Annotated in this window: 48 protein-coding genes (2 of these 48 running past the window's edge); 25 read left to right on the forward strand and 23 right to left on the reverse strand. The window is 70.5% G+C overall.

Going from position 1 to position 57,671, the window contains the following annotated elements; translation table 11 throughout:
• The 4 genes in view from IEY95_RS26160 to IEY95_RS26175 are tightly spaced (each overlapping or abutting the next) and all read left to right on the forward strand, a layout consistent with a single transcriptional unit that may run on beyond the window.
• Positions 1–42, forward strand: partial view of an ATP-grasp domain-containing protein gene (locus IEY95_RS26160; RefSeq protein WP_189188579.1) — the 3' end only. The gene continues 1,296 nt to the left of window position 1, outside the view; the window shows 42 of its 1,338 coding nt (coding positions 1,297–1,338); its start codon lies beyond the left edge, outside the window; its stop codon occupies positions 40–42.
• Entirely contained in the window at positions 39–1,172 is a 1,134-nt protein-coding gene (locus IEY95_RS26165; RefSeq protein WP_229703381.1) for a GNAT family N-acetyltransferase, read from the forward strand. The genes IEY95_RS26160 and IEY95_RS26165 overlap by 4 nt, the downstream gene beginning before the upstream one ends.
• Complete coding sequence (locus IEY95_RS26170; protein WP_189188580.1) at positions 1,169–2,869, forward strand: ABC transporter substrate-binding protein; 1,701 nt, start codon at positions 1,169–1,171, stop codon at positions 2,867–2,869. The genes IEY95_RS26165 and IEY95_RS26170 overlap by 4 nt, the downstream gene beginning before the upstream one ends.
• Positions 2,866–3,891, forward strand: a complete 1,026-nt coding sequence (locus IEY95_RS26175; RefSeq protein WP_189188581.1) for a GNAT family N-acetyltransferase — start codon at positions 2,866–2,868, stop codon at positions 3,889–3,891. The genes IEY95_RS26170 and IEY95_RS26175 overlap by 4 nt, the downstream gene beginning before the upstream one ends.
• Here the strand turns inward: IEY95_RS26175 and IEY95_RS26180 are convergent.
• Genes IEY95_RS26180 through IEY95_RS26195 form a run of 4 tightly spaced genes read right to left on the reverse strand, consistent with a single transcriptional unit; the run spans position 3,843 to position 7,773 of the window.
• Positions 3,843–4,823, reverse strand: coding sequence for an EamA family transporter (locus IEY95_RS26180; RefSeq protein ID WP_189188582.1), 981 nt, complete (start codon positions 4,821–4,823; stop codon positions 3,843–3,845). The two genes, IEY95_RS26175 and IEY95_RS26180, sit on opposite strands and share 49 nt — an antisense overlap.
• Positions 4,820–6,211 carry a serine hydrolase gene (locus tag IEY95_RS26185; protein WP_189188583.1) on the reverse strand — a complete coding sequence of 464 codons (1,392 nt, stop codon included), beginning with the start codon at positions 6,209–6,211 and terminating at the stop codon, positions 4,820–4,822. Before IEY95_RS26185 ends, IEY95_RS26180 begins: the two co-directional genes overlap by 4 nt.
• A 54-nt stretch (positions 6,212–6,265) precedes the next feature.
• Entirely contained in the window at positions 6,266–6,598 is a 333-nt protein-coding gene (locus tag IEY95_RS26190) for a ferredoxin (protein WP_373294548.1), read from the reverse strand.
• Positions 6,595–7,773: a cytochrome P450 gene (locus tag IEY95_RS26195; protein WP_229703382.1), complete on the reverse strand. Its 1,179-nt coding sequence runs from the start codon at positions 7,771–7,773 to the stop codon at positions 6,595–6,597. The genes IEY95_RS26190 and IEY95_RS26195 overlap by 4 nt, the downstream gene beginning before the upstream one ends.
• Positions 7,774–8,093: 320 nt before the next feature.
• On the opposite strand from IEY95_RS26195, the gene IEY95_RS26200 reads away from it, so the two are divergent.
• Positions 8,094–8,858, forward strand: a complete 765-nt coding sequence (locus tag IEY95_RS26200) for an SDR family NAD(P)-dependent oxidoreductase (protein ID WP_229703383.1) — start codon at positions 8,094–8,096, stop codon at positions 8,856–8,858.
• A gap of 312 nt (positions 8,859–9,170) precedes the next feature.
• The gene (locus IEY95_RS26205) at positions 9,171–10,484 is read left to right on the forward strand and encodes a LysR family transcriptional regulator (protein WP_229703384.1); all 1,314 of its coding nucleotides are present in this window, start codon (positions 9,171–9,173) and stop codon (positions 10,482–10,484) included.
• Here the strand turns inward: IEY95_RS26205 and IEY95_RS26210 are convergent.
• The 6 genes from IEY95_RS26210 to IEY95_RS26235 all read right to left on the reverse strand — a co-directional run bounded on the left by IEY95_RS26210 (position 10,460) and on the right by IEY95_RS26235 (position 19,191).
• Entirely contained in the window at positions 10,460–12,148 is a 1,689-nt protein-coding gene (locus IEY95_RS26210) for an ABC transporter substrate-binding protein (protein WP_189188585.1), read from the reverse strand. The genes IEY95_RS26205 and IEY95_RS26210 overlap by 25 nt on opposite strands.
• Before the next feature lie 295 nt (positions 12,149–12,443).
• The gene (gene argJ, locus IEY95_RS26215; RefSeq protein ID WP_189188586.1) at positions 12,444–13,628 is read right to left on the reverse strand and encodes a bifunctional glutamate N-acetyltransferase/amino-acid acetyltransferase ArgJ; all 1,185 of its coding nucleotides are present in this window, start codon (positions 13,626–13,628) and stop codon (positions 12,444–12,446) included.
• A gap of 200 nt (positions 13,629–13,828) precedes the next feature.
• Positions 13,829–14,809, reverse strand: a complete 981-nt coding sequence (gene cs1, locus IEY95_RS26220) for a clavaminate synthase Cs1 (protein ID WP_189188587.1) — start codon at positions 14,807–14,809, stop codon at positions 13,829–13,831.
• A gap of 22 nt (positions 14,810–14,831) precedes the next feature.
• Complete coding sequence (speB, locus tag IEY95_RS26225; RefSeq protein WP_189188588.1) at positions 14,832–15,773, reverse strand: agmatinase; 942 nt, start codon at positions 15,771–15,773, stop codon at positions 14,832–14,834.
• Between the two features lie 161 nt (positions 15,774–15,934).
• Entirely contained in the window at positions 15,935–17,467 is a 1,533-nt protein-coding gene (locus IEY95_RS26230) for an asparagine synthase-related protein (RefSeq protein WP_189188589.1), read from the reverse strand.
• A 2-nt stretch (positions 17,468–17,469) separates the two neighbouring features.
• A complete protein-coding gene (locus IEY95_RS26235; protein WP_189188590.1) occupies positions 17,470–19,191 on the reverse strand; it encodes a thiamine pyrophosphate-binding protein in 1,722 nt (573 codons plus the stop codon).
• A gap of 534 nt (positions 19,192–19,725) precedes the next feature.
• Between IEY95_RS26235 and IEY95_RS26240 the strand changes: the two genes are divergently transcribed.
• The 4 genes from IEY95_RS26240 (at position 19,726) to IEY95_RS26255 (ending at position 25,158) form a co-directional block, all read left to right on the forward strand.
• Positions 19,726–21,291, forward strand: coding sequence for a penicillin-binding transpeptidase domain-containing protein (locus tag IEY95_RS26240; RefSeq protein WP_373294549.1), 1,566 nt, complete (start codon positions 19,726–19,728; stop codon positions 21,289–21,291).
• 267 nt (positions 21,292–21,558) lie between these two features.
• Positions 21,559–22,368: an AfsR/SARP family transcriptional regulator gene (locus IEY95_RS26245; protein ID WP_189188592.1), complete on the forward strand. Its 810-nt coding sequence runs from the start codon at positions 21,559–21,561 to the stop codon at positions 22,366–22,368.
• Positions 22,369–22,615: 247 nt separating this feature from the next.
• A complete protein-coding gene (locus IEY95_RS26250; RefSeq protein WP_189188593.1) occupies positions 22,616–23,614 on the forward strand; it encodes an MBL fold metallo-hydrolase in 999 nt (332 codons plus the stop codon).
• An 11-nt stretch (positions 23,615–23,625) separates the two neighbouring features.
• Positions 23,626–25,158 (forward strand): APC family permease, encoded by a 1,533-nt coding sequence (locus IEY95_RS26255; protein WP_189188594.1) that lies wholly within the window; start codon positions 23,626–23,628, stop codon positions 25,156–25,158.
• A gap of 14 nt (positions 25,159–25,172) precedes the next feature.
• Here IEY95_RS26255 and IEY95_RS26260 read toward each other — a convergent pair whose 3' ends face one another.
• Genes IEY95_RS26260 through IEY95_RS26280 form a run of 5 tightly spaced genes read right to left on the reverse strand, consistent with a single transcriptional unit; the run spans position 25,173 to position 29,624 of the window.
• Positions 25,173–25,766, reverse strand: a complete 594-nt coding sequence (locus IEY95_RS26260; RefSeq protein ID WP_229703385.1) for an NADPH-dependent FMN reductase — start codon at positions 25,764–25,766, stop codon at positions 25,173–25,175.
• A 25-nt stretch (positions 25,767–25,791) separates the two neighbouring features.
• Complete coding sequence (locus tag IEY95_RS26265) at positions 25,792–26,004, reverse strand: acyl-CoA carboxylase epsilon subunit (protein WP_189188596.1); 213 nt, start codon at positions 26,002–26,004, stop codon at positions 25,792–25,794.
• A 15-nt stretch (positions 26,005–26,019) separates the two neighbouring features.
• Complete coding sequence (locus IEY95_RS26270; protein ID WP_189188597.1) at positions 26,020–27,591, reverse strand: acyl-CoA carboxylase subunit beta; 1,572 nt, start codon at positions 27,589–27,591, stop codon at positions 26,020–26,022.
• 7 nt (positions 27,592–27,598) lie between these two features.
• Positions 27,599–27,901: an antibiotic biosynthesis monooxygenase family protein gene (locus tag IEY95_RS26275; protein WP_189188598.1), complete on the reverse strand. Its 303-nt coding sequence runs from the start codon at positions 27,899–27,901 to the stop codon at positions 27,599–27,601.
• Between the two features lie 55 nt (positions 27,902–27,956).
• Entirely contained in the window at positions 27,957–29,624 is a 1,668-nt protein-coding gene (locus IEY95_RS26280; RefSeq protein ID WP_229703386.1) for a class I adenylate-forming enzyme family protein, read from the reverse strand.
• Positions 29,625–29,762: 138 nt separating this feature from the next.
• On the opposite strand from IEY95_RS26280, the gene IEY95_RS26285 reads away from it, so the two are divergent.
• Both IEY95_RS26285 and IEY95_RS26290 read left to right on the forward strand, forming a co-directional pair.
• Positions 29,763–31,424, forward strand: a complete 1,662-nt coding sequence (locus IEY95_RS26285) for an FAD-dependent oxidoreductase (RefSeq protein ID WP_189188599.1) — start codon at positions 29,763–29,765, stop codon at positions 31,422–31,424.
• Between the two features lie 9 nt (positions 31,425–31,433).
• Positions 31,434–32,207, forward strand: a complete 774-nt coding sequence (locus IEY95_RS26290; protein WP_189188600.1) for a cyclase family protein — start codon at positions 31,434–31,436, stop codon at positions 32,205–32,207.
• A gap of 76 nt (positions 32,208–32,283) precedes the next feature.
• Here the strand turns inward: IEY95_RS26290 and IEY95_RS26295 are convergent, their stop codons facing one another.
• The gene (locus IEY95_RS26295) at positions 32,284–32,724 is read right to left on the reverse strand and encodes a nuclear transport factor 2 family protein (protein ID WP_229703387.1); all 441 of its coding nucleotides are present in this window, start codon (positions 32,722–32,724) and stop codon (positions 32,284–32,286) included.
• Between the two features lie 202 nt (positions 32,725–32,926).
• Here IEY95_RS26295 and IEY95_RS26300 point away from each other — a divergent pair, with 202 nt between their 5' ends.
• From IEY95_RS26300 to IEY95_RS26330, 7 genes are all read left to right on the forward strand, one after another.
• Positions 32,927–33,865, forward strand: coding sequence for an aromatase/cyclase (locus IEY95_RS26300; RefSeq protein ID WP_189188602.1), 939 nt, complete (start codon positions 32,927–32,929; stop codon positions 33,863–33,865).
• Positions 33,866–33,891: 26 nt separating this feature from the next.
• Positions 33,892–34,902 carry an acyltransferase domain-containing protein gene (locus IEY95_RS26305; protein ID WP_189188603.1) on the forward strand — a complete coding sequence of 337 codons (1,011 nt, stop codon included), beginning with the start codon at positions 33,892–33,894 and terminating at the stop codon, positions 34,900–34,902.
• 42 nt (positions 34,903–34,944) lie between these two features.
• Positions 34,945–35,913, forward strand: a complete 969-nt coding sequence (gene rfbB / locus IEY95_RS26310) for a dTDP-glucose 4,6-dehydratase (protein WP_189188604.1) — start codon at positions 34,945–34,947, stop codon at positions 35,911–35,913.
• Between the two features lie 28 nt (positions 35,914–35,941).
• Positions 35,942–37,381 (forward strand): NDP-hexose 2,3-dehydratase family protein, encoded by a 1,440-nt coding sequence (locus tag IEY95_RS26315; RefSeq protein WP_229703388.1) that lies wholly within the window; start codon positions 35,942–35,944, stop codon positions 37,379–37,381.
• Complete coding sequence (locus IEY95_RS26320) at positions 37,375–38,412, forward strand: Gfo/Idh/MocA family protein (protein ID WP_189188605.1); 1,038 nt, start codon at positions 37,375–37,377, stop codon at positions 38,410–38,412. Before IEY95_RS26315 ends, IEY95_RS26320 begins: the two co-directional genes overlap by 7 nt.
• A 168-nt stretch (positions 38,413–38,580) precedes the next feature.
• On the forward strand, positions 38,581–39,351 hold the full coding sequence (locus IEY95_RS26325) for an AfsR/SARP family transcriptional regulator (RefSeq protein ID WP_268240520.1): 771 nt from the start codon (positions 38,581–38,583) through the stop codon (positions 39,349–39,351).
• A 399-nt stretch (positions 39,352–39,750) separates the two neighbouring features.
• The gene (locus IEY95_RS26330) at positions 39,751–40,476 is read left to right on the forward strand and encodes a response regulator transcription factor (RefSeq protein ID WP_189188607.1); all 726 of its coding nucleotides are present in this window, start codon (positions 39,751–39,753) and stop codon (positions 40,474–40,476) included.
• Positions 40,477–40,485: 9 nt separating this feature from the next.
• Here IEY95_RS26330 and rfbA read toward each other — a convergent pair whose 3' ends face one another.
• Positions 40,486–41,388, reverse strand: a complete 903-nt coding sequence (gene rfbA, locus IEY95_RS26335) for a glucose-1-phosphate thymidylyltransferase RfbA (protein WP_189188608.1) — start codon at positions 41,386–41,388, stop codon at positions 40,486–40,488.
• 221 nt (positions 41,389–41,609) lie between these two features.
• Here rfbA and IEY95_RS26340 point away from each other — a divergent pair, with 221 nt between their 5' ends.
• The gene (locus IEY95_RS26340; protein ID WP_189188609.1) at positions 41,610–42,725 is read left to right on the forward strand and encodes a nucleotide disphospho-sugar-binding domain-containing protein; all 1,116 of its coding nucleotides are present in this window, start codon (positions 41,610–41,612) and stop codon (positions 42,723–42,725) included.
• Positions 42,726–42,883: 158 nt separating this feature from the next.
• Here IEY95_RS26340 and IEY95_RS26345 read toward each other — a convergent pair whose 3' ends face one another.
• Entirely contained in the window at positions 42,884–44,482 is a 1,599-nt protein-coding gene (locus tag IEY95_RS26345; protein WP_189188610.1) for an MFS transporter, read from the reverse strand.
• Positions 44,483–44,707: 225 nt separating this feature from the next.
• Between IEY95_RS26345 and IEY95_RS26350 the strand changes: the two genes are divergently transcribed.
• The 3 genes from IEY95_RS26350 (at position 44,708) to IEY95_RS26360 (ending at position 47,853) form a co-directional block, all read left to right on the forward strand.
• On the forward strand, positions 44,708–45,334 hold the full coding sequence (locus IEY95_RS26350) for a PadR family transcriptional regulator (RefSeq protein WP_189188611.1): 627 nt from the start codon (positions 44,708–44,710) through the stop codon (positions 45,332–45,334).
• A gap of 154 nt (positions 45,335–45,488) precedes the next feature.
• The gene (locus IEY95_RS26355; RefSeq protein ID WP_189188612.1) at positions 45,489–46,652 is read left to right on the forward strand and encodes a nucleotide disphospho-sugar-binding domain-containing protein; all 1,164 of its coding nucleotides are present in this window, start codon (positions 45,489–45,491) and stop codon (positions 46,650–46,652) included.
• 4 nt (positions 46,653–46,656) lie between these two features.
• Entirely contained in the window at positions 46,657–47,853 is a 1,197-nt protein-coding gene (locus IEY95_RS26360) for a nucleotide disphospho-sugar-binding domain-containing protein (RefSeq protein WP_189188613.1), read from the forward strand.
• A gap of 24 nt (positions 47,854–47,877) precedes the next feature.
• Here IEY95_RS26360 and IEY95_RS26365 read toward each other — a convergent pair whose 3' ends face one another.
• Both IEY95_RS26365 and IEY95_RS26370 read right to left on the reverse strand, forming a co-directional pair.
• On the reverse strand, positions 47,878–51,120 hold the full coding sequence (locus IEY95_RS26365; RefSeq protein WP_189188614.1) for an ATP-binding protein: 3,243 nt from the start codon (positions 51,118–51,120) through the stop codon (positions 47,878–47,880).
• 75 nt (positions 51,121–51,195) lie between these two features.
• Positions 51,196–51,801, reverse strand: coding sequence for a dTDP-4-dehydrorhamnose 3,5-epimerase family protein (locus IEY95_RS26370; protein WP_189188615.1), 606 nt, complete (start codon positions 51,799–51,801; stop codon positions 51,196–51,198).
• Positions 51,802–51,983: 182 nt separating this feature from the next.
• Here IEY95_RS26370 and IEY95_RS26375 point away from each other — a divergent pair, with 182 nt between their 5' ends.
• Positions 51,984–52,967 carry an NAD-dependent epimerase/dehydratase family protein gene (locus IEY95_RS26375; protein ID WP_229703390.1) on the forward strand — a complete coding sequence of 328 codons (984 nt, stop codon included), beginning with the start codon at positions 51,984–51,986 and terminating at the stop codon, positions 52,965–52,967.
• 137 nt (positions 52,968–53,104) lie between these two features.
• Positions 53,105–54,322: a nucleotide disphospho-sugar-binding domain-containing protein gene (locus IEY95_RS26380; RefSeq protein ID WP_189188616.1), complete on the forward strand. Its 1,218-nt coding sequence runs from the start codon at positions 53,105–53,107 to the stop codon at positions 54,320–54,322.
• A 102-nt stretch (positions 54,323–54,424) separates the two neighbouring features.
• Here IEY95_RS26380 and IEY95_RS26385 read toward each other — a convergent pair whose 3' ends face one another.
• The 3 genes from IEY95_RS26385 to IEY95_RS26395 form a co-directional block, all read right to left on the reverse strand.
• Positions 54,425–55,480, reverse strand: coding sequence for a methyltransferase (locus IEY95_RS26385; RefSeq protein ID WP_189188617.1), 1,056 nt, complete (start codon positions 55,478–55,480; stop codon positions 54,425–54,427).
• Positions 55,473–56,612, reverse strand: coding sequence for an acyl-CoA dehydrogenase family protein (locus IEY95_RS26390; RefSeq protein ID WP_189188618.1), 1,140 nt, complete (start codon positions 56,610–56,612; stop codon positions 55,473–55,475). Before IEY95_RS26390 ends, IEY95_RS26385 begins: the two co-directional genes overlap by 8 nt.
• 61 nt (positions 56,613–56,673) lie before the next feature.
• A protein-coding gene (locus IEY95_RS26395) for a nucleotide disphospho-sugar-binding domain-containing protein (protein WP_189188619.1) crosses the window boundary here: on the reverse strand, positions 56,674–57,671 show its 3' portion. 256 nt of this gene lie beyond the right edge of the window; 998 of the gene's 1,254 nt are visible here — the last part of the coding sequence; its start codon lies off the right edge, out of view — the gene reads right to left on this strand; it ends in the stop codon at positions 56,674–56,676.

The raw sequence follows: 57,671 nt of genomic DNA on the forward strand, positions 1-57,671 counted from the left end.
TCGAGCGAGGCGGACGGAGCGGACGGGGCGGAGAAGCTGTGAAGGGCACCGGTCCGTATGCGGGCAGCCGGGGCGATGTACGGCCGGTGGCTGACGCCGCCGCGCTGCCCGCCGCCGGCTGGGACGACCTGCTCGGCGCGGAGGACTTCTTCCAGACCTCCCGCTGGCTGGCGGTCCAGGAGCGCAACTCCGGGACCACGATGGACTTTCTCGTCCAGCACCGGGACGAGAGGCCGGTCGCGGGCCTCGTCGCCGCGTGGGCCGACGACTCCGTACCGTGGCTGCTCGCCCGGCCGGACGCGATGCTCTCCCGGGCCCTGGAGGACGGCGGCACGCCGGAGGCCGCAGCCGTCCTCGACGAGGTGGCCCAGGGCGATCCGGCGGCCCTGCTGCCGTCCCTGGTGTGCGGCGGCCGGCACCTGGGACGCACCCGGGCGCCGGCCGGACCCGCCGCGCTGCCCTCGGACGTCGAGGCACTGGTGGAGCGGGCCGAGCAACTCGCCACGGAGCGCGGGGCGGCGTCCGTCTGCTTCCCCCATGTCGACGTCCGCGACACCGGCCTGGTCGAGCTGCTGCGCGGTCGCGGCTACCGTTCGCACCTCTCGGCGCACTACGCCTGGCTGCCCATTCCGCCCGGCGGCTGGGACCAGTTCCTCGAGGAGATGAGCAAGCACCGGCGCCGCCGGGTGCGTCTGGAACGCCGGGCGCTGGCCGAGGCCAAGGTGGAGGTCCACCTCGAACCGCTGACCAAGGCACTGGCCCCGCGTCTGGGCGAGCTCGACTGCAACCTGCTGCGCAAGTACGGCAATCCGGCCAGCCCGGAGCACTCGGCAGGGCTGCTGAGCTGGATCTCCGAGGTCATGGGCGACGACGCCATGGTCTCGGTGGCGCGCAAGGACGGCAGCATCATCGGCTTCGGCATGGTGCTGCGCTCCCGGGCCCGCGGCGAGGAGCAGTGGTTCGGCCACCGCGCCGGATTCGACTACGACGCCCAGGGCAAGCTGCCGCTCTACTACGACGTCCTGTACTACCGCGTCCTCGAAGCCGCCGCGCGCGAGGGCGTGTCCGTCCTGCACGCCGGGATCGGCAGTGTCGAGGCGAAGCTCGCGCGGGGCTGCCTGGCGAGTGAGGAGCACTCGTTCCTGCTGCGGATCGGGGAGACGACACGATGACTGCGCAACCCACCGAAGCGGCGGCGGGTGCCGGCTGGGACGCCGCCGTCGGCGCGACGGTGAACCCCTCGGACCGGCGCGGCGGCACCCTCCGCCTGGTCTCCTCGGCCGACGTGGACTCCCTCGACCCGGCCCGCACCTACTACGTGTGGGTGTGGCTGCTGCAACGGATGCTCAACCGCACCCTCATGGCCTACCCCACCGAGCCGGGCCCCGCCGGACTCGTCCCCGTCCCGGACCTGGCCGAGCGTCCCGGGCGGGTGAGCGACGGCGGCCGGACCTGGACGTACCGGCTGCGCGAGAACCTGCGCTACGACGACGGCACCCCGATCACCTCGGACGACATACGCCACGCCGTGCAGCGGGTGTTCGCGCAGGACGTGCTGCCCGGCGGTCCCACCTACCTCGTCCCGCTGCTCGACGATCCCGCGCGGCGGTACCCGGGTCCGTACCGGACCACCGACCCGCTGCGGTCCGTGCTCACCCCCGACGAGCGCACCATCGTCTTCCGACTGCGGCGCCCTTTCTCGGACTTCGACCATCTGATGGCGCAGCCCTGCGCGGCACCGGTGCCGCGGCGCGCGGACACCGGGGCCGACTACGGGGAGAACCCGCGCTCCAGCGGTCCGTACCGGATCGCCGCCCACCGGCCGGGCACGTTCATGCACTTCGAGCGCAACCCGTACTGGGACCGCGCCACCGACCCGGTCCGGCCGGCCCTGCCCGACCGGGTGGAGCTGACCATCGGGGTGGACGTCGACGAGCTCGACGAGCGGCTGATCGCCGGGGAGTTCGACATCAACCTCGAAGGCCGGGGCCTCCAGCACGCGGCGCAGGGCCGCGTCACGACGGACGGCGTGCTGCGGTCGTACACGGACAATCCGCGGACGAGCTTCCTGCACTTCGTGTCGATCCAGCCGCACATCCCGCCGTTCGACAACGTGCACGCGCGCCGGGCCGTGCACTACGCCGCGGACAAGATCCTGCTGCAGCGGGCCCGCGGCGGCCCGGTCACCGGCGGGGACCTCACCACGGCGCTGTTCCCGCCGAGGCTGCCCGCGCACCAGGACCTGGACCGGTATCCGACCGGGCCCGACCTGCGGGGCGACCTGGACGCGGCGCGCGCCGAGCTGGCGGCGGCGGGGCTGCCGGACGGCTTCGACGCGGTGATCGGCACCCAGCGCGGTAAGTTCCGGCTGGTCGCCGACGCGGTCGCCGAGTCGGTCGCCCGGGTCGGCATCCGGCTGACCGTCAAGGAACTGGACGTCGCCAGCTACTTCAGCCTGGGCGCCGGGCACCCGGAGACCATCCGCGAGCACGCGCTCGGGCTCATCGTCACGGACTGGGGCGCCGACTTCCCCACCGAGTACGGCTTCCTCGCGCCTCTCGTGGACGGCCGCCAGATCAAACGCAACGGCGGCAACTGGAACATCTCCGAGCTCGACGACCCACGCGTCAACGAGCTCATCGACCAGAGCCTGCACACCACCGACCCCGCCGAACGGGCCCGCCAGTGGGGGGCCGTCGAACGCCTGGTGATGGAACACGCCGTGATCCTTCCCCTGGTCCACGACAAGACCCTGCACTTCCGCAATCCCTGGGTCACCAATGTGTACGTCCATCCGGCCTTCGGGCTGTACGACGTCCAGGCGATGGGTCTCGCGCCCGACCACCGCGATTGGGAGAACACCCCTTGAACGACATCACGCACGACCTGCGCTTCAGCCCGCTGGCCGCCGACGACGAGACCACGGTCGGCCAGTGGCTGCGACTGCTCGCCGACACGGCCGGTGACGTCCCGGAGGCCGCGCCTCCCTGCACCGCCGACATGACGGGCTCGCTGCGTTTCCCGCCGCCCGCCACCAAGCTGGAGGACTGGGTCGTACGCCATGACGGGCACGGCGGCCGGGTCGTCGGCGCGCTGCGGCTCGCACTGCCCGACGGCGCCGACGTGGCACGGCTGGACCAGCTTCTCGTCCACCCGGAGCTGCGCCGGCGGGGCATCGGGCGCGCGCTGTACGGGCGGGCGGTCGACATCGCCGCGGGGCACGGACGTGCCGCGCTGAGCGCGACCGTGGTGGAGGCGCTGCCCGGCGGTCCGGCGCGCGACCCTGGACCGGCCGCCTTCGCGGCGGCGATGGGGGCGGAGCGCTCGGCCGTACCCGCCGGGGTGCACCAGTGGCTCGACCTGGACGCGCACGACCCGTTGGCCGACGGCGTCCCTGTCGTGCCGGAGGGGTACTCCCTGGTCACCTGGGGGACGATTACGCCCGACGAGTACGCGGTACGGGTGTCGGTGCTCGAACAGTCGCTGGGCGACGAGAACTTCGACGAGGACCAGGAAGTCGAGACCAGCTATGCCCGGGAGTTCGAGACCATGCGGGTGGGCCGGGGGCGGCGGGCGTACCACACCGGTGTCGTCCACGAGGCGAGTGGCCGGCTGGCCGGGTACACCAGCGTCTCGAAGACCACGGGGAATCCCTCGTACGCGCTACAGGGGATGACCGTGGTGCATCGGGCGCACCGGGGGCACCGGCTCGGGCGGCTTCTGAAGCTGGCGAATCTGGAGTACGTGGTGCGGCACGAGCCGGGAGTCCGGCTCGTGGAGACGGCCAACGCCGAGGACAACACCGCGATGATCGCGGTCAACGCGTCGCTGGGGTACGTGCCTTATGACCGCTGGGTGTTCTGGACCGGGGCGGTCGGTTCCGGGGACTGATTCCCGGTCCGGCGGGTGCGGGGGCGTCGCGGCCGGTCGCGCAGGTCTCCGCGCCCGTTCCGGGTCCTGGGGGTCCAGCCCGTTCCCAGCAGCACCCCCAGGACCACTGCCGAACCGCCCGTCAGCGACCACCCCGTCAGCTCCTCCCCCAGTACCGCCCACGCCGCCGCGACCCCCACCACCGGGACCAGCATGGAGAACGGGGCCACGACTCCCGCCTCGTAGCGCTTCAGCAGGGTGGTCCAGATGCCCGAGCCGACCACCGAGCCCGCGAGCGCGGTGTACACCAGGGCCACCAGGCCGGGCCAGCCGTCGCCGTCGAAGGAGCCGCCGAGGGCGCGCCAGCCGGTGGTCGGGCCCTCCATCACGGCGGACAGGGCCAGCAGCGGCAGCGGCGGCACGACGGACATCCACAGGGCGAAACGCAGCGGGTGGTCGGGGCGTGCCTGCCGGCTGGCGATGTTGCCGAGCGCCCAGCCGAGCGCCGCCAGCAGGGTCAGCAGCAGCGGGAGCAGCGCGGCGCTGCGGGCCCGTTCCACCGCGATCACCGCCATGCCGAGCACGGCCAGGGCGATCCCGCCCAGCTGCCGCGGGGAGACCCGCTCGCCCAGCAGCAGCGCGCCGAGCAGCATGGTGAACGGGGCCGACGCCTGCACCACGACCGAGGCCTGCCCCGACGGCATGCCCTGGTCGATGGCGAGGAAGAGCAGCCCGAACTGCAGGGCCCCGAAGCCCAGCCCGTAAACCAGCAGCCAGCGCACCGGCGCCTTCGGCCGGGGCACGAAGAGGATCACCGGCACGGCGAGAACGAGGAAGCGCAGTGCGGAGAGGAAGAAGGGCGGGTAGTGGTCGAGTCCGATCCGTACGGCGAGGAAGTTCAGCCCCCACAGCACGGCGACGAGAACGGCGAGGAGCCGGTCCTTGACGCTCACCGGGCGGCTTTCCCGTCGGCTCCTTCGCCGCGCCCTGCTCCTTCGCCGCGCCCTGCTCCTTCGCCGTGCTCCGCTGCTTCGCCGGACTGTGGGTCGGCCTCCAGCAGACCCGAGTTGATGACCCGCGCACCGAGCCCGCGCAGAAACAGGCCGTCGCCGATGGGCTTCTGCTCGTCGGCCGCCTGACGCAGCACCAGGACGTGCACAGTGCCGTCCCGGTCCTGGAGCAGCCAGCAGAACATCATCACACCGGGGCAGGAACCGGCCTTGAAGTAGACCCGGGGCCACTTGGCCTGGTCGACGGGGATGCCGGGGTAGGCGGTCAGGATGTGCTCGACGGTACCGGTGGCGTCCCGCTCGCTGTCGTGCCGGAGCCCTTCGAGGACGTGGAGCACGTCGTGCGCGGTCATGTGCCAGTCGAGGCCCAGCCGGTGCACCGTCTCGCCCAGGTCAGAGCCGCGCACCGTCATCGGCCGGGCGATCTCGCGCAGCAGCTCCCGGCGTCCGGCCTCGTCCCGCCCCGCCCACGCGGTGCGCAACTCCGGGGCGCTCCAGCCGAGTTCGAAGACCTCATGGCTGGTCAGGAAGGGACGCAAAAGGGAGGGATCATGGTGGCGGGAGGCGGTCACGGCACGCTCGACGGCATCGCGGCCCAGCCGGTCCGCGATCAGATCGGCGCCGGTGTTGTCGCTCATCGCGATCATCTTGTACGCCGTCTCGCGCACCGTGACACGGGTTCCGTCCGGCAGATCCTGCATGTCGCCCGTGGGCAGACTGCGCAGTTCGGGCCGCACGGTGACCTCGTCGTCCCAGCTCAGCTCACCGTTCTCGATCGCGTGGACGAGGGCGCGCATCACATAGAGCTTGTACGCGGAGCCGGTGGGCATCGGCCGGGCCCCGGCCGACTCGTGCAGGACGACCATTCCCTCGGGCGTGAGGCGCGCGGCGAGGACGGAGTGGTCCACGCCCGGTGTGCGCAGCGCGTCCTCCAGCTCGTCCCAGGTGCCTGTCTCGGGGATCACCGTCTCGGGCTGGAGCGCGAGGATGCGGATCAGCCCGGTCGAGTCGAGGGTCAGCGACAGCGTGTATCGCACGCCGGTGGGTCCGGACAGCACGACCCAGCCCTTGTGGGCGACGGGCTGGTAGTCCCGGACCGTGAACGGCCCCTTCGTACGCCATTCCGCCAGCGTCGCGGAGAAACCCCGCGTGTGCCGGGCGGGGAAGGTCGGCACGAACCGTGCGGCCGTGGACTCGTCCGGGGCGAGGTCGGGCGCCGTCAGCAGCCCTGACGCCCACCGGGCCGCGTCTCCCATCGGGGAGTCGTCGGCGGCGAGCGCCGCCTCGGCGGCGGTGGCTCCGGACGGGACGGAACCAGGGGCTTGGATCATGATCGCTCCTTGTCGGCCGCTGAGCGGCGAAGTGCGCCGCTGGGGCGCGGGCTCTCAGTCCTCGGTGAGCGTGATGGCTCCGCACGGGCACAACTCGGCGCAGAGCCTGGCCGCTGCGTGCCGTGCGGGTGCGGGGGTGGGGTCGAGCAGGACCACGGTGCCGGTGTCGGGGTCCTGGTCGAAGAGTTCCGGCTCGGTCCCCGCACATCGGCCCATGGCGCAGCACGCGTCCGGGTCGACGGTGATCGTCAGACGACGCGCGGCGGCCGCGCGGCTCGCGTCGCCCATGCCATTCGTCTCGCTCACGCCGCTCGTGCGGTTCACGTCGCTCATGTCGCTCGTGCCGTTCACGTCGCCGATACCGCTCACGTCGCTCACTTCGCTCACCAGGTCACCGGGAGCGCGCCGAGCCCGTAACTGGACACCTCGTGGCGGAAGTCCAGCTCCTCGAACGGCACCGCCAGCCGCACACCAGGCAGCCGGCGCAGTACGGCGGCCAGCATCTCCTCGATCTCGACCTTGGCGAGCCACTGCCCCAGGCACTGGTGGATGCCGTGACCGAAGGCCAGATGCCGGCGGGCGTCGCGGTGCGGGTCGAGGGTGTCGGGCGCCGGGAAGACCCGCTCGTCGCGGTTGCCCGCCGAGAGCGAGAGGACGACACCCTCGCCGGCCTTGATCGTCACGTCGTCCAGCTGTACGTCCTCGATGGCGGCGCGGGCCAGCCCGTTCTGCACGATGGAGTGGAAGCGCAGCAGCTCCTCGACAGCCTTGGGCAACAGGCTCTCGTCCTTGGTCAGGGCGTCGGCGAGGCCGGGGTCGGTGGCCAGGCTGAGCAGACTGAGGCTGGCCTGGCTGGTGGTCGTGCCGTGCCCCGCCACCAGCAGCAGCCGGCACATCGGGACCAGCTCCTCGACGCTCAGCCGGCCCGGCCGTACCTGGTCGGTCACCAGTCGGCTCACCAGATCGGTACCGGGATCGGCGACCCGCGACTCGACGAGCTCACGCAGGAAACCGTCCAACTCGTCCCGGGCCGCGGCCACTTGATCGGGGGTGTAGCCACGGTCGATGAGAATCGCGCTGCGGCCCTCGATGAAGTCCCGGCGGTCCTCGCCCACTCCGAACAGCAGGGCGATGACCCGGGACGGCACGGGGATCGTCAGACCGGCGACGAGATCGACGGGCTTCTCACCGGCCGCCACCAGGCCGCCCAGCATGTCATCGAGCAACTCCCGCAGCACCGGCCGCATGTCCTCGGCCCTGCGCGCGAGGAAGTCACGCGTGAGCATCGAGCGCAGCCGGGAGTGGTCCGGGTCGTCCATGCGGATGAACGAGGCCGTGTGGGGCGCCGCGCGTACGAGTTGCGAGGTGCGGGTCAGCATCGGGAAACCGGGGGCGCTGGTGACCGCGGTGAACCGGCGGTCGCCGAGCACGGCCCGGACACCGGCGTGCGAGGTCACCAGCCACACCTCGCTGCCGTCCCACAGCGTCACCCGGCTCGCGGCGCGTCCGGCCCGGAGCGCGGCGAGCTGCGGCGGCGGGTCCACGGGAGAGACGCGTGGCATCGGGTACGACGGTGCCGCCGCCCTCTCTCCCCGGAGCGCTGCATCGTTCTGCATCATCCACCGCCTATCGCTGCGCAGGTCGCTGCGCAGGGGTCGCGCCGACGTGCTGTCGTCGACCCAATCTGCCGTGCCCGCGGGGAGGCGTCCTGGCCTGCGGCCGGGCATGCATAACCGGCCGGAAACAGTCATAACTTGAGGCGCCGACAGCCATTCACCGCACAATGTCGCGGCTGATAGCGTCACGGCATCCGGCCCTTTCCAGCGCCACCACACACCATTCTCAGGACATTCGCGCGCCCTATCCGTCACCCACCGGGGGAATGATGACCACAGCACCGCGGACGGCTTCAGCACTGCAGGGGAAAGTCGCGCTCATCACGGGCGCGAGCTCCGGAATCGGCGAGGCCACGGCACGGGTGCTGGCCGCCGAGGGCGCCGCCGTGGCCGTCGCGGCCCGCCGGGTCGACCGGCTGCATGCCCTGCGGGACGAGCTGGCGGCCACCGGCGCCACCGTCCACGTACTCGCACTGGACGTCACCGACGAGCGGGCGGTCCGCGACGCCGTGCACTCGACCGTGGAGACCCTGGGGCGGCTCGACATCCTGGTGAACAACGCCGGGGTGATGCTGCTGGGTCCCGTCGAGGGCGCCGACACCACGGACTGGACCCGCATGATCGACACCAACGTCCTGGGCCTGATGTACATGACCCACGCGGCGCTGCCGCACCTGCTCAAGAGCCAGGGCGCGGTCGTGCAGATCTCCTCGATCGCCGCGCGCGTGGCGGGCCGCGGCGCCGCCGGCTACAACGCCAGCAAGTTCGCGGTGAACGGGTTCAGCGAGGGACTGCGCCAGGAGGTCACCGAGCGCGGTGTGCGCGTGGTGGTCATCGAGCCGGGTACCGTCGAGACCGAACTGCGCGAGCACATCACGCACGCGCCGACCAAGGCCGCCATTGAGGAACGGGTCGGCAAGATCCGGCAGTTGCGGGCCGCCGACATCGCCGAGGCAGTGCGCTACGCCGTGACGGCGCCCTCCCACATGACGGTCAACGAGATCTTCATCCGCCCGACCGACCAGGCCTGACGGTCCGGTCCGGTCCGGATCTATCCGGACCGTCTTCGGACGCTCTCCCCGCCCCGGCGCGAGGAGAGCACGAAGAGAGGACGCGCCTAAGATCGCCGCAGCGAATTCATTGAGCCACTGCGGACAATCAAGCGGCACAGTCCTTGACCAAAAAGGAAACCGACATTGTCTTACGGGTCAGAAATAACGCCTGCAATGACGCCTGCGATAAAGCCTGCGATAACGTCTGCGATAACGTCTGTTCCCGACCGGCCGGAACCCTTTCCCCTTCCCTTCCCCTTCACCCGACCCGACCTGTCCCTGCTGGACGCGGTGGGACAGTGCGGCGACCTCGCGGAAGTGGCCCGGCGCACCGGGTCGCGGCACGGCGCCCTGGAGCGCCAACTCGACCGCCTCGACAAGACCGTCGGTCTTCCCCTGACCCTGCGCAGCCGCCACACCGCGCGGCTGACCTCTGCGGGCTCGCGCCTGCTGGTGGCCGGGCGCCGGTTCTTCCGCCAGGTCGATCTTGCCGTCCAGACGAACATCTTCGGGCGCGGCTCGGAGGCGGTCGACGCGCCCGCCGTGCTGGCCGTCGCGTCCGCCGAACCGCTCCTGGAGGACGTGGTCGAGGACGCCGCGGCCACGCTGGACATCCTTCTGTCGGTCCATCACGACACGCCCCACCAGGTCATGCGCAGGCTGGCCGGCTACCACGTCGACGCCGCGCACACCTGGAGCCTCGACGCGCCGCGCAACTCGGTCGAGCGGGCCGTGCGCGCCTACGGCGTCCTCGACGATCCGCTGTGGGTCACGCTGCCGTTCGACCACCCGCTGGCCGGCCGGAACGCGGTCTCGCTCGCCGATCTGCAGGGCGAGAACTGGGTGTCCGAGGTCGGCCCGGACTCCGAGGTCCTGGTGGCCCGGGTCTTCCAGGCCGCCGGTCTCCCCGCCCCCGCCGCCCTGCACATCACCGGTGCCTCGGTGGCCCGCGGAATGCTGCGCCGCGGCGACGCCATCGGGCTCGGCTCCCCCACGCATCCGGCCGTGCTCGCGCGCTCCGTGGTCCACCGGTCCGTGGTGGAGCGTCCGCACCGCTCCACCAGCCTCCTCGTCGACCCGACGGTCGTACCCGGCGCCCTGGCCGAGCAGCTAGCCGCGCTGCTCGCCGACCGCTATCTGCGGCGGTTCGCCGAGCAGCACCGTGACCTGCTGGGCGACCCGTGGTGGACGCGCTGGCACCGGGAGCAGACCGCCCGGGTCACCCGTCCCGTACGGGAGAGCGACGCGCCCGAAGCGTCGCTCGTGCCGACCGCGACCAGGAAGTTCGACGTCGATGACCTGCACGTACTGAGGGCGGTGGCGAAGCACGGCAGCATCAACCGGGCCGCCGCCGTGCTGTCCATCAGCCAGTCCGCGCTGACCCGTCGCATCCACCGCCTCGAACTCGGCCTGGGCGCCTGCCTGTTGGTGCGCAGCGCCCGCGGCACGGACCTGACCAGCCCCACCCGCCGCTTCCTGCACCAACTGGCCCGCTTCGAGGCCGAGTTCCACGACGCGGCCGCGGCCTGCCGGAGCATCGGCCTGCCTACGACCCACCGGCCGGCCGACGCCCCCCGGGCTCAACTCGCCCCGAGCGCCACGTAGTCGTACATGCCGAACGACCCGGTGACGTAGACGTTGCGGGCGTCCGGGTGCCGGTAGAGCAGCGAGCGCGGGTACAGATACGGCACGATCACCGCGTGCTCCATGGTCAGCCGGTCGATGCGGTGCCAGATCTCCGCGCGCTCGGCCGGATCGCCGGAGGTGGCGCCGCGATCGAGCAGCCCGTTGATCTCCGGATCGTCCAACTCGCCCATGTTCTGGTTGCCGCGCTCCTTGATCGCCCGCCCGTCCACGATCTGCTGCAGGAACCCGTAGCCGTCCGGGAAGTCGGCCCCCCAGCCGAACATGATGATCCCGATCCCGTGCTCGCGCAGATAGGCCGGGCAGCCGCCGTAGATGTCGAAGTAGTCGCCGGAGGGAAAGTCCAGGACCTCGGCCTCGATCCCGACCCGCGCGAGCCCGGCGGCCAGCGCCTCGGCGGCCCGGTACTCCTTGAGCCGGTCCTTGCGGGCTGCGATCTTCGTACGGAACCCGTCCGGCATCCCGGCGGCGGCGAGTTCGGCGCGGGCCGCTTCGAGATCCCCGGTCCCCTCGGCACCGACGGGATAGCGATCGAAGTCCTGGAACCCGTCGATGGTCGGCGGAAGGATGGTGGTGGCGATGTCCCCGCCGACCGAACCGCCGTACGCCGCCTGCATGGCGGCCTTGTCCGTGGCGAACTGCACGGCACGCCGGCAGTGCACGTTGTCGAACGGCGCGATCCTGCTCGACAGGCAGTAGATCCAGGTGAACCCGGTGAGCGGGTTGTCGGCATGGGCCCGCAGCACCGGATCGGCGAGGATCCGCTCCTGCGTGGAGGGCTGCACCCCGAACCCGGCGAGGTCAATGTGCGCCTCCCCGGCCAGCAGCATGCGGTCCACCTCGTGCGGGTCCTTGCCGAGGTGCGCCTCGATGCGCTCGGCCCGCTGCCTGCGGACCGGGTCGGTCGCCGGATCCCAGTGCGGGTTGCGTTCCAGCACGGCCAGTTCGCCGCGGGTGTACGAGACGACGCGGTACGGGCCGGTGGCGACCGGTCGCAGCCGGTACTCGGCGCCGGTGTCGAGGCGGCGCGGCACCGGCGTCGTGCTGGGCATGGTCGCCAGCAGATCCATCCCCGCGAACGGCTCCTCGAGCCGGAGGACGAGGGTGCGCTCGTCGGGGGTCTCCAGCGTGACGGGCCCGTCGGAGCCGGGCTCCCGCCAAGGCCCGCCGTAGTCGGTCCCCAGCAGCTGCCGGAAGTAGGTGGGCCCCGCCCCCAGCACGTCGGTCCCGTAATTGCTCCTGGCGATGGCGTACTTGACGTCCCCGGACGTCACCGGAGAGCCGTCCTCGTACCGGAGTCCCGCCCGCAACCGGTACGTCCACACCCGACCGCCCTCGGACGACTCCCCCAGCGACTCCGCGAGGTCCGGCACCAGCCGCTGGCCCGCCTTGCCCGGAGCCGTGTCGAAGGTGACCAGCGTGCGGCCGATGAGCCTCAGGAAGTTCCAGGTGTAGGCGTAGTAGGTGTTCCCGGGGTCCAGCGAGTCGAAGTCGTCCGTACGCACCAGCCGAAGCGTGCCCCCCAGGGCATCGGTCGGCTTCACCACGCCACGCGCTCCCGCGTCGAATCCGTCGCCGCCCGTATTGCCCGTACTGCCCGTACTCGTCGACCGAGTGCTCTCCATATCCCTACAGCCCTCCTCGCGGATGCCTTCCTCCACATCTTGTGGGGGCGGGCGTGCGAGGAAGGGGGCGCGGGCGGGGGCACGCATAGCCGTCGACGGGTCGGTATAGCCGGGGTCGGCGTCAGGGATGTTTTCGCCCCCTCCGCCCCTGCCCGACCCGTACCTGGGGGCTACGCCCCCAGACCCCCGCTCAAAGATTGCGCAGTTCCCCGCGCACCCGCAGCCGAAGGCCGGTCCGGGACGGGTAGGGGCGGAGGGGGCGAAAAACCCACTCACCCGCACCCCCACACACCCGTCAGGTCGTGTACTCCGAGTTCAGCCGCACATACCCCTCGGTGAGATCGCACCCGTAGACGGTGAAGGCGCCGTCGGCGACGCCGAGGTCGATCCCGATGACCACCTCGTCCCCCTGGAGATGCCCGGCTACGGCGGCCCGCACCGCGTCCTCGTCCCGGGCGTCGGAGGCACGGGGCGGGTACACCTCGACGTCCCCGAAGCGGATGCGTACCGCGTCCTGGTCGATGTCGGTGTCCTCGGAGCACTTCCCGATCGCCATGGCGACCCGCCCCCAGTTGGGGTCGCTGCCGTGCACCGCGGTCTTCACCAGCGGTGAGTTGACGACGGTCTTGCCCACCCGCTTGGCCTGGGCGACGTCTCGCGCCCCGGTGACCTGGACCTCGATGAGCTTGCTCGCCCCTTCCCCGTCGCTCGCGATGTCCTTGACGAGGGCCAGCGCGGCCTCGTACAGAACCTCCTCGAAGGCGACGGGATCGACCTCCCCGGCCAGCCCGTTGGCGAACAGCACCGCCGTGTCACTGGTGGAGGTGTCCGTGTCGATGCTCACCGCGTTGAAGGTGCGGTCCATCACCCGCCGGAAGATCCGGTCCTGCTCGGCCGCGTCGAGCCGGGCGTCGGTGGCGAAGAACGTCAGCAGCGTCGCCATGTCCGGCTCGATCATCCCGACGCCCTTGGCGATCCCGACGAGCGTCGCGTCCCCGCACCGCAGCCGGACCACCTTCGGCCGGGTGTCGGTCGTCATGATGGCGCGAGCGGCACGGTCGAAACCGCCCTCCGGGAACGGCAGGGACAGCGACTTGAGTTGCTCGCGGATCTGCGGCATGGGGTACTGCCGGCCGATCACCCCGGTGGAGGCGATGAGGAGTTCGCCCTCGGGCACGCCGAGCGTGCGCGCCACGGACTCACGGATCTCGCGCGCGTTCGCCTCGCCCTCCCGCCCGGTCGCGACGTTCGCGTTGCGGGCCAGCACCACCACACCCCGCGCCCGGCCGTCGGCGACCGCCTCCCGGCTCAGCAGGACGCTCGGCCCGGCGAACCGGGAGCGGGTGAACACCCCACTGACCTGGGCCGGAGCCGTCGAGGCCAGCACGGTGAAGTCGTCCCGGCCGTCGTCGGCGAGACCGACCGGCGCGGTGTGCACGACGAACCCCTGCGGCGTCTTCTTCTCTTCGGAGTCGGGCATGGTCATCGTCTCCTGTCTGCATTACTTCCAATGAAGCAGCATATTCATGCATCGCGGATACGGCGACGCGAACGAGCCGAACAAGCCATTTGAGCCCTGCGAGCCCTGCGGCCCCACGGCCCCACGGCCCTACGAGCCGAACGAACCGCAGCCCCCTCCCGGAACGGAGAGGGGGCGCGGTCGACCGGCCGGCGACGTGGCTATCGGCGCGGAGCGAACGAGACGACGTCCCCCGCCCGCTCGCCACCCGACAGCTGGCCGTTGCGGTCCGTCCGGATGTACACCCGGTGCAGCCACCGGTCCTTGCCGTCCCAGCGCGGGCTGAACGGCGTCCGGGCGTGCGTGGTACGGAAGTTGTCGATGATGAGCAGATCGCCGGGGGTCAGCTTCACGGCCTCCGTGACGTCGTCCAGGGCCTTCGACAGAGCGGCGACCGCCTCCTTGTCGGCCGGCTCCTCGGGGGCGAGGAGCTCGCGGTCGTAGCCGAGATAGGGGTCGTTCTCGTCCCCGTACAGCGGCTTGACGTTGGCGATGGCGCCCGGGTCGTCGACGCCGCCGCGGAAGGCGACGTCCACGCAACAGGGCAGCTTGCGGTCGAACAGCCGCGCCTTCGTCTCGGCGTCGAGGAGTGGCAGCGCCTTGCGCACCGAACCGACGAGCGTCTCGGCCCTGCGCTCGTGGTCGGCGCGGGAGCAGGCGAGCATGACGTAGTTCGGCTGGAGGACGTGGTACGCCATCTCGGTGTGGAACTCAAGGAGGGTCTCGGAGGTCTCCGAGGAGAGGTAGTGCGCGCCCGGCGACGGATACACGTCGTGGTAGACCGTGCCGGAGCGCAACTCGGCGTAACCGGTGTGCAGTCCGAGCCTGCGGCCGGCGACGGCGAGCATCGCCTCCATGACCAGCCGGCCACGGTCCAGCGGCGCCGGGGTGGAGGTGGGCGTGGTGGGCAGCTCGTCGTCCGCCTCCAATGGCAGCCCGCGCAGCAGCAGGTAGCCGTCCTCGGTGCCCTCGGCGTTGAACTTGTCCAGCGCCGCGGCCAGTTCGCGCGGCAGCTTCGCGGACAGCTCCTTCGCCTTCTCCAGGAAGCCGAACAGGTCCGCGCGCGGCACCTCGGGGAGCTCGGCCGCGAGGGCGCGCAACTGCTCCCGGTGCGGGGTGCAGTCAATGATCGGAGAAGCCATGGGTGCGATATCTCCTTTTCATCTACATCTGTATGCGATGGGCGCGGGCGTACTGGTAGAGCAGTTCCGCACCGATCTCGGTCGCCAGGACGGAGGTGATCCCGGCGTGGTCGTACAGGGGCGAGACCTCCATCACGTCGAAGCCGACCGGCTTGAGGTCGCCGACGCAGCGCAGCAGCCCGAGGACCTCCCGCGAACTGAGCCCGCCCGGGGCGGGGGTGCCCGTCCCGGGCGCGAACGCCGGGTCGCACACGTCGATGTCGACCGACACGTACACGGGCCGCCGGCCCACCAGTTCCCGGACGAGGCCGGCGGTCCCGGAGACGCCCAGGTCGCCGAACTCGTCGGCGGTCACGACGCGTACGCCGTGTCCGCGGGCGTAGTCGAGCGAGTCCGGCTTCGGGTTGTGGCCACGGATGCCGATCTGCACCATCGCGGCCGGATCGATGAGCTTCTCGTCGATCCCGTGCCGGAAGGGTGTGCCGTGGTGGTACTGACCGCCGTAGAAGGCGGGGTTGGTGTCGGAGTGGGCGTCCAGGTGCACGACGGCGACCGGGCCGTGCTGTTCGGCGACGGCGCGCAGGGCCGCCACGGTCAGCGAGTGGTCGCCGCCGAGCATCATGAAGGCGGCGTTGCTCTTCAGCAGCTCCGCCAGATGTCGCTGAGCGGTCTCGATCGCGATGTTCATGTCGAACGGGGTCAGATCGATGTCGCCGCCGTCGACGCAGTTGATGAGGTCGAAGGTCCCGGGGCCACGGTCGATGCCGACACCGTGGATGAGCCCGGACTCGTTGCGGATGGCGCGGGGCCCGAACCGCGCGCCCGGCCGGTAGCTCGTGCCGCCGTCGTAGGGAGCGCCGATGACCACGACGTCGTAACCGCGCGGGTCCTGGTCGAGCGGCAGGCGCATGAAGGTGGGGATCTGGGCGTAGCGGGGCGAGACATGCGAGTCGATGCGTTCCACGGCTCAGTCCCTCTCCGGGGTCTCGACGGCGGTCAGGGACAGGTTTGCGAGAGGGGCGTACGGACGGGCGTACGGGCCCACGGCCACACGACAGCCGTACGGGCCCACGGCCACACGACAGCCGTACGGCCCCAAAGCCGCCACCGGAGGGACGTACGGCCTCATGCCGCCCCCCGTTCCAGCCGGTCCGCCACCGACCGCACCACCTCGGCGGTGCTCACCTCGCCGGGGTCCTCGCCGGCCACCACGGTGCGGTCGAACAGCTCCCGCACCACCTGCTGTTTCGCCGCGCCGACGGACTGCTCCGCGACGCCCTCCTCCAGGAGCAGCAGCGAGAAGGACGAGGTGGTGCCCGACCCCTCGTGGACACCCAACTTGGGGCGTTTGACGGTCTGTTCGGGCAGCAGCTCGGCCATCGCGGCGCGCAGCACCCACTTGTCCCGCCCATAGCGGCGCTTGAGGCCCGCCTCCAGCGAGACGAGCAGGTCGAGCACGTCGCGGTCCCAGTAGGGGTGGGTGGACCAGTGTCCGGACACGGCGGACAGCACCGGCGACATCTCGTTGAGTCCGTCGTACGTCGCCATGTCGTACGCCACGGCCGTGTCCAGATCGGGCAGCCGGTCCTCGCGGTGCATGCCCGCGAGCGGGATGTCGGCGCCGTACCCGGTCAGGACCCGGCGCGGCGGTCCGTCGAGCGCGCGGTAGAGGGCGACGAGCGGCAGCAGGTACTCGATGATGTCGGGGTCCTCGGACTCCGCCGCCCATACCGCGTACGGGAGTTGGCCCAGCAGGTCGGCGGTGGGGACGGTGATCTCCCGGTGCCGGGTGCCGAGGTGGTCGGCGACCGCCTTGGCCTGGGCGAACTCGTCGGACACCTCGGTGCCCATCGACAGCGAGTCGATCGCGCCCGCCGCCCGGTGCGCGAGGGCGGCGACCCCGGAGGAGTCGATGCCGCCGGAGAGCACCACCAGCGGCGTACCGCCCGGGGTGATGCGCGCGCCCACGGCCCGGTCGAGGGCCGTGCGTACGGCGGCCACGGCGTCGTCCTCGTCCATGATCCGACGGGCGAGCGGCGGGGCCCAGGTACGGTGCGTCTCGGCCGTGCCGGCGTCGAGGCCGATGTCCATCACGGCGCCCGCGGGCACCTGATAGACGCCCGGCAGCCCGCGCACCCGGCGGGCGTCCGCGAAGGGGAAGCCCCGTGGACCGCCGTGCCCGGCCAGGGTCTTGGCCTCGGTCGCCGCGGTGACCTCGCCGGGGCTCGCGCACACGTACAGCGGGATCGATCCGGCGTGGTCGGTGGCCAGCAGGACCTGCCGGCCGGTGCCGACGACCGCCGCGAACCGCCCGTTGACGAGGCGGAAGGCGTGCCGGCCGTAGCGGCGCAGCAGGTCCAGGACCAGCTGCGCGTCGCTGGACCGCTCGGTGTTGGGGCCCAGGACGGAGTACAGGTCGTCGCGGTTGTAGATCTCACCGGCGAGCAGTACGGCGGTGTCCGCGTCGTGTGCCTGGGCGGAGTCGGGTGGGAGCCCGGGGGCGTGCACCAGGGTCGCGCCGAGGGTCTGCGAGCGCAGGCGCAGGTCGACGCCGGTGTGGGTGCCCCGGGTGGCGAAGGCGGCTCGGGGGATCCGGCCCCCGCTCGGACGAGCGGAGGCCAGGAAACCGAAGGCCGCAGGAAGGTCCTGGGAGGCCATGATCAGATGCTCAGCGCCCCGAACCCACCGGGCTGGAAGTCGTAGTTGATGGGGACCTCGATCAGGAAGGGGCGGCCCAGCTCGGCGCCCTTGCGCAGCGCGGCGAGCAGCTCCTGGCGGTCGGACGCCTTGGTGGCTTCCACGCCGTTGGCCTCGGCGAGGGCGACGAAGTCGACGCCGTTGAACTTCACCGCGGGGTCGTGGCTGCGGTGGTGGCCGATGTTCTGGTAGAGCTCGATGAGACCGTTGGTGTCGTTGTTCACGACCACCGTCACGATCGGCAGGTTGAGGCGGGCGATGGTCTCCAGGTCGGCGCTGTTGGAGTGGAAGCCGCCGTCGCCGGCGATCAGGAAGGTGGGCTGGCCCGGGCGCGCGAGCTGGGCGCCCATGGCGGCGGGGACGCCGTAGCCGAAGCTGGAGCAGCCGGCCGAGGTGAGGAACCCGAAGGGCTGGTCGGCGCGGGCGAACAGGACGCCGTAGTGCCGGAAGAAGCCGATGTCGGAGACGATCGTGCCCTCGCCCGACCCGGCGACCTCCTCCATGACCGTGTTCATCGAGTCCATGACCTGGTGGACCCGCATGCCGTCCTCGTAGACCGTCGGGTCCGCGAGGAACTCCGCGACCCGGGCGCGCAGCGGCGCGATGTCGTGCCGCTCCTTGGCCGCGAGCGAGGCGGTCGCCGTGTCGAGGTGCTCGACGAACGCGAGGACGTCGGTGACGACGTCGACGGTGGGCCGGTAGACGCGCGGGATCGGGTTCGCGGTGGGCGAGACGCGGACGGTCTTCTTCTCGCCGCCCTTCTGCCACATGGAGGGCCGCAGGTCCTCGGCGTAGTCGTAGCCGACGGTGAGGATGAGATCCACGGGCGCGAACAGCGTGTCCAGGGCCGGGAAGTCGAGGATGCCGTCCATGTAGCCGGTGACGGCGCCGTAGTTGAGCTCGTGGCCGTGCGGCAGGACGCCCTTGGCGATGTACGTCGTGATGACCGGGATATTGAGGCGCTCGGCGAGGGCACGGATGGCGGGCACCGCACCGGAGCGGATCGCCGCGGCTCCGACGACCAGCACCGGGTGCTTCGCGCCCTTCAGGAGCTCGGCGGCCTCGTCGGCGGCCTTCTGCCAGCCGTCCGCGACCGCGCCGATCGGCTTGGCCGGGGTGTTCGCCGCCGGGTGCTCGACCGAGGCGTCGATGCCCTCGGAGGAGCCGAGCAGGTCGACCGGCAGGGAGATGAACGAGGGGCCGACGGGCTCGGTCATGGCCGCGGTCACGGCGGAGTCCACCAGGTCGGTGATCTCGTGCGGACGCTCCAGCTCCACCGCGTACTTGGACATCGGCGCGATGATCGACACGGAGTCCAGGCACTGGTGGGTGTCGTTGGGGAAGATGTCGTGCGACTCGGACTGGGCGGCCAGGGCGATGACCGGGGAACGGTCCAGGACGGACGTGGCGATGCCCGTGGAGAGGTTGGTCATGCCAGGGCCCAGGGTGGCCCAGCAGGCCTGCGGGCGGCCGGTGATGCGCGCGAGAACGTCGGCGGCGACACCGGCGGTGAATTCGTGCCGGGTGAGGACGAAGTCGATTCCCTCGACCTCGTCGAAGAGGATCGACGCGGCCTCGCGGCCGACTACCCCGAACACCTTCTCCACGCCGTGGTCACGCAGTCGCGCCAGGAGGGCGTGCGCGGCGGTCGGCTTGTTGCTGGGGCCGGTCGATACACGGGACATGGATGGTCTCCAGACTCGGTCAGCGGTGGACAGTTCGCGCCAACCCTGACCAGACCCCCTCTCCACTCCCTCTCTCTCGGATATCGGGGAGCGCGCGGAGAGAAACAGGAGATCAGTGGAGCGGAGGGCTCCGTTTCGGCCTTGGCCAATACAGACACCCTGCGTCCGATTTCGCTTATCGCGACGCCATGAATCTGATGAGTTCAGGCCACTGTTGGCCCTCGCGTGCGTCATGCCGACGGGCTTTCCTTCGGAGGTCTAGACCAGTTGACCACGGTGGTCGACCGTTCTCGGCCAGACCGCCCACGCGTATTCGGCCGAGATGGCTCCGGCGACAAGCGGAAGAGGGTGTCACCCGCCACTCTCCGCCAACCATTTCTTTCCTCTTTACCTTGTCTTGAAGCATGTGCTCGGGGAGAGACCGAAGAGAGAGAGGCGATTAATCTGCGCCATATGAATCGTTCCGATGTCTATGTTGACTACCCGCGGTACGACAGGCGTCGGTCCCGTCGTCGCGCGGCTGTATCAACGTTTGTGGCACTTGCGGCGACCGCGGGAATCGGCTACTGGGCCTACAACGCCCTGGCCAGGGACGACGGAGACGATCCACAGGTCGCCGCGGCCACGGGACAGCTGGACAAGTTCCTGGACGCATGGGAGGCGGGCGACGCCAAGGCGGCCGCCGGGCTGACGGACACGCCGGACAACGCCGAGTCGTTGATCAAATCCGTCATGACGAACCTGGAGCCGTCGAAGACGGAGATCACCGCCGGCACCGGCAAGCGGGAAGCGGAAGGGGAGGTGAAGATTCCGTTCACCGTGAAGATGGCCCTTTCCGGGGCCGGCGATTACAAGTGGGACTCGTCGGCGAAGCTCATCAAGAAGAGCGGTCGGTGGACCGTTGAATTCCATACACCGCTGATTCACCCGCAGATGGTTCCGGGCCAGACCCTCGCACTGAAGTCACGGGAGCGCGCCGCCGTTCTCGACAAGAATGGCGACGAACTCCAGTCCGCCTCTCTCGTGGGCGCCGTAGACCCCAAGACCGGCAAAGGAATCTCCGGCCTCCAGGCCCGCTACGACAAGCAGCTCACCGGTGGCGGTGGCAAGGCGCAGTCGGTCGTGATCGTGGAACGCGAGAGCGGCCGCGTCGTCAAACAGCTCACCGGCTCGGGAAGCAGCGCGGGCAAGCCGGTGAAGACCACCATCGACCCCAAGGTGCAGGAGGCCGCCGCCGAAGCACTCGACGGAGTGAAGAAGAACGCGGCGATCGTCGCCATCGACCCGAGCAACGGCGACATCCTGGCCGCGGCCAACATGCCCTCAGGCATGAATCGCGCCCTGGAAGGCCGTTACCCGCCCGGCTCCACCTTCAAGGTCGTCACCTCCGCCGCTCTGCTGAAGCAGGGGATGCGTCCCACCGACCGGGCGGACTGCCCCAAGTTCGCCTACGTCAACGGCCAGCGCTTCGAGAACCAGAACCAGTTCGTGCTGCCGTCGGGCTCGACCTTCAGGGACGCCTTCGCCAAGTCCTGCAACACGTTCTTCGTCGGCGCGCGCGGAAAGCTGTCGAACACCGCCCTGCACGACACCGCCCAGGCCTTCGGCATCGGCGGCTCCTGGGACGTGGGCACGACGACGTACGACGGAAGCATCCCGGTGACCAACAGCGACAACGACAAGGCGGCGTCCACCATCGGACAGGCCAGGCTCCAGGCGTCGCCCCTGGTCATGGCCTCGATCGCGGCCACGGTCAAGGAGGGCGAGTTCAAGCAGCCCGTCCTGGTGCCCGAAGCCGTGAAGAAGAAGTACGAGGCCCCCGCCCGGCTCGACGCGGACGTGGTCGGCAACCTGCGCCAGATGATGCGCGCCACGGTCACGTACGGCGCCGGCTGGGCCCTCAAGGACCTGCCCGGCGAGCCGCACGCCAAGACGGGCACCGCCGAGTTCGGCAGCGACACCCCGCCCCACACGCACGCCTGGATGATCGGCTACCAGGGCGACAGCGACATCGCCTGGTCGGTCCTTCTGGAAGACGGCGGGTCGGGCGGATCCGACGCGGGCCCCATCGCCGCGAAGTTCCTCAAGAACCTCAACTGACCCAAAGCGTCCGTGACGTGGCGCAGGCACCCGGAGCAGAGACAGCGGCAACGATCACACCGGCCAGAGCAGCCACCACGAGATCGACCCATCCGTGACCCGCGGCCACGGAGCCACCTTGAGCCGACGGTACGGGGGACAGCACCAGCACGATGCACGAAGCGTCACCGGGGCCGACCGCCCCACGGGTGACGGTTCCCCGCTTCCGTCAGCACCTCAGCCCCTGTTGGGCGACGGCTTGATTCACACATACAAGGGGGAACCGTCATGAACAGCAGGAACGACCTGACGATCCAGCTCCTCGGCCCTGTGACCCTGTTGAGAAACGACATACCGATACCCATCCGGGGTCAGCGGCAGCGTCGATTCCTCGCTTCCTTGGCGCTGAAGCCCGGACAGGTCACCACCAAGGAAGCGATCATCGAGGACTCGTGGGACGGCGAGCCGCCGCTGACCGTCTCCGGGCAGCTGCAGACCTCGGCCTGGATGATCCGTACGGCCCTGGCCGAGGCCGGTCTCACCCGCGACGCGCTCGGCTCGCACGCCCTCGGGTACGAACTGCGGGTCCCGGCCCAGCGCATCGACGTGTTCGTCTTCCGCGACGCTGTACGGCAGGTACGCGAACTGCATGCGCGCGGCCAGCACCAGATCGCCTCCGAGCGCCTCGACGACGCGCTCGCCATGTGGCGCGGCGCGGCCCTCACCGACGTCACCTCGACCCGGCTGCGCATGAAGGGAGAAGCGCTGGACCGGGAGCGCACCGCGGCGGCCGAGCTACGCGCGCTGATCGACGTCGGTCTCGGGCACTACGGCGAGGCGATCTCGCAGCTGTCGGAGCTCGTCGACCACGACCCGCTGCGCGAGGACCTGTACGTGGGCCTGATGAAGGCCTACTACGGCGAGGGCCGACAGGCCGACGCGATCCGGGTCTTCCACCGCGCCAAGGAGATCCTGCGCGAGCAGATCGGCATCAACCCGGGAGCACGGCTGAGGGACCTGATGCAGGCCATCCTGCGCCAGGACGAATCGCTCCTGAGGGCCACCGGGATTCCGCTGTCGGGCGACCGGGTGGGGTGAGCCGCCGTCGGACGACCGGGCGAGGTGAGCCGCCGTCGGACGACCGGGCGAGGTGAGCCGCCGTCGGACGACCGGGTGGGGTGAGCCGACGGCCACAGGATCGCCGTGCCGAGCCGACGGGGAAGGTCCTCGTCGGCTTGGTCTCTTGGCGACCACAGCGGCACCAATGACCGAAAACCACCTCATACGCCCTCATCTGCCGTAGCGTTCTTCGCACTCAAGGTGGTCACAGGGAGCGTGGCAGAACATGGCCGGGCGACGTACGGTCCTCAAGGGAGTCCTGGCGGCATCGGGTGCGGCGGCGTCCGCGGCCGGGCTGGTCGGAGCCGCGCCGACGAACGGGCGGGGCGCGCCGTACTCCACCCCCGTGCAGATGCGCTGGCTCGGCGTCTCCGGCTGGGAGATCGTCGTCGACGGCGGCCGCAGCATCCTCTTCGACCCCTATCTGAGCCGCATGCCCTACCGGGACGCCAAGGGCGCCATCGACCCGAAGCTCCCCCTGCGCCTCGACCGGGCGGCCGTGGAGCGGGTCGCCGCACGGCACCTGACCGGACCTCCCGAACTGATCCTGGTCAGCCATGGCCACTTCGACCATGTGGCGGACGTACCGCAACTCCTGGGACGCCCCGCCTGGGAAAAGCACCGCATCCGCGCGATGTGCGACGAGACGGTACGCAATCTGCTCACGGCCATGGGGACGCCTCGACCCCGTATGGACGACGTGATCCAGGTCAAGGGCGGCGAGTACCTCCAGTTCGACGGCTACACCGTGGAGGTCTTCCGCAGCCTGCACAGTCAGCAGCCCGACCACGGCTACTTCGCCCCCGGCCGCAAGACCGCCCCGCCCAGGCGCCCCACCGTGCTCGGCGACCTGGTCGAGGGCGACACACTCGCCTATCAGCTGACCGTGGACGGCGGACCGAGCATCCTGCTCATGGGCGCGAGCAACTTCGCCGAGCGTGAACTGTCCGGCATCCGCCCGGACATCGCGGCGATCGCGATGACCTCGCACTCGGCACTCCATCGCTACCTGGAGCGCCTCCTCGCCGCCATCGGCGACCCGCCCCTGCTCATCCCCACCCACCACGACGACATGACCACCCCCCTCACCGACGCTCCGTCCCTCCTCGCGGCCGCGACCCCCACCATGGCGGCCAAGGAACTCACGGCCGCCTCCGCCCCCGCCTCCCGGGTCCTCAGCCCCCACCACCTGAAGGCCGTCGACGTCACGGCGGCACTCACCTGAGGCCGCCCGCAGTGCACCCCTCGCCGGGCCCGGGAGCGACGGACAAGGGGCTCAAGGACGGCGCGCTGGGGCTCTTCTCCAGCACGGTGATCGGCCTGGCATCCACCGCCCCCGCCTACAGCCTCGCGGCGACCCTCGGCGTCATCGCCGGCATCGTGGGCCACCAGTCGCCGATCGTGATCATCCTCGCCTTCGTCCCGATGTTCCTGATCGCCTACGGCTACAAGGAGCTCAACCGGGCGGACCCCGACTGCGGCACCACCTTCACCTGGGCCTCCAGGGCGTTCGGCCCCCATACCGGCTGGCTGGGCGGGTGGGGAATCGTCGCCGCCGACATCATCGTGATGGCCAACCTGGCCCAGATCGCCGGGGCGTACGGCTTCCAGCTCGTGGGCGCGGACGGGCTGGCGCAGGACACCTTCTGGGTCACCGTGGTCGGCGTGGCATGGATCGCCGTGATGACGCTGGTCTGCTACATCGGCATCGAGATCTCGGCGAATCTGCAGAAGGTGCTGCTCACCATCGAGATCGTGGTGCTCTTCCTGCTGGCGATCACCGCACTGGTCAAGGTCTACGGGGGAACGGCGCCGAGCGTCTCGTCGGAGCTCTCCGGGTCGTGGTTCAACCCCTTCCGGATCGACTCACTCGACGACCTGACCAAGAGCGTGCTGGCCGGGGTGTTCATCTACTGGGGCTGGGACACCGCCGTATCGGTCAACGAGGAGACGGTCGACCGCGATCGCACCCCCGGCCACGCGGCGGTGATCTCCACCATCACCCTGCTCCTCGTCTACCTCATGGTCACGACATCGGCGCAGGCCTTCGCCGGGGTGGGGGACCGCGGCATCGGCCTCGCGAACCCCGACAACTCCGACGACGTCCTCTCCAGCCTGGGCGCCGAGGTCTTCGGCACCGCGGGATGGGGCGAGGTCGCCACCAAGCTCCTGATCCTGATGGTGCTCACGTCGGCCGCGGCCTCCACCCAGACCACCATCCTCCCGTCGGCCCGAACCGCCCTCTCCATGGCCACCTTCAAGGCCGTCCCGGACCGCTTCGCCCGCATCCACCCCCGCTTCCTCACCCCGACCTGGTCCACCGTCGGCATGGGCCTGGCCTCCATCGCCTTCTACGTCATGCTGACCCGGGTGAGCGGGAACGTTCTGGCCGACTCCATCGGCTCGGTCGGCCTCGTGATCGCCTTCTACTACGGGCTCACGGGGTTCGCCTGCGTCTGGTACTACCGCAGGGTCCTCACCCGCAGACCGCACGACCTGTGGACGAAGGGCGTCATGCCCGCTCTGGGCGGCGTCCTCCTCCTCTACTTCTTCGTCAACGCCTGCGTGGTGTACTCCGCCGCGGACTACGGCAGCACCTCCTGGACCCTGCCGTTCCCGCCCCGCCGACAACTCGGCGGCGTCTTCGTCACCGGCATCGGCGCACTGCTTCTCGGCGCCGTGCTGATGCTGGCGTACCAGGTGATCCGCCCGGCGTTCTTCCACAAGGAGACCATCCCGGTCTCGGCGTACGAGCGGGACGGGCGGTGAGGCAAGGGCATTCGCTACGCCCCCGGGGGCAGTCGTTCGACCTCCCTCGAAGGGTGCGCGGTCCATGCCCGGCTCATCAGGGCGAACTCGACCACCTGGTTTCCGAGGAGTTCCAGTCGTTCGCGTACCCGGAGGTCATCGAGCCGTTCACCGGAGTCGAACGGCGTGGGCTCCGTGTTCACCGTGACACCGAGTGGCGTGGGCCAGCCGCGCAGGGCGTGGACGGTGGTCCTCAGCGCGGCCAGGGCGGAGCCGGCGCCCTGGCATCCCCTCGCGACGGAGATGCACCCCACGGCACGTCCCGAGAAGTACGGCCGCTCGTCCGTGCGCAACTCCTCCACGTAGTCCAGGGCGTTCTTCACCATGCCCGAGATGGACCCGTGGTAGGCCGGGGTACCGATGATGATTCCGTCCGCCGACGCCACCGAGGCGATGAGCTTGCGCCCGCCCGCGGATCGCCCGGCCACAGTGGCGTCGTAGAGCGGCAGTATCAGCTCAGGACCACCGATCAGCTGCGTCCGCGCGCCTCGCCCGGCCGCGGATTCGAGGGCGATCCGCACCGCCCGCTCCGTGGTCGAGCCGGGTCCTGCGGATCCACCGATCCCCACTACCGTGACCGCTCCTGACACCGATTCACCTCTGCCAGCTGCGGGGACTCGCGAACATCGCCGCGCGCTCCGGCCTGCTCCAGCGGGCCGACGAACGCGGCCGCCGCGCGGCATCGTCCCGGCCCGCGTCCGAACCGGCCGCGCGGGCCAGCAGGACCGCGGTCAGGGCGGCCAGTTCGTCGGGTTCCATCGACCCCTTCTCCACACGAATCACCTGCGACACGTTCCCGTCCCCCATCGTCCGGTCCCCTTCTCACTGCGGCGGATTTCCATGCTTGCGACGAGGCAGATCGGCCTCCTTGGCCCGCAGCATGGCCAGCGCGCGGATCAGCGTCGCCCGGGTCTCGCGCGGGTCGATGACGTCGTCGACCAGTCCCCGCTCGGCGGCGTAGTACGGATGCACCAGCTCGCGCTTGTACTCCTCGATCTTCTGCCGGCGCATCGCCTCGGGATCCTCGGCCTCCGCGATGTCACGGCGGAACACCACGTTGGCGGCACCCTCGGCCCCCATGACGGCTATCTCGTTGCCCGGCCACGCCAGCGCGACGTCCACGCCGATGGACCGGGAGTCCATCACGATGTACGCGCCGCCGTACGCCTTGCGCAGCACCACCGAGACACGCGGCACGGTGGCGTTGCAGTACGCGTACAACAGCTTGGCTCCGCGCCGGATGATCCCCTCGTGTTCCTGGTCGACACCCGGCAGGAAGCCGGGGACGTCGACGAGGGTGACCAGCGGAATGCTGAAGGCGTCGCAGAACTGCACGAATCGCGCGCCCTTCTCGCTGGCTTTGATGTCCAGCACACCGGCCATGACAGTGGGCTGGTTGGCGACCACCCCCACGGTCTGTCCGTCCATGCGGGCCAGCGCGCAGACGATGTTGGGGGCCCACCCGGCGTGGACCTCCATGATGTCGCCGTCGTCGACGAGTTCCTCGATCACCCGGCGGATGTCGTAGGAACGGCTGCCGTCGGCAGGGACCAGGTCGAGCACGGCCTCACAGAGCCGGTCGGCGGGGTCCTCGCAGGGCACGGCGGGCGGCAGATCCCGGTTGTTGGACGGCAACAAGGAGAGCAGATAGCGCACTTCGGCGAGGCAGGTCTCCTCGTCGTCGTACAGGAAGTGCGCCACCCCTGACACCTCGGCATGGACGTCCGCGCCGCCCAGTCCGTTCAGGGTCACCTCCTCACCGGTCACGGCCTGTACCACGTCGGGTCCGGTGATGAACATCTGAGAGACGTCCCGCACGGCGAAGACGAAGTCGGTCAGGGCGGGCGCGTAGGCGGCGCCGCCCGCGCACGGGCCGAGGATCACACTGATCTGCGGGATGACGCCCGACGCTCTGGTGTGGCGCCGGAAGATCCCGCCATACCCGGCCTGCGCCAGAACACCCTCCTGGATGCGCGCGCCGGCCCCGTCGTTGAGGGAGACGAGCGGAGCGCCCGCAGCCACGGCCATGTCCATGATCTTGTGGATCTTCTCGGCATGCGCCTCGCCGAGTGTGCCGCCGAAGATCCGGAAGTCATGGGCACAGACGAAGACCGTGCGGCCCTCCACCGTGCCCCAGCCGGTGACCACGCCGTCGGTGTACGGGCGCCTCGCCTCCAACCCGAAGCCGGTCGCGCGGTGTCTGCGCAGCGCCTCGACCTCGGTGAAACTCCGCTTGTCCAGCAGCAGTTCGATCCGCTCGTGAGCCGTCAGCCTGCCTTTGGCGTGCTGGCGTTCGGTGGCCCCCGGGTCCGGCCCCCGGCGGGCCAGCTCCTTGAGGTCACTCAGCTCCTTCAGCCGGTCGTGGGCCCCCGCGGGCGCCTGTCCGCTCGGCACCGTCGTCCTACTCGGACGCGGGTACGGAGTGTTCGGAGAGCAGCTCGAAGGGGGCCGGGTCCGCGGTCGCGTGCTTGCGCAACTCGGACACCGGGCCGAGGAAGCCGTCACCCGAGAGGGCCTTGCGATGCGACTCGGGGTCGGTCCACTCGGCGACCTCCACAAAGGTCCGCTCGTCCCTCGCGGACCGGTACAGGCGGTGGGCCGAGAAGCCGGGCTGGTCCCTCATGTGGGCGGACAGTTCGGCGAGCAGCCTGCGGAACTCGGTGACGTCGCCGGAGACGGTGTAGCGGTTGATGAAGTGGTGCATGCTGACGGGCTCCTGAGGGTCGTGGTGTGGGCGCACGAGTGGGTGATGAGGTCGATCAGACGTCGAGGTCACTCGACTGAAGGTCGCGCAGATGCCGGTCGCGCAGCTCACGGCGCTGCACCTTGCCGGTGGCGGACCGCGGGATGCTCTCGACCAGAGCCACGTGGTGCAGACGCTCGAAGGCGGCGACCTCGGCGTTCACGAAGTCGATGAGTTCCTGCGGGGTGCAGGAGGTGTCGGCCGGTACGACCAGTGCGTGCGCGACCGCGCCGCTCAGTTCGTGCGGGGCGTCCACGACGACACAGTCCGCGACGCCACGGTGCCTGAGCAGGACCCGCTCGATCTCCGTCGGTGACACCAGCCAGTTGTCGCACTTGAAGACGTCCTTGATCCGGTCGACCACGAACAGGTGCCCGGTGGGATCCGTGTAGCCGATGTCTCCCGTGGAGAACCAGCCGTCCGCGTCGACGTCGTGGGACAAGTCGCGCCCGAGGTAGCCGAGCATCAGCTGGGGGCCGCGCACCTGGATCTCACCCCATTCGTCGACCGGCAGGGTGGTCCGGGTCTCCACGTGAACGATCCGGCTCTCGGCGGCCGGGACCAGCACACCGCAGGATCCCGGCCTGGGGCGATCGAGGTCGGAGAGGTGGGTCGCCGGAGAGGTCTCGGCGAGCCCGTAGCCCTGGACCACGGGGACGCCGAAGTGCTGGCTGAGCACGCCCGCCGCGCTGGGCGCCAGGGCGGAGCCGCCCGAGAGGATCGCGCGCAGGGCGGGAGCCTCCAGCTCGCCGAGCCGGGGGTCGGCCGCGAGTTTGGCCAACCGCATCGGCAGGCTGTAGTAGTGCGTGGCCCTGGCGACGTCCGCGCCGGTGACGGCCTCGGCCACGTCGGCACCGGGCCACAGCACATGGGTGGCACCGACGGTTGCAGCCACCGTGACATGCATCAGATGCAGCGTGGGCAGATGGTTGAAGAGCACCGAGTTCTCGTCGACCTGGTGCATGTACGCGGTCTGGGCGGCGTTGACCGTCAGATTGCGGTGGGTGAGCCTGACGGCCTTGGCCGCTCCCGTGGTGCCGCTGGTGAACTGCAGACACGCCACCTCGTCGCCGTCCACCTCGTCGCCGTCCACCTCGTCGCCGTCCGCCTCGTCGCCGTCCGCCTCGGAAGGCCGCGGGTTCGTGGGGGCGCCCGCGGACAGCTCCGCGACCGTGGGCAGTTCGGCGGCATCCGCCGCCATGTCCGGCTCGCGGTGGGTCAGCACGATGTGCTCGAGGTCGCCGAGCCGGTCCCGCACTGCTGTGAGCACCGGGAGCATCGCGGGGCTGACGATCGCCACGCGAGCACCCGAGATGCGCAGGACGTGGGCGAGACGCTCCGGTGGGAGCAGTGGATTGACGAGAGCGCTGACGTTGCCGGAGCGTGCGATACCGAAGAAGGCCTGCGGGAACACGGGGTCCAGCACCATCGCCAGGGCAACGACCTCGCCGGCGCCGCCGATCAGGGCGCGCAGGCCCGCGGAGAACGCGTCCGCCCCGGCGTCCAGTTCCGCGTAGCTGATCTCAACGGCCGGTGACCGCAGCGCGGTGCTCGTGGGCCGGCGCTCCGCCGCCCTGCGCAGGATGTGGTCGACCCGGGGGCCGGCGATCAGGTGGGCGATGGTGTCGAGCGGCGGTCCCGCCATGGCCGAGCTGGTGGTGCTCACGGAATCGGTGGTTGCCATGGCCGCACTGTGGCCGCGGTCCTTCGAAGCCGCTTCGAATCGGGACGGAGCGTGGGCCGCGGCTCCTCCAGCGAAGTTCCGACGGGCGTCGAGGCGGCCCGGACAAGGTGGCCCGGATGCAGGCTGAATGGAGGGTTGATGAGCGCGATATCCAGTGACGTCGATGTACTGGTCGCCGGGGCCGGGCCGGTCGGGCTGACGGCCGCGTACGAGCTCGTGCGCCGGGGTGTACGTGTACGGGTCGTGGACCGGGCAGAGGGGCCGGCGACGACGAGCCGCGCGACGGCGACGCACGCCCGCACGCTCGAGGTGTACCACCAGATGGGCATTCTGCCGGAGCTGTTGGCACGCGGGCAGCGCGTGGAGAACTTCACCATGCACCGCAGGGGCCGTGTGCTGACGAGCCTCGGCACGGACTATTCGGAGCTCCCGACCCGCTTCCCGTTCACGCTGCAGGTCGACCAGGTCATCACCGAGGAGGTGCTGCGGGAGCGGTTGCGTGCGGCCGGCGTCGACGTGGAGTGGGGTGTCGCGCTGGAGAGCCTCGACCACGATCCGGACGGCGTGGTCGCCCGGCTGCGGCACGGTGACGGCGACAGCGCGGAATGCGCGGCCGCGTGGCTGGTCGGCGCCGACGGCGCGCACAGCACGGTCCGCAAGCAACTCGGCATCGAGCTGCTCGGCGAGTCCTCGGAGAAGTGGATGGTGGCCGACGCCTTCATCGACACGGAGCTGCCCCGGGACAGCCTCCACTGGATGCATCTGTCGCGCGGGACCATCCTCATGGTGCCGTTCCCCGACGAAGGCAAGTGGCGGCTGCTGGACACGGACGACGTCGGCGACGAGGACCGACCGGACGTGGTGCGGGCCCGGTTCGAGGCGAAGATGTCCGAGGGTCTGGGCAGGCCGGTCAAGGTCAAGGAGCTGACCTGGATGTCGGTGTTCACGATCCGGCAGCGCATGGTGGAGAACATGCGCTCCGGCCGCTGCTTCCTGGCCGGTGACGCGGCGCACGTGCACAGTCCGGCGTCCGGGCAGGGCATGAACACGGGCATTCAGGACGCCTACAACCTCGCGTGGAAACTGGCCTCCGTGGTCAACGGTCAGGCGGGGGAAGGCCTGTTGGACACATACAGCGCGGAGCGGGTGCCCGTCGGCGAGATCCTGCTGGGCTCCACGAAGACCGCGACCAAGCTGATCGCGCTGCGCAACGCGGCCGCCCCCGTCCTGCTGCCGCTCGGCATGGCCCTGCTGAATCTCCTTGCGCCGGTCAAGCGCGGAGTGGAGCGCAAGATCCTGCGCGGCATGTCCGGGCTCGCGTTGCACTACCGCTCCAGCCCGCTCACCGTCCCGGTGTCACCGGGCACGGACAGCGGCGAAAGTGCCGTGATCGAGCCGGGCGACCGGGTCTCCTGCTCGCTGGAGGAGCTGCGCTCCAGTCCCGGCTGGCAGGCGGTGTGCGAGGAACTGGCCGACCCTCGTTGGAAGTTGCTTGTCTTCACCGGTCCCGGTGCACCTCTGGAGGCGGTGGACGATGCGCACGAGACGTACGGGGACGCGCTGCGCGTATGTCTCGTACGGGAGACGGAGGCCACCGCGCGGGATGGTGGGCCCCGACCCCTGCACGACCCGGGCGGCCGGGTGCGGCGCGGCTTCGCCGTCGCGGCCGGGCCCTCGTACGCGCTCGTGCGGCCGGACGGCTATCTGGCCGCCAAGGGACCGCTCGACGACGGAGCCGCTCTGGAGAGCCTGCTCCAGCGTGTCCATCTGGTACCCACGCGCCGCGGCGCGGCGAAGTAAGGGGCACACGTGCGCATCATCGACCTGTCCACGCCGATCGATGCCGGGGTCTGGGAGCCGAATCCGGTCGAGCACGAGATCATGTCGCCGGCCGAGGGCGGCCGGCACATGGCCGAGGGCATGCGGGAGCGGTACGGCCTGGAGTTCGACCCGGCCGACCTGCCGGGCGGCGAGTTGCTCTCGCTCGACACGGTCAAGCTGACCACGCACACCGGGACCCACGTCGACGCCCCGTCGCATTACGGCTCGACGGCGTCGTACGGCGAACCGCGCCACATCGACCGTATGCCGCTCGACTGGTTCGTGCGCCCGGGCATGGTGCTCGACCTGACGAGTGAACCGGTCGGCGCGGCCGGCGCCGATGTGCTGCGCCGCGAGTTCGACCGGATCGGCCGGGAGCCGCAGCCGATGGACATCGTCATGCTGAACACCGGCGCGGACCGGATCGCCGGAACCCCCAAGTACTTCACGGACTTCGTGGGTCTGGACGCCTCGGCGACGCATCTCCTGCTCGACCTCGGGGTGAAGGTGATCGGCACCGACGCCTTCAGCCTGGACGCGCCCTTCACCCACATGATCGAGGAGTTCCGGCGCACCGGTGACCGCGACGTGCTGTGGCCCGCGCACTTCGTGGGACGCGAGCGCGAGTACTGCCAGATCGAGCGACTCGCCAACCTGGACGCACTGCCCGGCGGCACCGGGTTCACGGTCTCCTGCCTGCCGGTGAAGCTGGTGAACGCCGGCGCGGGCTGGGCGCGGGCCGTCGCGTTCGTGGAGGAGTGACGCGGAAGGTCGGCTCCGGAGCGTGACGCGGGACGAGGCACGGACCGGTGCGGACCGGTCCGTGCCTCATCCCGCGCTACGGCAGGTCGTCCCGGGTGACCTTGCGGCTCTTCACCAGGAGCCGGCCGCCCTCCCGCACCAGTACGTCCTCGCAGACGCAGACGCGGTGCAGGACCGGCTGCTGCTCGCGTCGGGTCGCGAACACAAGGGCGTAGCACCGCACGCGCAGTGATCCGTCGTCGTTCGGGAACACCGCGACCATCCCGTGCCAGTGGCGGCGCTGCTCCTGCGCGGCTGCCAGCTCCTGTGTGGTGCGACGCAGCGTCCGCCTGAGCTCTTCCCGGCCGCGCGTCGGCTCCTCCAGGGTCGGTACGGCGAAGGTCGCGTCCTCGGTGAACGTCTCCGCCCAGGCGTCGACGACTCCGCCGTCCAACAGTTGCATGTGCTCGGCGTAGAACTGCTGTACCTCCGCGTAGACCTCGGCGGTCACGCGTTCGGCCACCTGCTGTGTGCTCACGAGTGTCTCCCTGTCCTCGGTGCGCCGTCGGCGGTGCGTGCCGGGGCGTGGAAGGCACCGTCCACGACGGGCCTCGAACCCCGTTGGAGGCCGGAGGGATCGAAGCGGCCTCCAACGCGTCTCCATTTGCGACAGGCATGGTTCAAGCGCGAAATGACCATCGAATGACCACCGCAAGCGGACCGGAGGACCTGTGTCGGCAGTGAAGACGCACCGAGTGGAAGAGAAGGCGCTGATAGCCGCGCCCGTGGACGTCGTGCGCCAGATCGTGGTCGATGTCGAGGCGTGGCCCCAGTTGCACGGGCCCGCGGTGCACGCGGAGATCCTGGAAAGCGGTGCCGACGGCGAGTTGATCCAGCACTGGTCGGTCGTGGACGACCACACCGTGCGGACGTGGGTGTCCCGGCGCAGGGTCACCGGCTCGGGCGACGTGCTGTTCACGCATGAGCCCGCGAACGCGCCCTTCGCGACGGTGAGCGGTGGCTTCCGGTTCGAGGAGCAGCCGGACGGTACCACCCTCGTCCGCATGCACCATGAGTTCACCCTCCTCGAGGAGGACGAGGGGGTGGCCTCGGAGCGCGCCGAGTCCATGCAGCGTGGAAGCCAGGCGCACCTGAACACCCTGAAGAACGCGGCGGAGAACGCCGACGAGCTGAAGAGGCTGATCATCTCCTTCGAGGACCCGCTGTTCGTGGCGGGATCCGTCGAGGACGCCTATCGGTACCTGTACGAGGCGGACAAATGGCCCGAGCGGATTCCGCATGTGATCCGGCTGGAACTGGAGGAGAACACACCGAACATCCAGTTCTTCGACATGGACACGCGCTCCTCCGACGGCTCTGAGCACACCACGCGCTCGGTCCGGATCTGCCTCCCGAACCACAAGATCGTCTACAAGCAGACCCGGCCGCCCAAGACGCTGGACGCGCACACCGGCCACTGGCTGTTCACGCGGACACCGGAGGGTGTCGTCGTCAGCGCCCGGCACACGGCGACGATCCGGCCGGAGGGTCTGCACCTTCTCGGCGAGGGCATGACGGTGGACGGTGCCCGCAAGTATCTGCGCCGCATCCTGAGTGCCAACAGCATGGGCAACCTGCGGCTGTCCAAGGAGTACGCCGAGCAGCTGGCCGGACACTGACCGACCGACCGGGCCGGGGGCACTCCATGAGTGAGTCAGCGGGCGAACGTCCGCGCCGGGTGGCATTTCTGCTGCCCGGCCAGGGCGCCCAGTACCGGCGCATGGGCGCGGGGCTCTACCCGTCCGAGCCGGTCTTCACCGAGGCGATGGACGAGGTCTTCTCGGCCATGGGCCCGGCGGGTCCGGCACTGCGCGCGGACTGGCTCGCCGAGCGGCCGTCGGTTCCGGTGGAGTCCGCGGCCTGGGCCCAGCCGCTGCTCTTCGCGGTGGACTACGCCCTCGGCAGGCTGGTCATGAGCTGGGGGATCCAGCCGGCCGCGCTCCTGGGCCACAGCGTCGGTGAGATGGCCGCGGCGGTACTCGCCGGGGTCTTCGGACTCCGGGACGCCACCGGATTGGTGCTCGACCGGGTGTCAAGGGTCGCCGCCGCACCACCGGGCGGAATGCTCGCGGTGGCGGCGACCCCGGCGGAGGTCGAGCCGTTCCTGGCCGGTGACGTAGTGATCGGCGCTGTCAACGCGCCTCGTCACACCGTCCTCGCGGGGCCGCGCGAGCTGTTGGCCGAGACGGCCCGGCAGCTCGACGCGAAGGGTCTCAGCAACCGCGGCGTGCCCTCGCACACCGCCTTCCACAGCCCGGTGCTCGCCTCCTGCCTGGCGGGCTCCGGCGAACGCGTCGCCTCGACGGCGCGCAGGCCGCCGCTGATCACGGTGTACTCCGGGTACACGGCGGCCCCTCTGCGGTCCGACGAGGCGCTCGATCCGGGTTTCTGGGCACGGCAGCCGATGGCTCCCGTGCTGTTCTGGCCCGCGCTCGACGCCCTGCTGTCCTCGGGCGATCACGTGCTGGTGGAGGCGGGTCCGGGGCGCGGCCTGGGCAGCATCGCGCGCCGGCATCCCGCGGTCCGGCGGGGTACGAGCAGCGTCGTCACCCTGCTGCCGGCCCGCCCCGGGGACTGCGAGCGGGACCACGTCGCACTGCGGGCGGCAGCCGAGGCGTTGCGCGCCGAGGGCCTCTCGCAGTCTGCCGCTTCCTAGCGGCTGTTCATCGGTTACCAACCACCTTTGGGGGTACGTGCGGTGCGTGTTCTGGTCACGGGCGGAGCCGGATTCATCGGTTCGAGCTATGTCCGTGCGCTGCTCGACGGGGAGTATCCGGGCTACGAAGACGCCCTGGTCACCGTCGTGGACAAGCTGACCTACGCCGGCAATCGGGCCAATCTTCCCGAGCGCCACGAGCGGCTGCGGTTCGTGGTCGCCGACATCGCCGACCGGGAGGCTCTCCAGGCCGTGGTCAGGGGCCACGACGAGGTGGTGCACTTCGCCGCGGAGTCCCACGTGGACCGGTCGCTGCACGACGCGTCCGCGTTCGTGCGGACCAATGTGGAGGGCACCCAGAGCCTTCTGGACGCCTGTCTGCGGGCTGAGGTGCGGCGCGTCGTCCATGTCTCGACCGACGAGGTGTACGGCTCCATCGACACCGGCGCGTGGACGGAGTCCCGCCCCTTGTTGCCCAACTCCCCCTACGCCGCGTCGAAGGCGGGCGGTGACCTGATCGCCCGCGCCTATTGGCGCAGCTACGGTCTGGATGTCCGCGTCACCCGTTGCAGCAACAACTACGGCCCGTACCAGCACGTCGAGAAGCTGATCCCGCTGTTCGTCACCAACCTTCTCAGCGGGCAGCCCGTGCCCCTGTACGGGGACGGGAGGAACGTACGGGAGTGGGTGCACGTCGAGGACCACTGCCGTGCCGTGCAACTCGTCCTCACCGAGGGCAAAGCCGGCGAGGTGTACAACGTCGGGGGCACCTCACTCTCCAACCGTGAGATCACCGGGCACCTGCTCGAGCTGTGCGGAGCCGACCGGAGCCAGGTCCGGTCCGTCGAGGACCGCAAGGGGCACGACTTCCGGTACTCCGTGGACGACGCGAAGATCCGGACCGAGCTGGGCCACCGTCCGCGGGTCTCCTTCCCGGACGGGCTGGCCGAGGTGGTCCGGTGGTACCGGGAGAACCCGGGCTGGTGGAAGCCCCTGCGTGCGTCCCAGTGACTTCAGCGACCTGACAAGGAGCCCCGCCATGCCCCTGCCCATGCCCGAAGCGCTCGCGGCCGCCGGCTCGCCCGGCCTCGGACGGCGGTTCACCGTCTCGGCGTCCGCGACCGACAGCCCGGTCACTCCGAACGCGGAGTTCGACGCATGGTTTGCGCGGAAACGACGAGCAAACCGTTTCAACGTCGCCCGGATCCCTTTCAGCGATCTCGCCGGCTGGCGATTTCGGGAGGGCGACGGAAATCTGGTCCACGACAGCGGGAAATTCTTCTCCGTCACCGGGCTGGAGGTGAACACCGACTGGCAGGACCGCGGTTCATGGATGCAACCGATCCTGGACCAGCCCGAGATCGGCATACTTGGCATCGTTGTCAAAGAGTTCGACGGCGTACTCCACTGTCTGATGCAGGCGAAGATGGAGCCCGGAAACCCCGAAACCGTTCAACTCTCGCCCACGGTGCAGGCGACCCGGAGCAACTACACCGGTGTACACGGGGGGCGCCGCACCACGTACATCGAGTACTTCACGAGCTCGGAACGGACCCTGCTGGTCGATTCCCTCCAGTCCGAACAAGGCGCCTGGTTCCTGCAGAAGCGGAACCGGAACATGATCGTCGAAGTCACCGACGACGTTCCCCCGCACGACAACTTCCGCTGGCTCACGATCGGGCAGATACACCGTGTCCTGGCTCAGGACAACGTAGTCAACATGGATACACGCACCATCCTGTCCTGTGTACCTTTCGAAGCACCCAACGGACCGGTCCGGAACGCGGCGAGCCCCGAATACCGTGAGTCCCTGGTGCGTTCGCTGTCGGGACGGCACGGCTCGCTGCACACCGCCGGCCACCTCCTGGCCTGGCTGACCGACGTCAAGGCACGGCACTCGTTCACCCGGCGCACCCTCCCTCTGTCGAAGATCGACGGCTGGTCGCACTCGGACGACGAGATCGCGCACGACGAGGGCAAGCACTTCAAGGTGATCGCCGCGGACGTCCGGGCCGACACCCGCGAGGTCGCCCAGTGGACACAGCCCCTGATCGCCCCCGTCGAGCGCGGAGTCGCCGCCTTTCTGGCCCGGCCCATCAACGGGGTGCTGCATCTGCTCGTCCACGCGAAGGCCGAGGCAGGGGCCTTCGACATGTGCGAGCTGGCGCCCACGGTGCAATGTCTGCCGGTCAACTTCCGGGATCTCCCGGTACACCGGCAGCCTCGGTACCTGGACCTCGTACTGGACCCCGCTCCGGGCACCCTGCGCTTCGACGCCGTCCTCTCGGAGGAGGGCGGGCGGTTCCACCACGCGGACAACCACTACCGGATCATCGACGTGGGTGAGGACGTCCCGGCGCAGGACGACGAGGACTACCACTGGATGACGGTCCATCAACTGATGTCGCTGGTGCAGCACAGCCGCTATCTGAACGTGCAGGCGCGAAGCCTGCTGGCGAGCCTGCACACCACATGGTGAGCCCGGGAGCCCGGCCGCAGCCGGTCCGCATGGGCGTGTTGGGCGGCGCCGACATCGCCGTACGCCGGATGCTGCCCGCCCTGACGAGTCAGCCGCTCGTGGACCTCGTCGCGGTCGCCAGCCGCAGCCTCGCCAAGGCCCAGGGCCTCGCCGACCGCTTCGGATGCGCGGCCGTCGAGGGGTACGACCGCCTGCTCGCCCGGTCCGACATCGACGCCGTCTACATCCCGCTGCCGACGGCGCTGCACGCCGAGTGGACGACACGGGCCCTGGAGGCGGGCAAGCACGTTCTGTGCGAGAAACCGTGCGCCACCGGCCCGCGTGAGGCCACGGAGGTGGTGACGGCCGCACGGGAACGCGGGCTGCTCGTGATGGAGAGCTTCATGTTCCTCCATCACGCGCAGCATGCGCGCGTACGGGAACTCGTCCGCGACGGGGCCATCGGTCAACTGCGCGAAGTCACCGCGGTGTTCGGGATTCCCGCCCCGCCACGAGCGGCGGCCGGGGAGGGCCACGCGCTCGGCAGCCTTCTCGAGACGGGTGTGTATCCGGTCCGGGCCGCCCGGCTGTTCGCCGGGGACGATCTGGACGTCGTCGGCGCCACGCTGACCCTCGACTCCGATACGGGACACGACCTCGGAGGCAGTGCGCTGCTGCGGGCCCCGTCCGGTGTGCTGGCGCGACTGGGTTTCGGCTGGGACCGCTTCTACCGGTGTACGTACGAACTGTGGGGCAGCGAGGGCCGGCTGACGCTGGACCGGGCGTTCACCACCCCGGACACCCACACCCCCGTGCTGCGCATGGAACGACAGGAATCCGTAAGGGAGTTGACGCTGGCGCCCGACCGGCAGTTCGTGAACATCGTCGGCGCCTTCGCCCGCGCCGTGGTGAGCGGGAAGGGATTCGAGGAGCACGCCGACGACATTCTGCGGCAGGCGGCATTGGTGGACCGGATACGCCGGGCAGCGTCACCCGATAGCCGGTGCGGTACACGCGCACCGTCGCGTAAAGGTAAGTCGGATACTACTTGAGACGTATCACCCTTGAGACGGCCCAGGAATCACGGATAATGGTTTCGAGTTGCACAGCAGATGGCGGTCCGAACTGCCTCACGGGGGACCTGAATAGGTGATCCGGGTCCGATTCCCAGCCACCTGGAAGGAACGGTAAGTAAAATGCAGTTCAACATTCTCGGCCCGATGGAAGTGCTGCACGAAAACAAAATCTGCACACCGACAGCTCCCAAGGCGCGGAATACCTTGGCGCTTCTGTTGTCCCGTGCCAACCAGATCGTCGAAATACCCGCGCTCATCGACGAACTCTGGAGTGACAATCCGCCGCGCAGCGCCGTTACCACCACGCAGACGTACATCTATCAACTGCGAAAGATGCTGTGCCGGGTGGTGGGGGACGAAGCGGCCGCCCGCCTCCTGGTCACTCAGGCCCCGGGGTACGGGCTGCGGGTCGAGGAGGACCGGATCGACGCGCGCGTCTTCGAACAGCTCACCGAAAAGGGCAAGCGTCTGCTGACCCTGAACCGCCCGGAGGAGGCGGTACGCCACCTGCGCGAGGCCCTGGCCCTGTGGCGCGGTCCCGCGTTGGCCGACGTCACCACGGGACGCAGGCTCGAAGCGCATGTGGTGCAGCTGGAGGAGATACGGCTGACCGCGCTGCAGCTCCGCGTGCAGGCCGACATGAGGCTCGGCCGGCACGCCGAACTCGTACCCGAGCTCCGTTCGCTGGTAGCGGGCCATCCGCTCAACGAATGGTTCCACGCCCAGTTGATCGCGTGCCTGCGCCATTCCGGGCGCAGAGGCGAAGCGCTCCAGGCCTATCAGTCCCTGCGACGGGTCCTGGACGACGAGTTGGGACTGCAGCCGTCGCTGCCTCTCCAGCGCCTCCAGCAGCACTTGCTCAGCAACTCGGCGGACGACGACGTATCCGACATCGACCTGCGAATTTCGGCGTGAAACCGACGTAGGTTCACACAGGACAGCGCACGCGGGCAGCCGCCGAACTGCGGCCACCATCTTGTCCGCGCATCACGCGGCGGCCCCCGCTTTACCGACTTGCTCGGCGGCCCCACCCTCACGTCCGGTTTTTTTCCACTCCTTTTCGTTTTGCACGGCGCGTTCTCGTCCATGAACGCTCAGGCCGCGCTTGTTCCGAAGCGATCTCCCTGTTACGTTCCAGAGACCACTTCTTCATGCTCGGGGGAGTACGGCCATGCAGAAGCCAGGAGAATGTCGACCACGTCCACGTGCCCCACGCATGAGACCAACGGGGGAGCCGGTAGTATTCATCCGTTTCCCCGCATGCGGCGCGCCGGATCCTTCGGACGCCCTCTCCTGTCTCGGTCATATGGATTCATGGAGGGCGAAAAGATGGCTCGGGGGGCCAGTCGCGAACATCTGACGGCGGCCGCACAGACCATAAGAGTGTTCGTCACGGACACGAACACCATATTCAGAGAAGGCCTGCGGACCGTCATTGCGCAGGACGAGGGGCTGAGCGTGGTCGGCCACGGCTCGGACAACATGTCGGCGACGCTGGAAAGCGTCGCCGACACCCGGCCCGACGTGGTCCTGCTGGGGCTGGAGCGCATCACCGGCGACACGGAGTCCGTCGTGGCGGACATCCTCCGCGCGGTGCCGCTCGCGGAGGTCATCGTGCTGGGGTGGGACGTGGAGACGGACGCACTGCGGCAGTTGATGGCGCAGGGCGTGCGCGCCTATCTGCCCAAGGACGTGCCACACCGTTATCTGCTCTCGACCATCTACATGAGCACGTTCGAGGACAGCAGGATTGTCTTCTCGTGGCCACGGCCGACGCCGGAGAAGCGCAGCCCGCCGGCTGCCGTGTCCAGCCCGCCGACTGCACTGTCCAGCCCGCCGGCTGCCCTGTCCTCCCGGGAACGCGAGGTGGTCGAGCTTGTCGGCAAAGCTCTGACCAACGCGCAGATAGGGCGTCAGTTGAGCATCTCCGAAGGCACGGTGAAACGGCACCTGCACAACATCTTCGTGAAATTGCACGCAGTGTCCCGGTTGGACGCCGTCAACAAGGCCATAGATCTATCGCTGATCATGCTCGACTGAACAGGCCTGTCACCGGCTCGGGGCCGCGACCGCGGACGGGGGGCGCCATGTCTCGGCGACCTCCATCACATACCGCCCGTAGTCCGACTTGCCCAGGCGCTCTCCGAGCCGGTGGCAGGCCTCGGCGTCGATGTAGCCCATGCGCAGGGCGATTTCCTCGAGGCAGGCGATCCGGACCCGCTGCCGGCTCTCCAGAATGCCGACGAACTGACTTGCCGTGAGCAGGGCCTCGGGAGTGCCGGTGTCCAGCCAGGTGAATCCCCGGCGCAGCTCCACGAGCCGGGCTCTGCCCTCGGCAAGGTAGGTGAGGTTCACATCGGTGATCTCCAGTTCTCCCCGCTCCGACGGCCTGATGTTCTTGGCGATGTCCACCACGTCGTTGCTGTAGAAGTAGAGCCCGGTGATGGCTCGGTTGGAGCGCGGGGCAGTCGGCTTCTCCTCGATCGAGACGAGGCATCCACGGTCGTCGACCTCGCCGACGCCGTACCGCTCGGGATCGCTCACCTGGTAGCCGAACAGGACGCAGCCGTCCACGTCGCGTGCGTTCTTCTGCAGCAGCGGCGACAGCCCCGGGCCGTGGAAGAGGTTGTCGCCCAGCACCAGGGCCACGGAGTCGCCGCCGATGTGGTCCGCGCCGATGAGGAATGCCTCCGCCAGTCCGTTGGGGCGCTCCTGCCCCGCGTAGCTGAACGTGAGGCCCAACTCACTGCCGTCGCCGAGCAGACGGCGGAACTGCGGAAGGTCCGCCGGGGTGGAGATGATCAGGATGTCGGTGATGCCGGACAGCATGAGCACCGACAGCGGGTAATAGATGGTGGGTTTGTCGTAGACCGGCATCAGCTGCTTGGACACCGCGAGCGTCGTCGGGTACAACCGCGTGCCACTGCCTCCCGCGAGGATGATCCCTTTCATGTTCTCCGTCCGATCCGATGGAGTGTGCTCCGGACTGAAGCCCATCACCCGGCCCTCGCGGGGCCTTCGTGCGCCGATCCAGCGCCGGTCAGGAACCCGCTTCCCGTGGAGAGTGCGGCGGACTCGATCGGATGTCGAAGGGGCGTTGCGAGAGTGCGTCGCGCCCAGGTCCCCTCACGACATGCGGAGTTGCGTTGCGTGTACTCGTCATGGTCAGTCCGGTGCCCACGCATCTGGCACCCATTGTTCCGCTCGCCTGGGCCCTGCGTTCCGCAGGGCACGAGGTGCTCGTCGCCTGCCAGCCCGATGTGGTGGCGATGGCACGACAGGCCGGATTCAGCGTCGCCGTCATCGGTGACGCGTACGACGACGTCGGCCGGCGCCGCCGCCAGGCGCCGCCCACCGACGCCGCCCCCCACAAGCGTGTGGCCGGTCCGCCGTGGCCGAAGCTGGCGCGCGGCTGGCGCGAGCGGCTCGACCGGGTGCTGGACCCCTGCCTGACGGTGGCGCGGCGCTGGCGGCCCGACCTGATCGTGGCCGATCCTCTCGAGCTGGCGGCGCCCCTGGTGGCCGGTGAGTTGGGGATCGGTTACGTCCACCACCGCTGGGGGGTGGACGCGCTCGGCGACGAACGGTGGCGGCAGGCGGAACGCGCGCTGTCGGATGTGTCCGGCGCCCGGTCGGACGGTCTGCCCCCGCCCTCGGTGGTGCTTGACCCGTGCCCTCCCGGTCTGCAGGCGCCGGACCTGAGTCAGGGTGCGGGGATCCGGTTCGTGCCGTTCAACGGCAGCGGGAGCCGCCCCGGGCTCGCCCCGCCGCGCGGCACCCGGATCTGTGTGTGCTTCGGCACCAGGACCGTCGCGCTGGGCGGTGCGGACGTCGTACGGCGCACGCTGCGGGCGCTGACCGGTCCGGGAGCGCCCGGCGAGGTGGTGGTCGCCGGCATCGGCGCCGAGCTGGGTGAACTCCCCGACGGCGTAAGGGCCTTGGACTCCGTACCGCTGAACCTGTTCCTCTCGGAGTGCTCGCTGGTGGTGCATCACGGCGGTGCGGGAACCACCCTCACCGCCACCTCGTTCGGGTTGCCCCAACTGGTGCTGCCGCAGGCCCCGTATCTCGTCGAGCACGGGCAGCGGCTGGCCGACCGTGGCGCGGGCACGATGCTGAGCGACCGCGAGCAGTGCGAGGCAGACATCAGCGGCGCCGTGGCGGACCTGCTGTCCCGCCCCGGCGCGGCGTCGGCCGCACGCGAGCTGGCCAAGGAGATGGCCGCCATGCCGTCGCCCGGCAGCTGGGTGGCTCCGCTGGAGGAGCTCGCGGGGCGCGCGAGGGGGTGAGGTCGCGGCGGAGGGGTGAGGTCGCGGGCCGGCACGAAAGGCCGGCCGAGCGGAGAGGAGAGCCCGGTTCATGGGCTTCCTCTCCGCTCGGCCTCTTCACACGGACGGACGCGGCCGGGGGATTACCGACGCCGAACCGTGGGTCTCTCAACCGGGGCTCAGGCTCCTTCGGGGCCGGCTTCCCCGGCCTTGGCTCCGGTCGGCTCCGGCTTCGCCTGGGCCCAGTTCGGCTGGGCGTCCTGCATCGTCTCCTTCACGAAGAAGGAGAGCGCGACGGCGATCACCGAGACGGCGGCCGCCGTGAGATACATGACGTGGTTGGCCGAGACGAACGCGTCCACGACCGTCTCCCGGACCGAATCGGGCAGTTGCTGGACGGATCCGAGGTTCGCGACGTTCCCGCCGAGCTGGTCCTGCACGTCCTGCGGCAGCCGGGAATTGAAGGACGCGTTGAGGAGGACGCCGAGCAGGGCGGTGCCCAACGCTTGTCCCATCCGGCCCAGGAAGCGCACCGATGTGGTGGCCACACCGAGCTGGTGTGCCTCGACGGCGTTCTGCACCGCGAGGACCGACACCTGCATGAGACCGCCGAGGCCCGCGCCGAGCAGGAACAGATCGACCGCGATCACCCACGACGACGTGTGCGTACCCAGTGTGCCCAGCAGAACCAGGGCCGCGGTGCACAGCATGTTCCCGATCACCAGCACCATGCGGTAGCGCCCGAACCGGGAGATCCACATGCCGCCGGAGGTCGAGAAGAGCACCAGGCCGACCGCCAGGGGCACCGTGAACAGGGCCGAGCTGGTCGGTGTCTGCGCCCGTGCGATCTGCATGTACGTGGCGAGGTAGACGGGCGCGGACATGACCGCGAGTCCGGTGACGATCTGCAGCGGGGTCACCGTGCGGTAGACCGGGTTGCGGAACAGCGACAGCGGCAGGATCGGTGCGGGCGTGCGCAGTTCCCACCAGATGAACAGGGCGCTGAGCAGAACGCCGCCGAGCCCCATGGCAAGGATCAACGGCGAGGTCCAGGAGTACTTCGTACCGCCCCAGTCCGTGACGAGCAGGATGACGCTCGCGGCCGCCGCGATCAGGACCGCGCCGAGGATGTCGACCGGCTCGCGGCGCCGCCTGCCGGCCGGCAGGCGCAGTGCGTACAGCATGACCGCCAGCGCCGCGATGCCGAGCGGCAGGTTGATGTAGAACAGCCCGCGCCAGGAAAGGTGTTCACTGACCACACCGCCGACCAGCGGGCCGGCGACGCTGCCGCCGCCGATGATCGCGCCACCGAGGCCGGACCTGCGTGCGCGGTCCTTGGGCGGCGAGATCATCGCGACGATGACGAGTGTCACGCCGACGAGGCCGCCGGCACCGAGCCCCTGGATGCCACGGAACACGATCAGTTGGGTCATGTCCTGAGCGATTCCGCACAGCATCGAGCCGACCAGGAACAGGCTGGTGGCGAACACGAAGACGCGCTTCGGGCCGAAGACGTCGCTCAACTTGCCGTACAGCGGCTGGGTGGCGGTCGAGGCCAGGAGGTAGACGGTGAACAGCCAGGGCAACAGCCGCAGACCCTGCTGAGGATCCAGGTCCCGGGCGATCGTCCATGCCGCGCTGCCGACGATGGTCTGGTCGAGGCTGGCCAGGAGCAGGGTGCCGAGCGCGCTGGCCGAGATCCATTTGATCATGTTCGGCGACATCGCCCTCGGCCCGTCGGGCGTCTGCTTCGCCGTCGTGGTGGTCGGACCGCTCATCTCTGTGGAGGCTCCTCGCTCATCGGTGGTGACGCGGCCCGGGCAGGCACCGCTCGTCCGGGGACCACCGTGCGGTGCCGACCTGAGCCGGCGCTGACACGGACCTGAGCCGGCGGTCCCGCGGCTGCGGGGCGAGAGGAACAGGATTGCTCTATAGAAGTTCTAGATATATCGTCTGAGCTTGCAGGGCATTCCTGCAGTTCAGCGACAGACAGGTGGAGCATCATGAACGACGCAGAGATCCCCCCCACCGCCGAACCGGCCTCGGTGCGCGCCTTCGAGCCGGTCTTACCGCGCGCCGAGCCCGCGCTCGCCCCGGTGCCCTCCCTGCCGGCGGCCCCCATGGCCCTGCAGGCCGTCACCCCGGCCGCCGCCGTCACGGCGGTGCGCCCCCACAAGGCCGGACGCGGGGACATCAGGAGCGCGGCCCTCACCCTGCTCGCCGAGCAGCCGGCGAACGGGTACCAGATCATCCAGTACATCGCGGAGCGCAGCCACGGCTCCTGGCGCCCGAGCCCGGGTGCGGTCTATCCGGCGCTGCAGGGCCTCGAACAGGAGGGGCTCGCTGAGCAGTTCGAAGGCGCCGGCGCCGGACGCAAGAGCTACCGGCTGACCGAGGCCGGCCGCAAGCATGTGGCGGAGCAGCGGGGCCGCCTGGAAGCCCTGTGGGACAACCTGGCGGCCGCCGTCGACGAGCGTGCCGTGGAGATCAACACCTTGTGCGAGCACGTCGTCACCGCCGTACGACACGCTCTGCACGACGCCGACGACGAACGGTACGACCGCACGCGCCAGGTACTCCTGGACGCGCGCCGTTCGCTCTACCGTCTGCTCGCCGAACAGGACGACTGAGGGCAGCGGAGGGCGCGGACCACTCCCGCTCCCCCTGATCGAGGCGGCCCGCTCCGGCGGGCCGCCTCGACCGCGTTCCGAACGAGGCTCGAGCGACGGCTTCGACGATGGGCGCCGCAAGCCTGCCGTAGTCCGTCGGTGAGGGAGATCCTCGATGCGTGTCCTGTTCATGAGTACGCCGGTGTCCACACACTTCGCGCCATCGATCCCCCTCGCCTGGGCGCTGCGTGCGGCGGGGCACGAGGTGCTGGTCGCCGGGCAGCCGGACATCGTCGGTACGGCCCACGGGGCCGGGCTGTGCACCGCGGTCGTCGGCGAGTACTTCGACGCGCTGGAACCGCTCACCTCCGGCCTGCCCGACGGGAAGCGGCCGATCGAGGTGGGACGCACGAGGGTGCGGGACGGACACTGGGACGCGGTCAACAAGATCTGGCTGATCCACTGCCGTTACATGGTCTCCCGATACCTGGCGCTGGCGAGGGAATGGCAGCCGGACCTGATCGTCGCGGACCCGCTGGAGTTCAGTGCGCTCATCGTCGGCGGCGTCCTCGGGATACCGACGGTCAACCGACGCTGGGGCATCGACCCCGCCGGATTCCCCGGGCAGGAGATGGCCCGCAGGACGATGGGCACCATGCTCGGCCGCCTCGGCCTCGACGGTCTGCCGGAACCCGCACTGGTCATCGACCCCTGCCCGCCGAGCCTCCAGGTCCCGGAGGCACCGCCGAGCCAGGGAATGCGGTACGTGCCCTACAACGGCACCGGCACACTGCCCGACTGGGCGAAGGAGGAGCCGCGCGGGCAACGTCGGATCTGTGTCACTTTCGGGCGACTGACCGCCGCTCTGAACGGCATCCCCTTGTTCCGGGCCACGGCCGAGGCCGCCGGAGAGCTCGACGGCGTGGAGACGATCCTCACTCTGGAGCCGGAGTTCCAGGACGAGTTGGGATCCGTTCCGCCGTCCGTGCGGGTGGTGGATCCCGCACCGCTCAACCTCTTCCTCGACACCTGCGACGCGATCGTGCACCACGGTGGCGCGAGTTCGACGCTCACCGCCTCGGCATACGGGCTGCCGCAACTCGTGCTGCCCGGCATCACGGACACGTTCGTCGTGGCCGACCGCGTCGAGGCCGTCGGCGCGGGCAGGCAGCTCGACGAGGCGGAGACACAGAACGACCCCGCCGCGATCCAGGCTGCGTTGCGTGCCGTTCTCGACGAGCCCGGCTACACGAAGGGCGCCCACCAGCTGCGCGACGAGATCGCGGCCATGCCGACCCCGGCCGACCTGGTGCCCGTACTCGAAGAACTGGTGGGCTGAGCCCATGCGGGTGCTGTTCGCGGCCGTCTCGGTGACCAGCCACCTCCTGCCCATGGTGCCGCTGGCCGGAGCGCTGCGCGCGGCCGGCCACGAGGTCCTCCTGGTGGGCCAGCCGGATCTGCTGCCCGAGGCCGAGGCGGCGGGGTTCGTCACCGCCGCCGTCGGCAGTGAGCAACTGGAGGCGGAGCGGCGGCGCAAGATGGCACAAGTGGCCAAGCAGCAGGCGACCGTTCCCGGCGGAACCTGGCAACCGACCTGGGACCAGCTCGCCGCACGCTGGCGCGAGCGGGTGAACGGCGTGCTCGACGACTACCTGGAGATCGGCCGGTGGTGGCGTCCCGACCTGATCGTGACGGATCCCCTGGAGTTCAGCGCGCGCATTCTCGGCGGAGCACTCGGCGTGCCCGTGGTGGTGCACCGTTGGGGGCCGGAGACCATGTCCACCGAGGCGGCCGAGCCCGCCCGGCGGGCACTGGCGGACACCTGCGCGCGCTTCGGTGTCCCCGACGGTCTCGGTGATCCCGCTCTGGTGGTCGACCCCTGTCCTCCCGGTCTTCAGTTTCCCGCGGCGGCACCCGCCCGGGCGGTGCGGCACGTGCCGTTCAACGGTGCCGGGTCGGTGCCTCGGTGGGCGCGCCAGGACACCGGGGGGCGGCGCCGTGTCTGTGTGTCCCTCGGAAGCATGCCCGCGCACCTCGGCGGTCTGTCCCTGCTGCGCACCCTCGCCTCGGCGGTGGCCGGTCTCGACCGGGTGGAGGCGGTCGTCCCGCTCGCCCCGGAGCTGCGCGAGCAGATCGGCGAACTGCCCGACTGCGTACGGGTGGTGGACCCGGTGCCGCTCCATCTCTTCCTGGACGGCTGCACGGCCGTGCTCCACCATGGCGGTTCCGGCACGGCGCTCACCGCGATCGCCCACGGCCTGCCCCAGCTGGTGCTGCCGCAGTTCAACCCCGCGCTGGCGATGTGTGGGGAGCGGGTGGCGGCGACGGGCGTCGGCCTGAACCTCGCGGCGGAGAGCCGGCCCGACGCACCGGCGATCACCACGGCGCTGCGGGCCCTCCTCGACGACCCCGGTCCGCGCACCCGCGCGGAGGCGGTACGCCGGGACATGGCCCGCCAGCCGACACCGGCGGCCCTCGTCCCGGACCTTGAGTCCCTGGCAGCCGACGGCGCACCGCGATCGGCGGCGTCGAGCCGCTGATCGACAGCGCCCCGCCGGGATCGTTCAGTCGTCGACGGCGGCCGACACGAGGAGCGCGAGCGCGGCGCGTCGGCCCGTCCCCGTGCCACGACGACGCGCGGCGGCGTACACGCCCTCGCCGAGGAGACGGCGGGCGGCCTCGGCGGTGCGGGTGGCGTCGGGGCCGCCGTCCTGGGACGCGGTCCGCAGAACGGCCGCCGTGCCCAGGACATGTGCGGCCTCCTCGGGGCGGCCCTCGGCCAGTTCCAGCTCGGCGAGGAGTTCGGCCAGCCGGGCGGCGATGCCGGGCTCCGGGGCCGGCGGCAACGCCGCGACCGCCTCGGCGAATCGCTGCCGTGCGATCCGCGGCCGGCCTTCGGCCGATTCCACCGAGCCGAGGGAGGCAAGCAGCAGGGCACGCACCTGGTCGGGACGCTGTCCGGTCTCCTCGAACTCGGCCAGGGCCCGTTCGAGGAGGCGCCGTGCCCGGTCCGTCTCCCCCGACCAGCGCGCGACGTCGCTCAAGGCCTGGTGCGCGTAGGCGCGTTGCTCCCGCGCCCCGAGCTCGTCCGCCATCTGCAATGCCCCGCGCAGCTCGGCCTCGGCCCGCACCAGGTCACCCTCATGTGCCCGCTCGGTGGCCAGCCGGACCATCAGCAGCGGCTGATCCTCCCGGTCACCGAGCTCGGCGACGAGCCGGAGTGCCTCCTCGAGCGCGGCGATCGCCGATCGCCGATCGCCCCGCGCGCTCTGCGACTCGGCCGACGCCACCAGCACCTGAGCGGTACCCCACCGCTCGCCGATGCCGCGGAACAGCTCTGCCGCGATCTCGTAGTCCGACGCTGCCCGTTCGGCCTCGCCGAGCGTCATCTCGATCTGCCCGCGGTGCAGTTGGGCGAGGGCGCGCACCCACGGATCGGCGTCCTGGGAACGGCGTCTGACCGACTCCAGGATGGAGCCGTCACCGCTCAGCATGCCCGCGATGGGCTCGAACAGACCGAGCGCCGGATGTGAGAAGGGCGTCCCCGCACGCTCCAGCTCGTCGATCAGTTCACGAGCCTCGGCGATGCGCGCCCGCAGGCCGTCGGACTCCCCGCCCTCCCCGGCCAGTTGGGGAACGGCGGTGATCAGAGCAAGGGCACGCGCCGCCGGCGGCGCCTCCGCCGGATCCAGTGCCAGGGCACGCTCTGCCCAGAGCGCCCCCTCCCGTCGGTAGCCGTGCAGAAACCAGTACCAGCCGAGCGCGGCCACCAGCCGCGTGGCGATCTCACCCTCGTCGTGCTCCACCGCCCAGGTCAGGGCAGCCGAGAACTCGTCGTGCTCACAGGTCAAGCGACGCAGCCAGGCGAGCTGGTCATGCCGTCGCAACTGCGGTTCGGCCTCCTCCGCGACGGCAAGGAAGTACGCGGCGTGACGGCGCAGTGTCCGCTCCTGCCGCCCCATGGCCTCAAGTTTGGCCAGGGCGAACACACGGACGGTCTCCAGCATGCGATAGCGCGGTTCACCCTCCACCTCGGTGACGGTCAGGAACGACTTGTCGACCAGCCCCGCAAGCAGTTCGAACACCTCGTGGCCGCGGACCAGGGCCGTACGGGCGTCCCCTCCGTCGGCGGCCACCCGCTCCACCGCTCCCAGAAACGCACCACTGCGGAACACCGCGAACCGGGCGGCCAGTTCGCGCTCTCCCGCGCTGAGCAGATCCCAGCTCCAGTCGACGACGGCGTGCAGTGTCCGCTGGCGGGGCAGCGCCGTCCTGCTCCCCGCGGACAGCAGGGCGAACCGGTCGTCGAGACGGGAGCGGATCTGCTCCAGCGACATCGAGCGAAGCCGGGTCGCGGCCAGCTCGATCGCCAGCGGCAGGCCGTCCAGGGCGCGGCAGATGTCGAGCACCACCGCCACGTTCTCGTGGGTGACGCGGAACGACGGCCGACCGGCCGCCGCGCGCTCGCCGAAGAGCCGGATCACCGGGCTCTGCAGGACGATCTCGGCCGGCGTCGCCGGGGCCGGCAGGGGCAGCGGAAGCACCTGGATCAGCTGCTCGCCGGCGATGCCGAGCGGTTCTCTGCTGGTCGCCAGGACCCGGACCTGCGGGCACCGGGCCAGCAAGCCGTCGACCAGTCCGGCGACACTGTCGATGACCTGCTCGCAGTTGTCCAGCACCAGCAGCAGCCGCTTGTCCCGCAAGGCCTGGGTCAGCCGCTCCTGGGGACCGCTCGCACCGGTGACCGGGCCCGCGATCAACCCGCCGGCGCGCAAACCCAGCACGGTGACGACGGTCTGGGGCACGTCCGAGGGGTCGGTCACCGAGGCCAGCTCCACCAGCCAGGCCCCGTCGGGCATGTCCGCCATCAGCCCGGCCGCCGACTCCGCGGCGAGCCGTGTCTTGCCCGCACCCCCCGGTCCCACGAGGGTGAGCAGCCGGGACCGGCCGAACAGCCGGCCGATCTCCGCCATCTCCTGCTCCCGGCCGACGAACCGAGTGACCTGCGCCCGCAAGTTGGTCCGCGGGCGGGCCGAGGGAGGCGCCGTTCGCCGCCGCACCGGCTCGGTCTCGCCGCGCAGCACCGCAAGGTGCGCCTTGGCCAGGTCCGCCCCCGGATCGACGCCCAACTCCTCGGCGAGCAAGCGGCGGGTGTCCTCGTACGTGGCGAGGGCGTCGGCCTGCCGTCCCGCCGTGGACAGGGCCCGCATGAGCTGGCCGCGCAGCCGCTCCCTGAGCGGATGGAGGGCCACGAGCGTCTCCAGCTCGGGCACCAGGCCGGCGCCGGCTCCCGTGGCGAGGTCGGCATCGATGCGGTCCTCGGTGACAGCCAGCTTCAACTCGGCGAGCCGGTGGCGGTGCAGCCGGGCGAACGCAGCCTCACCGAAGTCCTCCAGGGCCTCTCCGCGCCACAGATCGAGGGCGGTGCGCAGGACGGCCGATGCCTCGGCGTCGTCGTCGCCGAGCAGAGCCCGGCCGCGCGTCGCCAGGTCCTCGAATCGCCGTGCGTCGAGGGCCTGCGGCGGGACGGCGAGCCGGTAGGCACGGGGCCGGGACTCGACGAGGCCCTCGGGAAGCGTCCGGCGCAGTCGCGAGACCAGCACCTGCAGTGCGTTCGGCGCACCCGCGGGCCGGTCGTCCTCGCTCCAGAGTTCGTCGATCAGCCGCTCACTGGGGACCGGTCTGCCGTCCGCCAGGGCGAGCAGCACGATGAGTGCGCGCAGCCGTGTGCCCGGCACGCCGACCAGGGTGCCGTCCTCGGTCCGGACCTCGAGTTCGCCCAGGATGTCAATGCGTACGCTGCTCACCACAAGATGATTGTGCAGGCCGTCCGGGACGCGGCAGGCCCTCGATGAGCATTCGGCCAGTTCGGGCACGGGAGTTCAGACGGTCGTGCGCAGGCCCGCCTCCAGGGCCAGGCACTCCTCGTACGTGGGCAGCAGGCCCGCCGCGGCGGCCTCGGCGAGGCTCATCGCGGAGGCGTCCTTGTCCGACATGAGCGGCTGCTCGGTCAGGCCCCAGGGGATGCCGAGCTCCGGGTCGAGCGCGTTGATGTCCACCTGGCTGCCGGGAACGAATTCGGACGAGCACAGGTAGCAGACACAGGCGTCGTCGGTCAGGGCGAGGAAGCCGTGCCCGAGCCCCTCCGAGAGATACACGGCGGCACCCGACTCGGCGTCGAGCCGGGTCATGTCGTACGTGCCGAACGTGGGGGAACCCAGCCTGGTGTCGACCACGACGTCGAGCACCGCGCCGCGCACACAGGTCACCACCTTGGCCTGGCCCGGTGGTGTGACCGTGCCGTGGATGCCTCGCAGGGTGCCGCGCCGCGAGCTGGAGAAGTTGACCTGGGCCACCGGGAACGGGCGCCCCGTCGCCTCGATCACCTGGCTGTGCCGGTGCAGCTCGAAGAATGACCCACGGCGGTCGGACAGCTGATGCGGTGTGATCCGCCACGCGCGCGGCACCGCTAGTTCACGAACGTCCATAGTGCGCCGACCGTAGGCGGCGGCGCTCGATTCTCGGTTGAGCCGACGCCGAGCGGCCGAGGACCACCGAGCGTGGACACAGGCTTGAGGCGGCGCGAGGAGCATGGTCCGCGCGCCGGCGACCGGCCACCGCACGGTGGAGCGGATCCGGGTGCACAGACAGCGGGTTGTGGAGGTACCCCATGTTCGGCAGCGCCGAAGAGCAGTACGTCACGCCCGGCGAGTCGGATCGCGCCAGAGTGGTCGTGCTGGGCGGAACGGGTTTCGTCGGAAGGCATGTGTGTGCCGCGCTCCTGGGCGAGGGCGGTGAGGTGGTCGCCGTGTCACGGCACTCCGGACCGACCCGGCCCGGGCTGCGCGGACTCGCGCTCGACCTGTGCCGGACCCCGCCCGGCGAGCTCGGGCAGGCGCTCACCCAGGGCCGGCCCACGGTCGTGGTGAACGCCGCCGGTGCGGTGTGGGCGGCCACCGAGCGGGAGATGGTCACCGCCAACACCGAGTTGGTGCGGCGGCTGGTCGACGCGCTGCGCGGCGCCGCGCAGCCGGTCCGGCTGATCCACCTCGGCTCGGTGAACGAGTACGCGCCGACGACGCACGGGCAGCCGGTCGACGAACGGACACCGACCCGCCCCACGACGGCGTACGGACGCACCAAACTCGAGGGCACCCATCTGGTCCTGGACGCGGCACGGCGCGGCGACATCGACGCACTCGTGCTGCGTATGGCGAACGTCGCGGGGCCCGGCTCACCGCCCGCGAGCCTGCTGGGCCGGGTGGCCCACCAGCTCCGCCTGGCCTGCGCCGACGGGCGGACCGCCGAGATCAGGCTCACACCGCTGCGCGCCGAGCGCGACTTCGTCGACGCCCAGGACGCGGCCTCCGCGGTGCTCACCGCGGTCCGCTCCGACGTGGGCGGGCGCGTCATCAATATCGGCAGCGGAGAGGCCGTGCCCGTTCGCTCGCTGGTCGATCTCCTGATCAAGGTGAGCGGGGTGCCCGCCCACGTCGTCGAACAGCTGGTCCACGGCGGCGGGGACGAACGGCCGGAGCGGCTGGAGGTGGACATCCGGCTCGCCCGCGAGCTCCTCGGCTGGACGCCGCGCCGACTTCTGGAGGACGCCGTGTCCGACCTGTGGCGGGCTCTCGCCGGTACGACCGGGCACTGACCCGCCCGGGCCGGGCGGCTGTCGGCCCCGCTCATCGAGAAGTCCGGCCGCACAGGGACCGTTTCGCCGCGCATCACACGACTCAGAGGCATCTCATGTGCCGGCTGTTGCTCGAACACCGACGAGAAAGAGGGCATATGCGCATACTGTTCGCCACGTGGACGGGGTCCTCCCACCTGTTCCCGATGGTTCCGCTCGCCTGGGCCGCACGGGCGGCCGGGCACGAGGTACGGATGGCGGCGCCGCCCTCCTGTACCGAGGCGATCACCGGTGCCGGCCTGACGGCGGTCCCGGTGGGCCGGGACGTCTCGGGCGAGGAAATGGCCCGCCGCACCCAAGGACTCGGCGCCTGGCTGGGCGAGACAGCGCCCTGGCCGCGGGACTGGGCGCGTTCCCCCGAGACGCTGGGGGGCGAGGTCGCCGCGGTGTACACCGCGCTGGCGGAGAAGCAGTTCGTGGTCGCCGACGCATTGGTCGAGGACCTGCTCGCCTTCGCCAGGGCCTGGCGCCCGGACGTGATCGTGCACGACACCGTGTGCTACGCGGCGACCGTGGTGGGCGCCGTTCTCGAAGTCCCCACGTTCAGTTACATGTTCGGCTCGCCGATGATCACCCGCAACGAGCTGGAGGGCATGGTGGGCGATCCGCTGCCGGGCTACGCCGCCCTGTTCGAGCGGTTCGGCGTACGGCCCCCGGAAGGCCCCACGAGGTGGCTCGACCCCTGTCCTCCGGAACTGCAGTGGCCCGGGGCCGTGGAGCGCACATCCGTCCGTTTCGTGCCGTACAACGGAAGCGGCGGCGTGGAACCGGAGTGGCTGCGCGAGCCCCGCAGCAAGCCGCGGGTCTGCCTCACCTGGGGCGTGACCGCCGCCGAAGTCCGCCCTGAACGGATGCCGGCGGCCTTCGAACGGACGCTCAAGGTGCTCTCGGCGCTGGACGCGGAGGTCGTCCTCGCCGTCAGCGCCGCCCACCGTGATCTGCTCGGCACATTGCCGCCGGGCATCCGCGTGGCCGAGTCCGTGCCGTTCACCCTCCTGCTGCCGGGCTGCGACGCGCTGATCCACCATGGCGGTACGGGCACCGGGCTGACCGCCCTGGCGGCCGGAGTGCCGCAGCTCATGTTTCCTCTCGCGCCGGTGCTGGCCGCGTTCGCGGAACGGGTGGACGCGGCGGGCGCCGGTGTCATGCTCGACCCCGCCGACAGCAGCGACGTGGAGGGGATCGAGGAGGCGCTGCGCACCCTGCTGTCCGAAGCCGGCCGCGCTCGTACCACCGCCGTCCGCACGGCGATGGAGGCCCTGCCGACTCCGGCCGATGTGATTCCCCTCCTGGAGCAGGCCGCGGCCGACCGCTGAGCCGTCCCGCCGTCGGGGTGTGCCTCGGGCGCTCCAGCGGGGTGTGCCCGGACCCTCGTGCGGCCCGGGCACACCCGACCGTTCCACCTGCCCGACGCCCGGCTATCCGGCCAGGCATTCCAGTACGGTCCACTCCCCCGTCGCGGGCTCGCCCGCGAGCCGGAAGCCCGTAGCCGCCAGGAGCCGTCGCCACTCCTGGAGATTGCGCTCGCGGCCACCCATGATCACCATCATGTCGATGTCCAGGAACTTGGCCGGATCCCAGGCGTTCAGCGGCGCCACCACCTGTTCGAGGATCAGGAGCCGCGCACCGGAGTCGCCGACGGCCGCACGAATCCGGCGCAGAATGGACTCCGCCGCATCGTCGGGCCAGTCGTGCAGGACCGTCTTGAGTACATAGGTGTCGCAGCCGGTGGGCAGCTCGTCGGTGAAGAAGTCACCGCCGACGACGTCGATCCGGTCGGCGACCGAGCGCTCCCGGAGCAGACCGTGCGCCTCGGCCACCACCGACGGCCGGTCGAAGAGCACACCGGTGGCCTCGGGATACCTCTCCAGCAGTGACGCCAGGAAGTAGCCGCGCCCGCCGCCGATGTCGGCGATCCGGGCCGGCCGGCCGAAGTCGTGGCGCTCCAGGTAGATCCGGCCGAGACGGCGGCTGATCCCGGTCATCGCCGCGTCGAAGGTGTGCAGCGCCTCCGCGTCCCGCTCCAAGTCCTCCCAGAACGACATGCCGTGCACATGGTCGAAGCCCGGCTTCCCGGTGCGCACGCTGTGCCCGAGCCCGGTGAACGCGCGGTTGAACCGCTCCGAGCCGTCGAGCAGCACCGCGTCCCGGACGTTGTCCGGAAGGTCGACACGCAACCCCTCGGCCAGTTCGGTCAGGGCGAAGACCTCCGGCTCGGTCTCCTGGAACAGCCCGATGAGCACGGCGAACCGCAGAAGGCGGTAGAGCTGTGTGGCCTGGCATCCGACGCCTTCGGCGATCTCCCGCACCGAACGCGGCCCCGCGGTCAGCTGCCCGGCGACGTCGAGTTCGGCCAGCGTGTGGATGACCGCGGTGAACCGCTGTCCGTTGGCCAGCAGCATCAGCTTCTCCCGAGCGGCCAGTTCCACGCCGTTGGCGGGTGTCAGCAACTCCACGGGGGTCGGCTCAGACATCCTTGTGCACTCCGTCCATGAGGTGGGTGGTGAAGACGCCGGCGACGGACCCGAACTGAAGGACCGCGTGGCCCGCCGCGCAGTTCACGTCCCGCCAAGCGCGCTGGACCGGGTCGGCCGTGGTCTGCGACCGTGCTCCCCCGATCCGGAAGAGCCGGTCGACGGCGGCGCCGAGCAGCTCCGCCGCGAACGCGAAGTCCCTTGGTGCGCGGGCGCGTTCGAGCGCCCCGGCCGTACCGCTGTCGGCGGCCGCCGCCGCGCGCTCCAGCAGCAGCTGCGCGGCGTCGATCTCGGCTCCGGCGCGGGCCAGCGCCGTATGGACCGCCGGGTTGGCCCGTGCCGCCCCGCCGGTGATCTCCGTCTTGACGGCCAGTCGTGCCGCCGACGAACGCAGCGCCCCCCGCGCCGCGCCGAGCACGGGCGCGACGAAGGTCAGACCGTTGACGAGTTTGAACGGGACCCGCAGGCAGGTCGCCTTCTCGGCCGCCGTCCCCGCCATCAACTCGGCCTGCGCGAATGACAGATAGCCAGGAACGAACACGTCGTCGAGGGCGACCGCGTTGCTTCCGGTGCCGCTCAGACCGACGTTGGTCCAGGTGTCCAGGACCCGGTAGTGCGTCCGCGGGACCATGAAAAACCGGTATTCCGGACCAGGGGCCATGGCGCCGAGGAGGGTCCATGAGGCGTGGTCGACGCCGCTCGCGAAGGGCCACTGGCCGCTGAGCCGGTGTCCGCCGTCGACGGCCCTCACCTCGCCGGCCGGTGCGATGGACCCCGCGAACAGGCCGTCGGGCCCCTCGCCCCAGATCTCCTGCCGCCCCTTCTCGGGCAGGTGGGACACCATCCGGCCGAGGATGGCGTGCACCGCCGCGTTCCAGGCGGTCGAGGCACAGCTCTCGCCGACCTCGGCGACGGCACCCAGCAGTGCGCTGAAGGTCCCTTCCTCGCCGCCCCAGCGGGCGGGTACGAGATGACGTGCGAAGCCTGCGGTCCGCAGTGCCTCGACGACCTCGGCGGGCAGCCGGCGCTCACGCTCGACGCGGTCGGCGCAGCGTGACGCAACGGCGCGGAGTTCGGCCGTGCGCGGTACGGCGCCGAGGTCGGCGGTGACAGGGTGTGCGGCGACAGTCATCTGGGTCCCTTCGTGGGCGTGCTGGCGGCGGTGCCTTCCTCCCGGCAAGCCGGTGACACCGTCAACCGGCCTCGCTCCCCCGCGTGTTGGCGGCGGACGCCGCCAGCTCCTCGAGGCGCGGGACGAGATCGGCCGGTGTCGGCTGGGTGAGCAGTTCGCCGCGCAGCTCGGCCGCGCCGCGGGCGTACGCGTCGTCGTCGAGCAGATCCAGTAGCGCGCCGCGCAGCGCCTTGATGCCGGCCCCTGGACCGGCGGTCAGTTCGGCCCGTACGAGGTGGCGTGCGGCGCCCAGTTGCTCCAGCCGGTCGCCGGTCATCATCTGCTCGGGACGAGGCGAGATGATCAACTGCGGGGTTCCGGACCAGACCGAGGTCATCGTGGTCCCGCCGCCGCCCTGATGGACCACCGCCGCGCAGGACGGCAGCAGCAGATGGAGCGGGAGGGCCTCGACGACGCGTACGCCGGCGGTGTCGGCGCCCAGGCGTTCGCGCTGCGCCGCCGAGAGCGCGAACACGATCTCGGCGTCCAGACCGGACACCGCCTCGACGACCTGGTCGAAGACGTCGGGATCGCCGTCCCCCTGAATCCTCCCCGTCGTGATGCCCCAGGTGACACAGACGCGTCGGCGTCCGGCCGGGGAGCGCAGCCAGTCCGGGCAGCCGCCGGGGCCGTTGTAGGGCACGAAGCGAGTGGTGAGCCTGGGTTCGGGCGAGGGGAGGCCCATCCGAGGCGGGCACGGGTCGATCCAGACGTCCGGCTCGGGTTTCGGCGCGACACCGAACCGCTCGAAGAGGGCCACGAAGTCCGGCGCGAGCTCCCCGGTGAGCGGATCCCGCTGGTGCCGTGGGATCGCGATGTTGCCCCACAGGGTGGCCACGGTCGGTACATCGAGCACCGCGCCGGCCACGAGTCCGGCGAAGGTGACCGCGTCGTGCACCACGAGGTCGGGCCGCCAGTCGCGCGCGAAGTCCAGCACGCCGTCCACCATCGCCGCGGCCATGGCGGTCTGCTTGTGCCCGAGGGCGGCGTACATCTCGCGCTGTTCAGGGCTGAGCAACT

This window comes from Streptomyces albiflavescens (assembly GCF_014645835.1).
In the GTDB taxonomy this organism is placed as follows: domain Bacteria; phylum Actinomycetota; class Actinomycetes; order Streptomycetales; family Streptomycetaceae; genus Streptomyces; species Streptomyces albiflavescens.

Coding starts and splice junctions, on each gene's coding strand:
- IEY95_RS26185 (WP_189188583.1), bottom strand. CDS start 6,211: ATGATCCAAGCCCCTGGTTCCGTCCCGTCCGGAGCCACCGCCGCCGAG.
- IEY95_RS26230 (WP_189188589.1), bottom strand. CDS start 17,467: ATGGCCTCCCAGGACCTTCCTGCGGCCTTCGGTTTCCTGGCCTCCGCT.
- IEY95_RS26200 (WP_229703383.1), top strand. CDS start 8,094: ATGATGACCACAGCACCGCGGACGGCTTCAGCACTGCAGGGGAAAGTC.
- argJ (WP_189188586.1), bottom strand. CDS start 13,628: ATGCCCGACTCCGAAGAGAAGAAGACGCCGCAGGGGTTCGTCGTGCAC.
- IEY95_RS26195 (WP_229703382.1), bottom strand. CDS start 7,773: ATGCCACGCGTCTCTCCCGTGGACCCGCCGCCGCAGCTCGCCGCGCTC.
- IEY95_RS26320 (WP_189188605.1), top strand. CDS start 37,375: ATGGTGAGCCCGGGAGCCCGGCCGCAGCCGGTCCGCATGGGCGTGTTG.
- IEY95_RS26170 (WP_189188580.1), top strand. CDS start 1,169: ATGACTGCGCAACCCACCGAAGCGGCGGCGGGTGCCGGCTGGGACGCC.
- IEY95_RS26285 (WP_189188599.1), top strand. CDS start 29,763: ATGAGCGCGATATCCAGTGACGTCGATGTACTGGTCGCCGGGGCCGGG.
- IEY95_RS26345 (WP_189188610.1), bottom strand. CDS start 44,482: ATGAGCGGTCCGACCACCACGACGGCGAAGCAGACGCCCGACGGGCCG.
- IEY95_RS26235 (WP_189188590.1), bottom strand. CDS start 19,191: ATGTCCCGTGTATCGACCGGCCCCAGCAACAAGCCGACCGCCGCGCAC.
- IEY95_RS26350 (WP_189188611.1), top strand. CDS start 44,708: ATGAACGACGCAGAGATCCCCCCCACCGCCGAACCGGCCTCGGTGCGC.
- IEY95_RS26360 (WP_189188613.1), top strand. CDS start 46,657: ATGCGGGTGCTGTTCGCGGCCGTCTCGGTGACCAGCCACCTCCTGCCC.
- IEY95_RS26385 (WP_189188617.1), bottom strand. CDS start 55,480: ATGTCTGAGCCGACCCCCGTGGAGTTGCTGACACCCGCCAACGGCGTG.
- IEY95_RS26315 (WP_229703388.1), top strand. CDS start 35,942: ATGCCCCTGCCCATGCCCGAAGCGCTCGCGGCCGCCGGCTCGCCCGGC.
- IEY95_RS26375 (WP_229703390.1), top strand. CDS start 51,984: ATGTTCGGCAGCGCCGAAGAGCAGTACGTCACGCCCGGCGAGTCGGAT.
- IEY95_RS26265 (WP_189188596.1), bottom strand. CDS start 26,004: ATGGGGGACGGGAACGTGTCGCAGGTGATTCGTGTGGAGAAGGGGTCG.
- rfbA (WP_189188608.1), bottom strand. CDS start 41,388: ATGAAAGGGATCATCCTCGCGGGAGGCAGTGGCACGCGGTTGTACCCG.
- IEY95_RS26210 (WP_189188585.1), bottom strand. CDS start 12,148: ATGGAGAGCACTCGGTCGACGAGTACGGGCAGTACGGGCAATACGGGC.
- IEY95_RS26355 (WP_189188612.1), top strand. CDS start 45,489: ATGCGTGTCCTGTTCATGAGTACGCCGGTGTCCACACACTTCGCGCCA.
- IEY95_RS26275 (WP_189188598.1), bottom strand. CDS start 27,901: ATGCACCACTTCATCAACCGCTACACCGTCTCCGGCGACGTCACCGAG.
- IEY95_RS26370 (WP_189188615.1), bottom strand. CDS start 51,801: ATGGACGTTCGTGAACTAGCGGTGCCGCGCGCGTGGCGGATCACACCG.
- IEY95_RS26280 (WP_229703386.1), bottom strand. CDS start 29,624: ATGGCAACCACCGATTCCGTGAGCACCACCAGCTCGGCCATGGCGGGA.
- IEY95_RS26305 (WP_189188603.1), top strand. CDS start 33,892: ATGAGTGAGTCAGCGGGCGAACGTCCGCGCCGGGTGGCATTTCTGCTG.
- IEY95_RS26330 (WP_189188607.1), top strand. CDS start 39,751: ATGGAGGGCGAAAAGATGGCTCGGGGGGCCAGTCGCGAACATCTGACG.
- IEY95_RS26390 (WP_189188618.1), bottom strand. CDS start 56,612: ATGACTGTCGCCGCACACCCTGTCACCGCCGACCTCGGCGCCGTACCG.
- IEY95_RS26245 (WP_189188592.1), top strand. CDS start 21,559: ATGAACAGCAGGAACGACCTGACGATCCAGCTCCTCGGCCCTGTGACC.
- IEY95_RS26325 (WP_268240520.1), top strand. CDS start 38,581: ATGGAAGTGCTGCACGAAAACAAAATCTGCACACCGACAGCTCCCAAG.
- cs1 (WP_189188587.1), bottom strand. CDS start 14,809: ATGGCTTCTCCGATCATTGACTGCACCCCGCACCGGGAGCAGTTGCGC.
- IEY95_RS26380 (WP_189188616.1), top strand. CDS start 53,105: ATGCGCATACTGTTCGCCACGTGGACGGGGTCCTCCCACCTGTTCCCG.
- IEY95_RS26250 (WP_189188593.1), top strand. CDS start 22,616: ATGGCCGGGCGACGTACGGTCCTCAAGGGAGTCCTGGCGGCATCGGGT.